The 57,671-nt window shown below is 72.9% G+C and carries 47 protein-coding genes (1 of these 47 running past the window's edge); 37 read left to right on the top strand and 10 right to left on the bottom strand.

Features of this window, described 5'->3' with window-relative positions; all coding sequences use genetic code 11:
- The 3 genes from ACFXGN_RS10235 to ACFXGN_RS10225 form a co-directional block, all read left to right on the top strand.
- Positions 1 to 473, top strand: the 3' portion of a protein-coding gene (locus ACFXGN_RS10235) for a trimeric intracellular cation channel family protein (RefSeq protein ID WP_384856047.1). Its footprint begins 202 nt before the window's first position; only the last 473 of its 675 coding nucleotides appear in the window; its start codon lies beyond the left edge, outside the window; its stop codon occupies positions 471 to 473.
- Between the two features lie 27 nt (positions 474 to 500).
- A complete protein-coding gene (locus ACFXGN_RS10230; protein ID WP_384856045.1) occupies positions 501 to 1,406 on the top strand; it encodes a thioesterase family protein in 906 nt (301 codons plus the stop codon).
- Positions 1,407 to 1,860: 454 nt separating this feature from the next.
- Entirely contained in the window at positions 1,861 to 3,024 is a 1,164-nt protein-coding gene (locus ACFXGN_RS10225) for a cysteine desulfurase family protein (protein WP_384856043.1), read from the top strand.
- Between the two features lie 118 nt (positions 3,025 to 3,142).
- On the opposite strand, the gene ACFXGN_RS10220 is transcribed toward ACFXGN_RS10225, so the two are convergent.
- A complete protein-coding gene (locus ACFXGN_RS10220; RefSeq protein WP_384856821.1) occupies positions 3,143 to 3,838 on the bottom strand; it encodes an N-acetylmuramoyl-L-alanine amidase in 696 nt (231 codons plus the stop codon).
- A gap of 61 nt (positions 3,839 to 3,899) precedes the next feature.
- Between ACFXGN_RS10220 and mnmA the strand changes: the two genes are divergently transcribed.
- Positions 3,900 to 5,024: a tRNA 2-thiouridine(34) synthase MnmA gene (mnmA, locus tag ACFXGN_RS10215; protein WP_384856041.1), complete on the top strand. Its 1,125-nt coding sequence runs from the start codon at positions 3,900 to 3,902 to the stop codon at positions 5,022 to 5,024.
- 521 nt (positions 5,025 to 5,545) lie between these two features.
- Here mnmA and ACFXGN_RS10210 read toward each other — a convergent pair.
- Positions 5,546 to 6,364 carry an alpha/beta fold hydrolase gene (locus ACFXGN_RS10210; RefSeq protein ID WP_384856040.1) on the bottom strand — a complete coding sequence of 273 codons (819 nt, stop codon included), beginning with the start codon at positions 6,362 to 6,364 and terminating at the stop codon, positions 5,546 to 5,548.
- A 97-nt stretch (positions 6,365 to 6,461) separates the two neighbouring features.
- Here ACFXGN_RS10210 and ACFXGN_RS10205 point away from each other — a divergent pair, with 97 nt between their 5' ends.
- The 11 genes from ACFXGN_RS10205 (at position 6,462) to ACFXGN_RS10155 (ending at position 19,205) form a co-directional block, all read left to right on the top strand.
- Positions 6,462 to 7,001 carry a TIGR00730 family Rossman fold protein gene (locus ACFXGN_RS10205; RefSeq protein WP_384856037.1) on the top strand — a complete coding sequence of 180 codons (540 nt, stop codon included), beginning with the start codon at positions 6,462 to 6,464 and terminating at the stop codon, positions 6,999 to 7,001.
- A gap of 7 nt (positions 7,002 to 7,008) precedes the next feature.
- Positions 7,009 to 7,713: an SDR family oxidoreductase gene (locus ACFXGN_RS10200; RefSeq protein ID WP_384856034.1), complete on the top strand. Its 705-nt coding sequence runs from the start codon at positions 7,009 to 7,011 to the stop codon at positions 7,711 to 7,713.
- On the top strand, positions 7,710 to 8,708 hold the full coding sequence (locus ACFXGN_RS10195; RefSeq protein WP_384856032.1) for a methionine synthase: 999 nt from the start codon (positions 7,710 to 7,712) through the stop codon (positions 8,706 to 8,708). The genes ACFXGN_RS10200 and ACFXGN_RS10195 overlap by 4 nt, the downstream gene beginning before the upstream one ends.
- 31 nt (positions 8,709 to 8,739) lie before the next feature.
- A complete protein-coding gene (gene ligA, locus ACFXGN_RS10190) occupies positions 8,740 to 10,920 on the top strand; it encodes an NAD-dependent DNA ligase LigA (RefSeq protein WP_384856030.1) in 2,181 nt (726 codons plus the stop codon).
- Positions 10,921 to 11,277: 357 nt separating this feature from the next.
- Complete coding sequence (locus ACFXGN_RS10185; protein ID WP_384856027.1) at positions 11,278 to 13,401, top strand: putative bifunctional diguanylate cyclase/phosphodiesterase; 2,124 nt, start codon at positions 11,278 to 11,280, stop codon at positions 13,399 to 13,401.
- A 93-nt stretch (positions 13,402 to 13,494) separates the two neighbouring features.
- On the top strand, positions 13,495 to 13,791 hold the full coding sequence (gene gatC / locus ACFXGN_RS10180) for an Asp-tRNA(Asn)/Glu-tRNA(Gln) amidotransferase subunit GatC (protein WP_366442174.1): 297 nt from the start codon (positions 13,495 to 13,497) through the stop codon (positions 13,789 to 13,791).
- A gap of 5 nt (positions 13,792 to 13,796) precedes the next feature.
- Positions 13,797 to 15,293, top strand: a complete 1,497-nt coding sequence (gene gatA / locus ACFXGN_RS10175) for an Asp-tRNA(Asn)/Glu-tRNA(Gln) amidotransferase subunit GatA (RefSeq protein WP_384856024.1) — start codon at positions 13,797 to 13,799, stop codon at positions 15,291 to 15,293.
- Positions 15,290 to 15,535 carry a hypothetical protein gene (locus ACFXGN_RS10170; RefSeq protein WP_351788572.1) on the top strand — a complete coding sequence of 82 codons (246 nt, stop codon included), beginning with the start codon at positions 15,290 to 15,292 and terminating at the stop codon, positions 15,533 to 15,535. The genes gatA and ACFXGN_RS10170 overlap by 4 nt, the downstream gene beginning before the upstream one ends.
- Before the next feature lie 26 nt (positions 15,536 to 15,561).
- Complete coding sequence (gene gatB, locus ACFXGN_RS10165) at positions 15,562 to 17,073, top strand: Asp-tRNA(Asn)/Glu-tRNA(Gln) amidotransferase subunit GatB (RefSeq protein WP_384856021.1); 1,512 nt, start codon at positions 15,562 to 15,564, stop codon at positions 17,071 to 17,073.
- Positions 17,074 to 17,292: 219 nt separating this feature from the next.
- Entirely contained in the window at positions 17,293 to 18,573 is a 1,281-nt protein-coding gene (locus tag ACFXGN_RS10160; RefSeq protein WP_384856019.1) for an AAA family ATPase, read from the top strand.
- Positions 18,570 to 19,205, top strand: a complete 636-nt coding sequence (locus tag ACFXGN_RS10155) for a hypothetical protein (RefSeq protein ID WP_384856016.1) — start codon at positions 18,570 to 18,572, stop codon at positions 19,203 to 19,205. The genes ACFXGN_RS10160 and ACFXGN_RS10155 overlap by 4 nt, the downstream gene beginning before the upstream one ends.
- Before the next feature lie 12 nt (positions 19,206 to 19,217).
- On the opposite strand, the gene ACFXGN_RS10150 is transcribed toward ACFXGN_RS10155, so the two are convergent.
- Together ACFXGN_RS10150 and ACFXGN_RS10145 are read right to left on the bottom strand one after the other, a co-directional pair.
- Positions 19,218 to 19,523 (bottom strand): DUF397 domain-containing protein, encoded by a 306-nt coding sequence (locus ACFXGN_RS10150; RefSeq protein WP_384856013.1) that lies wholly within the window; start codon positions 19,521 to 19,523, stop codon positions 19,218 to 19,220.
- Entirely contained in the window at positions 19,520 to 20,347 is an 828-nt protein-coding gene (locus ACFXGN_RS10145; RefSeq protein WP_384856012.1) for a Scr1 family TA system antitoxin-like transcriptional regulator, read from the bottom strand. The genes ACFXGN_RS10150 and ACFXGN_RS10145 overlap by 4 nt, the downstream gene beginning before the upstream one ends.
- Positions 20,348 to 20,460: 113 nt before the next feature.
- On the opposite strand from ACFXGN_RS10145, the gene ACFXGN_RS10140 reads away from it, so the two are divergent.
- Entirely contained in the window at positions 20,461 to 20,865 is a 405-nt protein-coding gene (locus tag ACFXGN_RS10140; protein WP_384856009.1) for an ATP-binding protein, read from the top strand.
- Between the two features lie 14 nt (positions 20,866 to 20,879).
- On the opposite strand, the gene ACFXGN_RS10135 is transcribed toward ACFXGN_RS10140, so the two are convergent.
- Positions 20,880 to 21,479, bottom strand: a complete 600-nt coding sequence (locus tag ACFXGN_RS10135) for a hypothetical protein (RefSeq protein ID WP_384856007.1) — start codon at positions 21,477 to 21,479, stop codon at positions 20,880 to 20,882.
- 832 nt (positions 21,480 to 22,311) lie between these two features.
- On the opposite strand from ACFXGN_RS10135, the gene ACFXGN_RS10130 reads away from it, so the two are divergent.
- The 5 genes from ACFXGN_RS10130 (at position 22,312) to ACFXGN_RS10110 (ending at position 31,394) form a co-directional block, all read left to right on the top strand.
- Positions 22,312 to 24,402, top strand: coding sequence for a phosphocholine-specific phospholipase C (locus tag ACFXGN_RS10130; RefSeq protein ID WP_384856004.1), 2,091 nt, complete (start codon positions 22,312 to 22,314; stop codon positions 24,400 to 24,402).
- A gap of 257 nt (positions 24,403 to 24,659) precedes the next feature.
- Positions 24,660 to 26,987, top strand: a complete 2,328-nt coding sequence (locus ACFXGN_RS10125; RefSeq protein ID WP_384856003.1) for an MMPL family transporter — start codon at positions 24,660 to 24,662, stop codon at positions 26,985 to 26,987.
- 286 nt (positions 26,988 to 27,273) lie between these two features.
- Positions 27,274 to 27,873: a hypothetical protein gene (locus ACFXGN_RS10120; RefSeq protein WP_384856001.1), complete on the top strand. Its 600-nt coding sequence runs from the start codon at positions 27,274 to 27,276 to the stop codon at positions 27,871 to 27,873.
- A 268-nt stretch (positions 27,874 to 28,141) separates the two neighbouring features.
- The gene (locus ACFXGN_RS10115; RefSeq protein WP_384855999.1) at positions 28,142 to 28,333 is read left to right on the top strand and encodes a hypothetical protein; all 192 of its coding nucleotides are present in this window, start codon (positions 28,142 to 28,144) and stop codon (positions 28,331 to 28,333) included.
- Between the two features lie 7 nt (positions 28,334 to 28,340).
- The gene (locus ACFXGN_RS10110) at positions 28,341 to 31,394 is read left to right on the top strand and encodes an AAA family ATPase (RefSeq protein WP_384855997.1); all 3,054 of its coding nucleotides are present in this window, start codon (positions 28,341 to 28,343) and stop codon (positions 31,392 to 31,394) included.
- On the opposite strand, the gene ACFXGN_RS10105 is transcribed toward ACFXGN_RS10110, so the two are convergent.
- The 3 genes from ACFXGN_RS10105 to ACFXGN_RS10095 form a co-directional block, all read right to left on the bottom strand.
- Positions 31,278 to 31,544 carry a DUF6191 domain-containing protein gene (locus tag ACFXGN_RS10105; protein ID WP_384855994.1) on the bottom strand — a complete coding sequence of 89 codons (267 nt, stop codon included), beginning with the start codon at positions 31,542 to 31,544 and terminating at the stop codon, positions 31,278 to 31,280. The genes ACFXGN_RS10110 and ACFXGN_RS10105 overlap by 117 nt on opposite strands.
- Positions 31,545 to 31,574: 30 nt before the next feature.
- Positions 31,575 to 32,717, bottom strand: coding sequence for a PQQ-dependent sugar dehydrogenase (locus ACFXGN_RS10100; protein WP_384855992.1), 1,143 nt, complete (start codon positions 32,715 to 32,717; stop codon positions 31,575 to 31,577).
- A 388-nt stretch (positions 32,718 to 33,105) separates the two neighbouring features.
- Positions 33,106 to 34,119, bottom strand: coding sequence for an aldo/keto reductase (locus ACFXGN_RS10095; RefSeq protein ID WP_384855990.1), 1,014 nt, complete (start codon positions 34,117 to 34,119; stop codon positions 33,106 to 33,108).
- A gap of 75 nt (positions 34,120 to 34,194) precedes the next feature.
- Between ACFXGN_RS10095 and ACFXGN_RS10090 the strand changes: the two genes are divergently transcribed.
- From ACFXGN_RS10090 to ACFXGN_RS10060, 7 genes are all read left to right on the top strand, one after another.
- Positions 34,195 to 35,160 carry a 2-hydroxyacid dehydrogenase gene (locus tag ACFXGN_RS10090; protein WP_384855987.1) on the top strand — a complete coding sequence of 322 codons (966 nt, stop codon included), beginning with the start codon at positions 34,195 to 34,197 and terminating at the stop codon, positions 35,158 to 35,160.
- A gap of 1,232 nt (positions 35,161 to 36,392) precedes the next feature.
- Positions 36,393 to 39,242 (top strand): putative bifunctional diguanylate cyclase/phosphodiesterase, encoded by a 2,850-nt coding sequence (locus ACFXGN_RS10085; protein WP_384856818.1) that lies wholly within the window; start codon positions 36,393 to 36,395, stop codon positions 39,240 to 39,242.
- A gap of 228 nt (positions 39,243 to 39,470) precedes the next feature.
- Complete coding sequence (locus ACFXGN_RS10080) at positions 39,471 to 41,321, top strand: acetolactate synthase large subunit (RefSeq protein WP_384855984.1); 1,851 nt, start codon at positions 39,471 to 39,473, stop codon at positions 41,319 to 41,321.
- A gap of 41 nt (positions 41,322 to 41,362) precedes the next feature.
- Positions 41,363 to 41,890 carry an acetolactate synthase small subunit gene (gene ilvN / locus ACFXGN_RS10075; protein WP_148006298.1) on the top strand — a complete coding sequence of 176 codons (528 nt, stop codon included), beginning with the start codon at positions 41,363 to 41,365 and terminating at the stop codon, positions 41,888 to 41,890.
- A 120-nt stretch (positions 41,891 to 42,010) separates the two neighbouring features.
- Complete coding sequence (ilvC, locus tag ACFXGN_RS10070; protein ID WP_384855981.1) at positions 42,011 to 43,012, top strand: ketol-acid reductoisomerase; 1,002 nt, start codon at positions 42,011 to 42,013, stop codon at positions 43,010 to 43,012.
- Positions 43,013 to 43,250: 238 nt separating this feature from the next.
- Positions 43,251 to 44,840 carry a phosphoglycerate dehydrogenase gene (gene serA, locus ACFXGN_RS10065; protein WP_384855980.1) on the top strand — a complete coding sequence of 530 codons (1,590 nt, stop codon included), beginning with the start codon at positions 43,251 to 43,253 and terminating at the stop codon, positions 44,838 to 44,840.
- 306 nt (positions 44,841 to 45,146) lie between these two features.
- A complete protein-coding gene (locus ACFXGN_RS10060; RefSeq protein ID WP_384855978.1) occupies positions 45,147 to 45,296 on the top strand; it encodes a hypothetical protein in 150 nt (49 codons plus the stop codon).
- Positions 45,297 to 45,327: 31 nt separating this feature from the next.
- Here ACFXGN_RS10060 and ACFXGN_RS10055 read toward each other — a convergent pair whose 3' ends face one another.
- Positions 45,328 to 46,440, bottom strand: coding sequence for a PucR family transcriptional regulator (locus ACFXGN_RS10055; RefSeq protein ID WP_384855976.1), 1,113 nt, complete (start codon positions 46,438 to 46,440; stop codon positions 45,328 to 45,330).
- Between the two features lie 197 nt (positions 46,441 to 46,637).
- Between ACFXGN_RS10055 and ACFXGN_RS10050 the strand changes: the two genes are divergently transcribed.
- The 3 genes from ACFXGN_RS10050 (at position 46,638) to ACFXGN_RS10040 (ending at position 49,996) form a co-directional block, all read left to right on the top strand.
- Positions 46,638 to 47,564, top strand: coding sequence for a proline dehydrogenase family protein (locus ACFXGN_RS10050; protein ID WP_384855974.1), 927 nt, complete (start codon positions 46,638 to 46,640; stop codon positions 47,562 to 47,564).
- Between the two features lie 32 nt (positions 47,565 to 47,596).
- Entirely contained in the window at positions 47,597 to 49,237 is a 1,641-nt protein-coding gene (gene pruA / locus ACFXGN_RS10045; protein ID WP_384855971.1) for an L-glutamate gamma-semialdehyde dehydrogenase, read from the top strand.
- A gap of 219 nt (positions 49,238 to 49,456) precedes the next feature.
- On the top strand, positions 49,457 to 49,996 hold the full coding sequence (locus ACFXGN_RS10040) for a GNAT family N-acetyltransferase (protein ID WP_384855968.1): 540 nt from the start codon (positions 49,457 to 49,459) through the stop codon (positions 49,994 to 49,996).
- 139 nt (positions 49,997 to 50,135) lie between these two features.
- Here ACFXGN_RS10040 and ACFXGN_RS10035 read toward each other — a convergent pair whose 3' ends face one another.
- Positions 50,136 to 51,140 carry a zinc-binding dehydrogenase gene (locus ACFXGN_RS10035; protein ID WP_384855965.1) on the bottom strand — a complete coding sequence of 335 codons (1,005 nt, stop codon included), beginning with the start codon at positions 51,138 to 51,140 and terminating at the stop codon, positions 50,136 to 50,138.
- Between the two features lie 100 nt (positions 51,141 to 51,240).
- Between ACFXGN_RS10035 and ACFXGN_RS10030 the strand changes: the two genes are divergently transcribed.
- The 6 genes from ACFXGN_RS10030 to ACFXGN_RS10005 form a co-directional block, all read left to right on the top strand.
- Positions 51,241 to 52,125: a LysR family transcriptional regulator gene (locus tag ACFXGN_RS10030; RefSeq protein ID WP_384855964.1), complete on the top strand. Its 885-nt coding sequence runs from the start codon at positions 51,241 to 51,243 to the stop codon at positions 52,123 to 52,125.
- 319 nt (positions 52,126 to 52,444) lie between these two features.
- Positions 52,445 to 52,576, top strand: coding sequence for a hypothetical protein (locus ACFXGN_RS10025; protein ID WP_384855962.1), 132 nt, complete (start codon positions 52,445 to 52,447; stop codon positions 52,574 to 52,576).
- A gap of 692 nt (positions 52,577 to 53,268) precedes the next feature.
- Positions 53,269 to 54,309, top strand: coding sequence for a 3-isopropylmalate dehydrogenase (locus ACFXGN_RS10020; RefSeq protein WP_366442141.1), 1,041 nt, complete (start codon positions 53,269 to 53,271; stop codon positions 54,307 to 54,309).
- A gap of 258 nt (positions 54,310 to 54,567) precedes the next feature.
- Positions 54,568 to 55,659 (top strand): branched-chain amino acid aminotransferase, encoded by a 1,092-nt coding sequence (locus ACFXGN_RS10015; RefSeq protein WP_384855959.1) that lies wholly within the window; start codon positions 54,568 to 54,570, stop codon positions 55,657 to 55,659.
- Between the two features lie 369 nt (positions 55,660 to 56,028).
- Positions 56,029 to 56,715: an urease subunit gamma gene (gene ureA / locus ACFXGN_RS10010; protein WP_384855956.1), complete on the top strand. Its 687-nt coding sequence runs from the start codon at positions 56,029 to 56,031 to the stop codon at positions 56,713 to 56,715.
- Positions 56,715 to 57,671: urease subunit alpha (locus tag ACFXGN_RS10005; RefSeq protein ID WP_384855953.1), on the top strand; the 957-nt coding region annotated here is incomplete at its 3' end. The genes ureA and ACFXGN_RS10005, both read left to right, overlap by 1 nt.

Genomic DNA, 57,671 nt, shown 5'->3' with positions numbered 1-57,671 from the left:
CGGACCTCGGCTACTTCCTGATGCCGCTGGTCGCGGTGGTGCTCGTCTTCTTCCTCCACCCGGAGGTCGAACGCACCCAGGTCGCCGTCAACGTCTTCGACGCGGCGGGCCTCGGCCTCTTCTGCGTGACCGGGACGGTGAAGGCGTACGACTACGGGCTCGGCCTCACCGCCTCGGCGGCGCTCGGCCTGGCGACCGGCGTCGGCGGCGGTGTGCTGCGGGACATGCTCGCGAACGAGGTGCCGTCGCTGCTGCGCTGGGACCGGGACCTGTACGCCGTCCCGGCCATGGTCGGAGCCGGGATGGTGGTGCTCTTCATCCGTTTCGACGCCCTCAACGCCTTCACCACCGGGACGGCGGTCCTCACCGCGTTCATCCTGCGGCTGCTGGCGATGCGCTACCACTGGCGGGCGCCCCGGGCCTGGAACCGGCGCTCCTCCGCCCGCGAGGAACCAGAAAAAGCTACCGCTTAGTAGTGGCGCTGGGGTACCGTCGGGCGCATGACCACGAGGACCGAGACGAGCGCCACCGGGACGACCGTGGCGACGGGCGCCGACGCCGACCCCGACGGCGGGACCGCCACCGCGCGGAGCGAGTTCGACCGCGACACCGCCGTCACCCTCCGCGAGCCCGGTGTCTACGACGCGCACCTCTCCGCGGGCTGGACGATCATCCACGCGGTGAACGGCGGCTATCTGCTGGCGCTGCTCGGCCGGGCGCTCGGCGACCACCTCCCGCACCCGGACCCGTTCACGGTCTCGGCGCACTACCTGACGCCGTCCGTGCCGGGCCCCGCGGTGATCCGGACCGAGACCGTCCGCACCGGCCGGACGCTCTCCACCGGGCAGGCGTCCCTCTTCCAGTACGCCGAGGACGGCACCGAGGTCGAGCGCATCCGCGTCCTCGCCTCCTACGGCGACCTGGACGCGCTCCCGGACGACGTCCGCACCACCGCCACCCCGCCCCGGATGGCGCCGATCGAGAACTGCTTCGGCGCCTCCGACGGCCCCGCCCCGCAGATCCCCGGCTCCTCCGCGATCACGGAGCGGCTGGACCTCCGGCTCGACCCGTCCTGCGTCGGCTGGGCGGTCGGCGCGCCGTCCGGCAAGGGCGAGATGCGGGCCTGGTTCGGTCTGGCGGACGGCCACGAGCCCGACGCGCTGTCGCTGCTCCTGACGGTCGACGCGCTGCCGCCGACCTCCTTCGAGCTGGGCCTCAAGGGCTGGACGCCCACGGTCGAACTGACCGCGCACGTCCGCTGCCGCCCGGCCCCCGGCCCGCTGCGGGTCGCCATCACCACCCGCAACCTGGCGGGCGGCTTCCTGGAGGAGGACGCCGAGGTCTGGGACAGTGCGGACCGCCTGGTGGCCCAGTCCCGCCAACTGGCCCGCGCGCCCCGGGGCTGACCGGACGGTCCGGGAGGGCGGGGACCGGCGAGCGCCGGGCCCGGAAGGCGGCACCGCCCCCGCCCGGACGGGACCACCGGGGCCGTACCGGACCCGGAAGCGGAGGACGCCGGAAGCCGGGACCGGACACGTCCGCAGCGGAAGCGGAACCGGAGCGGTGGCTCCGGAGCCCTTCCGGGTCCCCGATGCGGGCGCGTCAGGGCCTGGAAACGGAAGGCATCCGCAAGCGGCGGCGCCGGGTGTCCGGCCCCCGGGTCCCTGGAAGCGGAAGCCCGTGCCGCCCGGCCCGTGTGGCGTCCGGGCCGAAGCCGTACCCGGGCGGCCCGCCACCCCCGTACCGCCCGCCCTCCGCCCCGCCCGACGACGAGAACCGGCCACCCTTCCTGGACCGGGCGGCGGCGTAAACAGGCCACCCGCCGGGAGCGCGGGCGGGGGCTCGTAGAATCGGTGCACCATGGCTTACCTCGACCACGCCGCGACCACGCCGATGCTCCCCGAGGCGATCGAGGCGATGACCGCCCACCTCGCCGTCACCGGCAACGCCTCCTCCCTGCACGCCGCCGGCCGACGTGCCCGGCGGACCGTCGAGGAGGGGCGGGAGACACTGGCCGCCGCGCTCGGCGCCCGGCCCAGCGAGGTCGTCCTGACCTCCGGCGGCACCGAGGCCGACAACCTCGCCGTGAAGGGCCTCTACTGGTCCCGCCGCGCCGCCGACCCGCGCCGCACCCGGGTCCTCGCCAGCCCCGTCGAGCACCACGCCGTGCTCGACGCCGTCGACTGGCTCGCCGTCCACGAGGGCGCCGAGGTCGAGTACCTGCCGGTGGACCGCCACGGCCGGGTCCACCCCGAGGCCCTGCGCGAGGCCCTCGCCCGCGACCCCGGGTCCGTGGCCCTCGCCACCGTCATGTGGGCGAACAACGAGATCGGCACGGTCATGCCGGTCCGCGCCCTCGCCGACGTCGCCGCCGAGTTCGGCGTCCCGCTGCACGCCGACGCCGTCCAGGCGGTCGGCCAGGTGGAGGTCGACTTCGCCGCCTCCGGCCTCGCCGCGATGACCGTCTCCGGCCACAAGATCGGCGGCCCCTACGGCATCGGCGCCCTGCTCCTGGGCCGCGAGCACACCCCCGTACCCGTCCTGCACGGCGGCGGCCAGGAGCGGCACGTCCGCTCCGGCACCCTCGACGTGCCCGCCGTCGCCGCCTTCGCCGTCGCCGCGCGGCTCGCCACCGGGCGGCGCGAGGAGTTCGCCCGCGAGGTCGGGGCGCTCCGCGACGAGCTGGTGACCGCCGTCCGGACGGTCGTGCCCGACGCGGTCCTCGGCGGCGACCCGGACGACCGGCTCCCCGCCAACGCCCACTTCACCTTCCCCGGCTGCGAGGGCGACTCGCTGCTGCTGCTGCTCGACGCGGCGGGCATCGCCTGCTCCACCGGCTCCGCCTGCACCGCCGGGATCGCCCAGCCCAGCCACGTCCTGCTGGCCACCGGCACCGACCCGGACCTGGCCCGGGGCACCCTGCGCTTCTCGCTCGGCCACACCTCCACGAAGGAGGACGTCGCGGCCGTCGCGGAGGCGATCGGCCCGGCCGTGGAAAGGGCGCGCACCGCGGGCCTCACCTGAACCGCGGCCCCACGGGAGCCGTCACCTCACCTGAGCCGTGGCCCCGCCTGAGCCGTGGTCCCCCCTGAGCCGTGGCCCCACCAGGAACTCCCCTCGCCGAAGGCGCGGCTCCCCGGCCTCACGCGGGCTTCCGCGACGCCTCCCGCTCCAGCTTGCGGCGGGCCTCCCGCACCAGCTTCAGATAGCGGTCCCAGTCCCAGTGCGGACCGGGGTCGGTGTGGTCGGTGCCCTGGACCTCCACGTGCCCGATGACGTGCTCCCGGTCCACGGGTATCCCGTACCGCGCGCAGATGTCCGCCGTCAGCGCCGCCGACCCCGCGTACATCGCCGCCGTGAAGTCCTCCGGCCGGTCGACGAAGCCCTCGTGCTCGATGCCGATGCTCCGCTCGTTCATGGCCCGGTTCCCCGCGTGGAAGGCGACGTCGAGCTCCCGGATCATCTGCGCCACGTGCCCGTCCTTGCGGACGACGTAGTGCGCGGCGGCCCCGTGCCCCGGGTTCTTGAAGACCTGGAGCGCGGTCGCGTAGCTGCCCTGCACGACGTGGATCACGACCCGGTCGATCGTGTAGTCGTCCGGCCGGTCGGCCCGCCGCCAGTTCGCCCGCGCGGCCGAGGTCCACTCGGCGCCCTTGTGGTCTATCTCGCCGTCGACCCGCTTGCGCTGCATCCCCGGCAGCCGCCACCAGGTGCGCGCCAGCTCGTCCGAGGCCAGTACGGCCGTGGTCACCACGGCGGCGGCGCCGCCGAACAGCAGAGCGCGCCGCCCCACCCGACGGCCCGAACCGGCCGAACTCTCGTTCCCCTTGCTGTCCATGCCACCGAGAACGCTCACCACCGCGATTCCGGTTCCCGGGGCCCCGTACCCTGGTGGTGCTATGACTCAGAATCCGCGCCCCCTCCGCGTCCTCGCCGCCATGTCGGGCGGAGTGGACTCCGCCGTCGCCGCCGCCCGCGCCGCCGAAGCCGGTCACGACGTGACCGGTGTGCACCTCGCCCTCTCCGCGAACCCGCAGTCCTTCCGTACGGGAGCGCGCGGCTGCTGCACCATCGAGGACTCGCGCGACGCGCGCCGGGCGGCCGACGTCATCGGCATCCCGTTCTACGTGTGGGACCTCGCCGAGCGGTTCCGCGAGGACGTCGTCGACGACTTCGTCGCGGAGTACGAGGCCGGGCGCACGCCCAATCCGTGCCTGCGCTGCAACGAGAAGATCAAGTTCGCGGCGCTCCTCGACAAGGCGCTCGCCCTCGGTTTCGACGCGGTCTGCACCGGCCACTACGCCACGGTCGTCGAGACCGGGGACGGCACCCGTGAGCTGCACCGCGCCTCCGACGAGGCCAAGGACCAGTCGTACGTCCTCGGGGTGCTGGACGAGAAGCAGCTCGCGCACGCGATGTTCCCGCTGGGCGACACCCTCACCACCAAGGACGAGATCCGGGCGGAGGCCGAGCGGCGCGGGCTCGCGGTCGCGAAGAAGCCCGACAGCCACGACATCTGCTTCATCGCCGACGGGGACACCCAGGGCTTCCTGGCGGCCCGCCTCGGGAAGGCCGAGGGGGACATCGTCGACGAGGCGGGCACGACGATCGGCTCCCACGACGGCGCGTACGGCTTCACCATCGGACAGCGCAAGGGCCTGCGGATCGGCCACCCGGCCGCCGACGGCAAGCCGCGCTACGTCCTCGACATCTCGCCCGTGGACAACAGGGTGACGGTGGGCCCCGCCGAGGCGCTCGACGTCGTCGCGCTCACCGCGATCAAGCCCCGCTGGTGCGGCACCGCCCCGGACGCCCCGGGCCGCTACACCGCCCAGCTGCGCGCCCACGGCGGCGAGACGCCGGTGAGCGCGGCGATGGAGGACGGCGAGCTGCGCGTGGCCTTCGACGAGCCGGTCCGGGGCGTCGCCCCCGGTCAGGCGATCGTCCTGTACGACGGGACGCGGGTCGTCGGCTCGGCGACGATCGCGACGACGACCCGCCGCCCGGCACCCGCCCCGGCGTAACCCGGACCGACGGCCCCCCCGGCAGGACGCCCGCCCGGACGCGCCCCCGGACCGCCCCCGACGCTCCGAAGGACGGCACCCACCCATCCCCGTACGGGGACGGCGAGGACCGTGACACCGACTCCGACCGACCACCCGCGAGCGGACGGCGACGGCGCCGGTCGTGACCGGTGTCGGGCGGTGGCGGCGGTTCCGACCCTGACCAGCATCGGACGGCAACGGCCCCGGCTGTGACCGGCGTCGGACGGCGGCCGTCCCGGCTGCGACCCGTGTCGGGTGGCGACCGCCTCGGTCGTGCCCCGTGTCGGACGGCGACGGCCCCGGCCCCGACCGGCGTCGGACGGCGGCCGTCCCGGCTGCGACCCGTGTCGGACGGCGACAGCCCCGGCCCTGACCGGCGTCGGGCGGCGGCCCCGCCGTGACCGCCCGGTCCACCGTGCCCGCACCCGCACCCGCACCCGCACCCCCGCACCCGCCCCCCGCCCCGTATCCGTCCTTCCGCCCCGAGGCGGAAGGAACGGTCACAGCAGCCCCACCGGCTCCCGGGTCTCGGTGTGGAAGTCCGCCAGGACCGGGGCCAGGACGTGTGGTGCCACCTCGTGGGTCTGGCCCGTGAGCGTACGGTGCCGGGCCCGGGGGAGCGCCGCCGTCAGCGCGCGCGCCGCGCGCCGGGTCCCGGCCGGGCTCGCACCCCCGTCGATCACCAGCACACGCGCGTGGACCCCCGCGAACAGCCGCTCCGGGACGGTTCCGTCACCGAGCACCGCGAGGTCGTACGCGAGGGTCGGCGCGAGCCCGACGAGCCCCGGCCAGGCCACCGCGGGCAACGACGACTCCGCGAGGAGCAGCGCGACGGCCGCGTCCCGTCGGCCCAGGGAGGCCAGCGCCACGGCCCCGGCGAGCCGTTCGGCCGCCGCCGCGCAGAACGGCGGCTCGAACACCGACACCGGCCCGGAGGGCATCCCGACGGCCACCGCCGAGAGGGCGAGCGCGCCGCCCGTCCCCAGCCCGTGCAGGGCCGCCCCCGGCCCCACCTCCGCGAGCACCGCCGCCAGGTCCTCGATCTCCCGCTCCACCGCCGTGTACGCCCCCGCGCGCCCACCGTGGCCCCCGGCCCCGTTGTCCCCGCTGCCGCCGCGCCCCCTCCGGTCGTACGTCACGACCGAGAACCGCCGGGCCAGGAGCGTGGCGAGCGGCCGTTCCGCCGCCGCCGTGCCCAGGGCCCCGCTCACCAGGACGAGAGGCGGCCCGCCCCCGTGCCGCTCGTACGCGATCTCCGTGCCGTCCCGCGAGACGACCCGGCCCCTGAACCTGTTCGACGTGATGCTCACCTCATCCATGGCAGGTGAGACCCGGCCGCTCACCGGAACTCATCGTTCTTCCGGGGGAATTTCCAAAAAATCTTGGAACCCGCTGGTCAGGGCATACGGTGAAGCCATGAACATCTGCGTCTTCCTCTCCGCCGCCGACCTCGACGAGCGGTACACGGCCCCCGCCCGCGACTTCGCCCGGCTCCTCGGCGCGTCCGGCCACACCCTGGTCTGGGGCGGCTCCGACACCGGTCTGATGAAGGTCGTCGCGGACGGTGTCGAGGAGGCCGGAGGGCGGCTCGTCGGCGTCTCCGTCGACTTCCTGGCGGACAAGGCCCGTCCGGGCGCCGACGAGATGGTCGTCGCCCGGGACCTGGCCGAGCGCAAGGCCCTCCTCCTCGCCAAGTCCGACGCGGTCGTGATCATGGTCGGTGGCACCGGCACCCTCGACGAGGCCACCGAGATCCTGGAGCTGAAGAAGCACGGCAAGCACCACAAGCCCGTCGTGCTGCTCAACACCGACGGCTTCTACGACGGTCTCAGGGCCCAGTTCCGCCGCATGGAGGAGGAGGGCTTCCTCCCGGTCCCGCTCACTGACCTGGTCCTCTTCGCCGAGGACGGCCCCTCGGCTCTCGCCCTCCTGGAGGCGGAGACCGCCGCCCGCTGATGCGAGCATGGTGACCATGGCTACACATGTGATCACCGGAGCGGGTTCCGGCATCGGCGCGGCCGTCGCACGCCGTCTCCACGCGCGCGGGGACGAGCTCGTCCTGCACGCCCGTGACGCGGGCCGCGCCAAGGAACTGGCCGCGCTGTTCCCCGGCGCGCGCACGCTCGTCGGGGACCTCGCCGACCCGGACCGGCTGGCCTGGGCGTTCTCGCACCAGAGCCTGCCCGACCGGGTGGACGGGCTGCTGCACATCGCGGGCGTCGTCGACCTCGGCGCGGTCGGCGACCTCACTCCCAGGACCTGGCACCACCAGCTGAACGTCAACCTGATCGCCCCCGCCGAGCTGACCCGCCACTTCCTGCCCCAACTGCGCCTCTCCCAGGGCCACGTGGTCTTCGTGAACTCCGGCGCCGGGCTCGCCGCGCACGCCGAATGGGGCGCGTACGCCGCCTCCAAGCACGGCCTCAAGGCCCTCGCCGACTCGCTGCGCCACGAGGAGCACCCCCACGGCGTCCGGGTCACCTCGGTCTACCCGGGCCGCACCGCGAGCCCCATGCAGGCCAAGGTGCACGCCCAGGAGGGCAAGGAGTACGACCCCGCCCGGTGGATCGACCCCGAGTCGGTGGCGACGGCGATCCTCACCGCGATCGACCTCCCGCGCGACGCGGAGATCAACGACGTCACCGTCCGCCCGGGACGGCGGTCGTGACCGGCACCAGCCCCTGGGGCCCGGCGACCGGCGTCGGCTCGCTGCCCGGCGGAGACGCCCGCGAAGCGGCGAAGACCGTCACCGGCAGCTTCGAGGACTTCCCGTTCCTCCCCGAACTCCCCGCCCGTGGACCCGGCGCCGACATGATCGGCCGGACGACCGGGATGCTCGTCGACCTGTACGCGCACGTGGAGCCGAGCGGCTGGCGGATCAGCGACCGCCCCGGACGCGACACCCGGCGCGCCCGCTCCTGGCTGGGCGAGGACCTCGACGCCCTGGAGGAGTTCACCCAGGGCTACGAGGGCCCGCTCAAGGTCCAGGTGGTCGGCCCGTGGACGCTCGCCGCCGCCCTGGAACTGCGCGGCGGCGAAGCCGTCCTCAGGGACCCGGGCGCCTGCCGCGACCTCCTCGGCTCGCTCACCGAGGGCCTCCGCGAGCACCTCGCGGAGCTCCGCCGGAGGATTCCCGGGGCCCGGCCCGTGCTCCAGCTCGACGAGCCCTCCCTCACCGCCGTCCTGCGCGGACAGGTCCGTACGGCCAGCGGCTACCGCACCCACCGGGCCGTGGACCGGCAGGTCGTGGAGAGCGCCCTGCGCCAACTGGTCGCGGTGAACGACGGACCGGTCGTCGTCCACTCCTGCGCCCCCGACGTGCCGTTCGCGCTGCTCCGCAGGGCGGGGGCCGCCGGAGTCTCGTTCGACTTCGGGCTGCTCACCGAGCGTGACGAGGAGACGATCGGGGAGGCCGTGGAAGCGGGCACCACGCTCTTCGCCGGTGTGGTGCCGTCCACCGACGGTCCATTGTCAGACCCGGGGGGTAGCGTCATGGGTGTCAGGACGCTGTGGCGCAGGCTCGGGCTGTCTCCGGGGACCCTCGCGGGTTCCGTGGTGGTCACGCCCACGTGCGGTCTCGCGGGTGCTTCGCCCGCGTACGCCCGTGCGGCGCTCGCCCATTGCGTCCGGGCGGCGAGATCGCTCGCGGACAACCCAGAGTGACCGGGTTTCGAGGCACGGGAGGACGGCGAAGGTGACAGTCGAACAGGGGGCCCTGCCCGCCGAGGCACGGGAGAAGCACGCCGACCTGGCCGGGCGGGTCGAGGAGCACCGCTTCCGGTACTACGTGAAGGACCAGCCGGTCGTCAGCGACGCCGAGTTCGACCGGCTGCTGCGCGCCCTGGAGGCCCTGGAGGAGGAGTACCCGGAGCTGCGCACGCCCGACTCGCCGACCCAGAAGGTCGCCGGGCAGTACGAGACCGAGTTCACCGCGGTCGAGCACCGGGAGCGGATGCTCTCCCTGGACAACGCCTTCGACGACGAGGAACTGGCCACCTGGGCCGAGCGGGTCGCCAGGGACGTCGGCACGCCCGACTTCCACTACCTGTGCGAGCTGAAGGTGGACGGCCTCGCGGTCAACCTCACGTACGAGCACGGGCGGCTGACCCGCGCCGCGACCCGGGGCGACGGCCGCACCGGCGAGGACATCACGCCCAACGTCCGGACCATCGCCGACATCCCGGAGCGGCTGAGCGGGGACCGCGTCCCGGACCTCGTGGAGATCCGCGGCGAGGTCTACTTCCCGATGGAGGACTTCCAGGGGCTCAACGCGCGCCTGGTCGAAGCGGGCGACAAGCCCTTCGCCAACCCGCGCAACGCGGCGGCGGGTTCGCTCCGGCAGAAGGACCCCAAGGTCACCGCCACCCGCCCGCTGCACATGGTGGTGCACGGCATCGGCGCCCGCGAGGGCTTCGCCATCGACTGCCTCTCCCACGCCTACGAGCTGCTGCGCGAGTGGGGTCTGCCCACCGCCCGGCACAACAGGGTGGTCGGCTCGCTCGACGAGGTCCGGGAGTTCATCGCGTACTTCGGGGAGAACCGGCACTCCGTGGAGCACGAGATCGACGGCGTCGTCGTGAAGCTCGACGAGATCCCCCTCCAGGGCAGGCTCGGCTCCACCGCCCGCGCCCCGCGCTGGGCCATCGCCTGGAAGTACGCGCCGGAGGAGGTCAACACCAAGCTGATCGACATCAAGGTCGGCGTCGGCAGGACCGGGCGCGTCACCCCGTACGCGCAGGTGGAGCCGGTGACCGTGGCGGGCTCCGAGGTCGAGTTCGCCACCCTCCACAACCAGGAGGTGGTGAAGGCCAAGGGCGTCCTGATCGGCGACACGGTCGTGCTGCGCAAGGCCGGTGACGTCATCCCGGAGATCCTCGGGCCGGTCGCCGACCTGCGGGACGGCAGCGAGCGGGAGTTCGTGATGCCCGCCGAGTGCCCGGAGTGCGGGACGCCGCTGAAGCCGATGAAGGAAGGTGACATCGACCTCCGCTGCCCCAACGCCCGGACCTGCCCGGCGCAGCTGCGGGAGCGGCTGTTCTTCCTGGCCGGTCGGCAGTGCCTGGACATCGAGAACTTCGGCGCGGTGGCGGCGGCGGCGCTGACCCGCCCGCTCGAACCGGCCGAGCCGCCGCTCGTCGACGAGGGCGACCTGTTCGACCTGACCATCGAGCGGCTCCTGCCGATCAAGGCGTACGTCCTGGACCCGGACAGCGGACTGCCCAAGCGGGACCCGAAGACCGGCGAGGAGAAGATCGTCACGGTCTTCGCCAACCAGAAGGGCGAGCCGAAGAAGAACGCCCTGGCGATGCTGGAGAACATCGCGGCGGCCAAGTCGCGCCCGCTGGCCCGCTTCATCAACGGGCTCTCCATCCGGCACGTGGGCCCGGTCGCGGCCGAGGCGCTGGCCCGGGAGTTCCGCTCCCTGGAGCGGATCGAGCAGGCGAGCGAGGAGGAGCTGGCCGCCGTCGACGGCGTCGGCGGGATCATCGCGGCGGCCGTGAAGCAGTGGTTCTCCGAGGAGTGGCACCGCGAGATCGTGCGGAAGTGGCGCGCCGCCGGGGTCGCCCTGGAGGACGAGGGCGCGGGGGAGGACGTGGGCCCCCGCCCGCTGGAGGGACTCACGGTCGTGGTGACCGGCACCCTGGAGAAGTTCACCAGGGATGGCGCAAAAGAGTCGCTCCAGAGCCTCGGAGCGAAGGTGACCGGTTCCGTTTCGAAGAAGACCGCCTTTGTGGTCGTCGGTGAAAACCCTGGTTCGAAGTACGACAAGGCGATGCAGCTGAAGGTTCCGGTTCTGAACGAGGACGGCTTCACGATCCTGCTCGAACAGGGACCCGAGGCCGCTCGGGAGGCCGCCCAGCCCATCCCCGAGTAGCACCCCGCCCCCTCCCGGAGACCCCGCGCGGACGCCCCGCGCGGGGCCCCGCACGGCCCAACGGGGCCACCCGTCCGGCGCATACCAGATCGTTACGGGTGGCCCGGCCGCATTCGGGCAAGACAGGAAGAGCGCTGCCCGCCGAAGCCCTCGGCGGCCTAGTGTGGTGACCGTGCGTCCGGTCCGCACGGCCGGGCGAGGGTTCCGCCGTCCGCGGTGCCAGGACACCGGCCCCGTACCACCGGGAACGGCCACCGCCCCGCGGCGGCCCTCCCCACGGACCGCCGGACGACGAACGGCCGCCTCACCGCGGCCCATCGCACACCGACGGCACCGCCGCCTGTGAGAGGGACGGGAATGGAACCGACCGACAGCGCCGCCAGGGTGCCACGGCAGCAGCACGGACACACCGCACCCCCGGGCCTCACCTCCCGGCTCCCCGTGGCCGTCGTCGGGGCCGCCGCCGTCCTGCTCGCCGTCGGGCTCCAGCGAGCCCTGAGCACCGGCCACGGACTCTTCCCCGGCGACACCCCCGGCTGGTCCCTCGCCGTCCTCACCGGACTCATCGTCGGCCACCTCGTCGCCCTCGGCCGCGACCGCTGGTGGGGCGGCACCGGCTCCTCCGCCGCCCTCACCCTCGCCGTCCTCCTGCTCTACGGCTGGGTGCCCGCCGGACTCGTCTCGCTGACCGTCGTCGCCCTCGTCGGAGCCGCCCGCCGCCACCGCTGGCGCCAGGGCCTCCTGCACGGCTCCGCCGACATCCTCGGCGTCGCCGCCGCCGCCCTGGTCCTCGGCCTCTTCGGCGACGTACCCACCGTCGAGAAGCCCTGGCACCCCCTCGACTGGACCATCGCGGACCTCCCGGCCGTCGTCCTCGCCGCCGCCGCCTACCTCGTGGTCACCCGCCTCCTCCTGTGGTACACGCTCGCCCCCCAGGGCCGGGGCCTGCCCACCGTCGCCCGCACCGCCCTCCTCCGGCAGGGCCTCGTCGCCGTCGCCCTCCTCGGCATCGCCCCCCTCATCTGCGTCGTCGCCGCCACCCGGCCCGTCCTGCTGCCCCTCTTCGCCGTCCCCCTCATCGCCCTCGACTCCACCCTCTGGATCGCCCGCGCCCGCGCCGAGGAACAGCTCCGCGACCCCCTCACCGGCCTCCCCAACCGCCAGTGGCTCCTGGAACGCGCCTGGACCGCCCTGGAGGAGGCCGAGGGCGAAGGCGTCCGCGCCGCCCTCGTCCTCATCGACCTCGACCGCTTCCGCTCGGTCAACGACACCCTCGGCCACCTCGCGGGCGACCGGCTGCTCCTCCAGATAGCCGACCGCATCCGCCACGCCCTGCCCCCCGGCGCCGAGGCGGCCCGGCTCGGCGGCGACGAGTTCGCCGTCCTGCTCCCCACCGCCGACTCCACCACCAGCGCCCAGCGCGTCGCCCGCCACCTCGTCGCCGAACTCTCCTCCCCGCTCGACCTCGACGGACTCACCCTCGTCCTGGAGGCCAGCGCGGGCGTCGCCGTCTTCCCCGAGCACGCCCTCGACGCCGAAGGACTCCTGCGCCGCGCCGACGTCGCCATGTACCAGGCCAAGCGGGACCGCACCGGAGTCGAGGTCTACGAGTCCAAGCGCGACTCCAACACCCCCGACCGGCTCGGCCTCCTCGGCGACCTCCGCCGCGCCCTCGACGCGAGCGAGGTCGAACTCCACTACCAGCCCAAGGTCCGCTTCGACGGCCAGGTCGCGGGCCTCGAAGCCCTCGTCCGCTGGGTCCACCCCGAGCGCGGCAAGGTCCCGCCGGACGAGTTCATCGCCATCGCCGAGACCTCCGGCCTGATGCCCCACCTCACCGAGTACGTCCTGGAGACCGCCCTCGCCCAGGTCGCCCGCTGGCGCGCCCAGGGCCTTGACGTCCCGGTCGCGGTCAACGTCTCGCCGCGCGACGTGCACACCCCCGGCTTCGCGGGCGCCGTCGCCGCCCGGCTCGCCCGGCACGGCGTACCGGCCGGGGCGCTCCAGCTGGAGATAACGGAACACGTGCTCCTGGAGGACCCCCAGCGGGCCGCCGACACGCTCAACGGGCTCACCGGCCACGGCGTCAAGATGTCCCTCGACGACTTCGGCACCGGCTACTCCTCCCTCGTCCACCTGCGCCGTCTCCCGGTCAGCGAGCTGAAGATCGACCGCTCCTTCGTCGCCCGCCTCGCGATCGACACCGAGGACGCCGAGATCGTCCGCTGCACCGTCGACCTGGCCCACTCCCTCGGCCTCGTCGTGGTCGCCGAGGGCGTCGAGGACGACGAGACCTGGGAGCGGCTGCGCGACCTGGGCTGCGACGCCGTCCAGGGCTGGCTGGTCGCCGCCGCGATGCCGCCCGCCGAGGCCACCGCCTGGCTCCTCGCCCGGGGCGAGCACGGCTGGCGCCGCCCCGCCGACATCGCGGCCCAGATCGACCTGGACCACCCCTCGGGCCAGGTCGTGCCCCGGGGGTGACCGGGTCAGGGACGGGGAGGGCTACGGCACGGGGAACGGCCCCGGCCCCCTAGGATGGGCCCACACCATCAAGCTCACCCCGTGAGGATCCGCATGTCTGGCATCACGCGCGAGGAGGTCGCCCACCTCGCACGGCTGGCGCGTCTGGAGCTGAAGGGCGAAGAACTCGATCACTTCGCCGGCCAGCTCGACGACATCATCGGCGCGGTCGCCCGCGTCTCCGAGGTCGCCGACCAAGACGTACCGCCGACCTCCCACCCGCTGCCGCTGACCAACGTCATGCGCGCGGACGAGGTCCGTCCGTCGCTCACCCCCGAGCAGGCGCTCTCCGGCGCCCCGGCCCAGGAGCAGGGGCGTTTCAAGGTGCCGCAGATCCTGGGGGAGGACTAACAGCCATGACGGACAACATCATCAAGCTCACCGCGGCCGAGATCGCCGGACGGATCGCCTCCGGCGAGCTGACCGCTGTCGAGGTCACCGAGGCCCATCTCGCCCGCATCGAGGCCGTCGACGAGAAGGTCCACGCCTTCCTGCACGTCGACCGCGAGGGCGCCCTCGCCCAGGCCCGTGCCGTCGACGAGAAGCGCGCCCGGGGCGAGAAGCTCGGCCCGCTCGCCGGTGTGCCGCTGGCGCTCAAGGACATCTTCACCACCGCCGGGATGCCGACGACCGTGGGTTCGAAGATGCTGGAGGGCTGGATCCCGCCGTACGACGCGACCCTGGTGAAGAAGCTGAAGGCCGCCGACGTCGTCATCCTCGGCAAGACCAACATGGACGAGTTCGCCATGGGCTCCTCCACGGAGAACAGCGCGTACGGCCCGACCGGCAACCCCTGGGACCTGACCCGGATCCCCGGCGGCTCCGGCGGCGGCTCCTCCGCCGCCCTCGCCGCGTACGAGGCGCCCCTCGCCATCGGCACGGACACCGGCGGCTCGATCCGCCAGCCCGCCGCCGTCACCGGCACCGTCGGCGTCAAGCCGACCTACGGCGGCGTCTCCCGCTACGGCATGGTGGCCTTCTCCTCCTCCCTCGACCAGGGCGGCCCCTGCGCCCGTACGGTCCTGGACGCGGCCCTCCTGCACGAGGCCATCGCCGGACACGACCCGCTCGACTCGACCTCCATCGACGGCCCGGTCCCGCCGGTCGTCGAGGCCGCCCGCAACGGCTCGGTGGCGGGGATGCGCGTCGGCGTCGTCAAGCAGTTCCGCGGCGAGGGCTACCAGACCGGTGTCGTGCAGCGCTTCGACGAGTCCGTCGAGCTGCTGAAGTCGCTCGGCGCCGAGATCGTCGAGCTGGACTGCCCGACCTTCGACCTGGCCCTCTCGGCGTACTACCTGATCGCGCCGTCCGAGTGCTCCTCCAACCTGGCCCGCTTCGACGCCATGCGCTACGGCCTGCGGGTCGGCGACGACGGCACGCGGTCCGCCGAGGACGTCACCGCCCTCACCCGCGAGGCCGGTTTCGGCGACGAGGTCAAGCGCCGGATCATCCTCGGCACGTACGCGCTCAGCTCCGGCTACTACGACGCGTACTACGGCTCGGCCCAGAAGGTCCGCACCCTCATCACCCGCGAGTTCGAGAGGGCCTTCGAGGAGGTGGACGTGATCGTCTCCCCGACGACCCCCACCACCGCCTTCCCGATCGGCGAGCGCGCCGACGACCCGATGGCGATGTACCTCGCGGACCTGTGCACCATCCCGACCAACCTGGCCGGCAACGCCGCCATGTCGCTGCCCTGCGGCCTGGCGCCCGAGGACGGTCTGCCGGTCGGCCTGCAGATCATCGCTCCCGCCATGAAGGACGACCGGCTGTACAAGGTCGGCGCCGCCGTCGAGGCCGCCTTCGTGGAAAAGTGGGGGCACCCGCTGCTTGAGGAGGCTCCGTCGCTGTGAGTACCAGTGCACTGCAGAAGGCCAAGGGCTTCAAGAAGTCCAAGACCGGCACGTACCTGTCCATCGGCACCACCGCTTTCGGCGCGCTCGGCGTGTTCAAGCAGGCCCGCAAGGCCCGCAGCGAGCACGACACGCTCAAGCTGATCGACGCCGTCGTCTCCGCCGCCGCCATCGCCACCGGCGTCGCTCTCCTCGTCCGCGAGCTGAAGCGCCTCGGTGACGACGACGTCCTGTTCGGCTGAGGCCGAAGGCACCAGAGGGAATTCTCGTGACTGTCACTGAACTGCTGTCGTACGAAGCGGCGCTCGCCGAGTACGACCCCGTCATGGGCCTGGAGGTCCATGTCGAGCTGGGCACCAGGACCAAGATGTTCTGCGGCTGCTCCACCGAGCTGGGCGCCGAGCCGAACTCGCAGACCTGCCCGACCTGCCTCGGTATGCCCGGCTCGCTGCCCGTCGTCAACGCGATCGGCGTCGAGTCCGCGATCAAGATCGGTCTCGCGCTGCACTGCGAGATCGCCGAGTGGTGCCGCTTCGCCCGGAAGAACTACTTCTATCCGGACATGCCGAAGAACTTCCAGACCTCCCAGTACGACGAGCCGATCGCCTTCAACGGCTACCTGGACGTCCAGCTGGAGGACGGCGAGGTCTTCCGCGTGGAGATCGAGCGCGCCCACATGGAGGAGGACACCGGCAAGTCGCTGCACGTCGGCGGCGCCACCGGCCGTATCCACGGCGCGTCCCACTCCCTGCTGGACTACAACCGCGCGGGCATCCCGCTCATCGAGATCGTCACCAAGCCCATCGAGGGCGCGGGCGAGCGGGCCCCCGAGGTCGCCAAGGCGTACGTCGCCGAGCTGCGCGAGCTGATCCGCGCCCTCGGCGTGTCCGACGCGCGGATGGACAAGGGCCAGATGCGCTGCGACGTGAACCTGTCGCTGCGCCCGCACGGCACCGAGAAGTTCGGCACCCGCTCGGAGACGAAGAACGTCAACTCGCTCCGTTCGGTGGAGCGCGCGGCCCGTTTCGAGATCCAGCGGCACGCGGCCGTGCTGTCCTCCGGCGGCACGATCGTGCAGGAGACCCGTCACTTCCACGAGGACGACGGCTCCACCACCTCCGGCCGCATCAAGGACAACGCCGAGGACTACCGCTACTTCCCCGAGCCGGACCTGGTGCCGGTGGCCCCCGCCCGCGCGTGGGTCGAGGAGCTGCGGCAGGGCCTGCCCGAGCTGCCCCGGGTGCGCCGCAACCGGCTGCGCGAGGAGTGGGGCGTGTCCGAGCTGGACATGCAGTCCATCCTCAACGCGGGCGCGGTCGAGGCGATCGTCGCCACCGTCGAGGCGGGCGCGGACGCCGCGTCGGCCCGCAAGTGGTGGATGGGCGAGCTGGCCCGCTCCTCCAACGAGCAGGGCGTTTCCCTGGAGGAGCTGGCGATCACGCCCGCGGACGTGGCCCGGGTCTCCGCCCTGGTCGCCTCCGGCGAGCTGAACGACAAGCTGGCCCGTCAGGTCATCGAGGGCGTCCTCGCGGGCGAGGGCACCCCCGACGAGGTCGTCGAGAAGCGCGGTCTGAAGGTCGTCTCCGACGACGGCGCGCTCGGCGCGGCCGTCGAGGAGGCCATCGCGGGCAACGCGGCCATCGCGGACAAGATCCGCGGCGGCAAGGTCGCGGCGGTCGGCGCGCTGGTCGGCGCCGTCATGAAGGCCACCCGTGGCCAGGCGGACGCGGCGAAGGTCAAGGACCTGATCCTGGAGAAGCTGGGCGTCAGCGAGGGCTGATCCCGTTCTCGTACGGCTCAAGGGGGCGGCCCCGCACCGGATCTCCGGTGCGGGGCCGCCCTCCGTCGTACGGCGTGCGCACCGGAGGGCGGGGGAGGGCCCGGAGTTAGGGTGAGGGTCCGTGCCACCGCGCGGAACCGGGGCACGTGGAGGCGAGCGGGGCCGGGTGCGTGCGGAGACACGCGGAGACCAGCGGAGACAAGAGGAGCACCGCCCAGAATGATCACCCAGATCAGGATCGACGGGTTCAAGTCGTTCCGAGGCTTCAGCCTCGACGTGCCGCCGACGCTGATCATGCTGGGTGCGAACGGGGCGGGGAAGTCGAACCTCTTCGACGCCCTCCGGCTCGTCGCGGGGACGGCGGACCGGGGCTTCGAGGAGACGGTCCGCAAGGACCGGCGACTGGCTCCGGCCGATCTGTTCCACCGGCGCGAGGAGAACGAGCGCCGGGAACTTGCCGTCACCGTCGGATCGCTGGTCGCGACCCCCTACGGGCCGCTGCCGCTGCGGATCAGGCTGAGCGTGGTACGCCTGGAGTCGGGCCGGGTGGCACTTGGCCGCAACTGCGGCGTCTGGGTCAGCAGGCTCGATCGGCCCGACTGGATGGATCGCGTCGGTCTGGACGAGGACCAGCGGAGGGCCGTGGCCCGGGCACGCGCGGAGTTCGTCGAGCACGAGAGCGAGTTCGTGCCCTTCCACGGGCCCCTGGGCAGCCCGCTGTCCATCGAGGACGAGGAGGCCAACCGGTCGGCCGGGAACGACTCCCTCTTCGCGGAGCCGGGCACGGAACTGCGGTTGCTGGCCGCCCGGGAATGCGCGTCGTGGGCACCCCTCCTCCTCGACCCGGCGGCCCTGCGTCGGCCGTCCCCGGCCTTCGTCCTCGGCCGCCTCACCCCGGACGGCGGGAACCTGGCCGAGGTGCTCCACCGCATCGAGGAGCGTCCGCCGCTCTGGCGCCGCTTCGTCGCGGATCTGGCCGCGCTCGTCGAAGGAGTCGAGGACGTACGGGTCGTCTACGACGAGCGGCGCCAGGAACTCGACTTCGAGGTGGCCTTCGGCAACACGGGCTGGTTGTCGCCGCCCACCCTGTCGGACGGCACCCTGCGCATGGCGGCCCTGCTCGCGGCGGCTGCCGACCCCGCCTGGCCCGGCGGGATGTGCGTCGAGGAGATCGAGAACGGGATGAACCCCGAGCGCGTCGCCGATCTGGTGCGCCGCCTGCGGCGCGGTACCGGGGTGACGCCGAAGGCGTCCGCGTACCGGCAGCTCATCGCCACCACCCATTCCCCGGCCCTCCTCGGCGCGCTCAGGCACGACCTCTCCGGCAGCCTCGTCTTCCTGGAGCAGGCGGACCGGGTCGATCCGGCCGACGGGACGATCTCCCGGGCGACCGTGGCCCGGCCGCTGCGGGCCTTCGACCCGGACCGGGAGCCGGGCGAGACGGTCTCGCCGGAGCAGGTGGAACGGCTGCTGCGCAGGCTGGACAGGGGCGGGGAATGAGGACGCTGCTGCCGGGGCTGCTCGTCGAGGGCAGCGACGGGCCCTATCTGAAGAGCCTGGTCGAGCGGCAGCTCGACGCGCTCCTGCTCGCGGGCAGCGCGCAGACGGTGGACGTGCTCCGCTGCGAGGTCTCCCCGGTCCGGTCCAACGACCGGCCGGACCGTGTCCTGGCGGCGGCCGAGGCGCTCGCGGCGGACTGCGACATCGTCTTCGTCCACGGCGACCAGGACGCCTCGGAGGCCCGCCTGAAGCTGGTCGTCGCGCTGGAGCGGCGGCGGGCCGCCGCCCCGCGCGCCGGGGTGTCCGTCCCGCTCGTGCCCGTCCTGATGACCGAGTCCTGGATGCTGGCCGACCGGAAGGCCCTGGAATCGGTGGTGGGCGAACTCCCGGAGTACCCGTACGCGGGGCCCTCGGCGGTGGAGAAGCGGGTGCCGCTCAAGGGCGGCGGAGCCAGGCTGACCCCCAAGGAGGTCTGGAAGACCCTGCTGGGGGACGACGGGCCCGAGGTGCTGCACGACAGCGCGGAACTGCTCGTACGCCGTACGGACCTCGCCGTGCTCGCACAGGTGCCCTCGTACCGCGCGTGGTACGAGGACACCGGACGCGCGCTGCGTGAGCGGCGCTTCCTGTAGGGCCGGTGAGACCTAGGAGGGCGCTCCGCCGACGAAGGCGTCCCAGGCGAGGGGGGAGACGGTGAAGACGGGGCCGGTCCCGCCGAGCTTGGAGTCCCGGACGTGCACGGCGGCGGGGTGGGCGGCCACCTCGACGCAGGCGCCGCCCTCGCTGCCGCTGTAGGTGGACTTGCTCCAGTCGTAAGCGACTTCGAGGCAGGCGCCACCCTCGTCGCCGCTGTAGCTCGACTTGCGCCAGTCATAGGCGACTTCGAGGCAGGCGCCGCCTTCATCGCTGCTGTAGCTGGACTTGAACCACGAAAGTGCTGCTGCGCTCATGTCACTCCTGCCAGACGTTCCAGCAGGCCCATGGTGTCCTCGGGCGTCAGGGCCTGTGACCGCAGCATTCCATACTTGGCCTGGAGGATGCCGACCTCGTCGGGGTCGTCGATGAGGAAGCTGACCCGCTGCCCCTCGATGTAGGCGACGTGTTCGTGGTCAGGTGTTTCGATGAGCACCATGGGCCCGGCGAGTCCCGCGTGTTTCGTCCGCGCCTTGGGGACGATCTGGAGCGCGAGGAAGGGGAGTTCGGCGATCTCGCGCAGATGGAGGAGCTGTCCCCGCAGCACCTCGCGTCCGCCGATCGGCTGCTCCAGAACGGATTCGTTCAGGAGGAAGGACATCATCGGAGGCCATGGTGTCTGCTCGAAGATCCGCTGGCGGTCGAGCCGGTCGAGCATCCTGTCCTCCGCCTCCTGCGGGGTGATCGGCGGATAGAGGCAGTCGAAGACCGCACGGGCGTACTCGGGGGTCTGAAGCAGCCCAGGGACGACGCCGTTCTCGTACCAGCACAGACTGAGCGCCTGTGCCTCCAGCTCGATGAACTCCTGAACGAACGCCGGATAGCGCTCCTTCTTCGGCGCTTTCCCGACCGCCACCGCCAGCGCGCCGCCGGTGTTCAGGATGCTGTCCAGCTCACCCGCGAGTCCGAGGCGCAGCGCTCGGCGTCCCTGTTCGATGGAGCCCAGCGTCTCCAATGCCACACACGCCTGTGCGGCCAACTGGGGCTGGGTCAGCCCCGCTTGTTTCCGGTAGAGCGCCACGAGGGCGCCGACCACTTCCCACGACGGGACCTTCTTCCTGGAGTTCGTGCCGCGTTGCATGTGCGGTACTTTCCCTGGTCCACGGGTACGCGACGCTTTCCGAACCCGTACAAAGATTTTGTACGGCTCGACGCTCTGGGGCGCGTGGGGCGCGAGACGTCACCGTGATCGCCATGAACGACCAGATCCCCCTGTTCCGCGAGGCGTTCTACCGCCGTGAACGCCGATCCGTGCCCCTCGCCCGCGACTTCACCCGCAAGGCGCTGACCGACTGGGGACTGGACGCCCGCGCGGACGACGTACTGGTGTGCGTGAGCGAGCTGGCCACCAACGCGCTCCTGCACGGCGTCCCGCCCGGCCGTGGCTACCGCCTCCACCTCTATCTGGAGCACCCCGGCCGCCTCCGCGTCGAGGTCCACGACAGCGGCGAAGGCACCCCGGCCGTCCGCGAACCCTCCGGGGAGTCGGGCAGGGGCCTCCTCCTCGTCGACACCCTCGCCGACCGCTGGGGCGTGGGCCCACGAGACCCCGGCAAGGTCGTCTGGTGCGAGTTCGGCGATGCCGGGGGCGTTCCCTGAGCGCTGTCGCGTAACTACTGATCGGGGTGGACGCCTCGGACATGTGTGATCACGTCTGGTTGGCCGAGGCCGGCTCGGTTGATCCGGCCTCGGCCTCGGACCACGCCGTCTGCGGCCAGCCTTTTCCGCAGTGCGTCGGGTGCCAGGGGGGTCTCGAAGCCCTCGCACAGGCCTCGCCCTGTATCTGCGTACTCGTAGCGGACCGCGTACATCATTCCCTCGTGATGCCATTCGCAGCGGACCAGAGGTCGCGCGAGGACCGCTTCGAACCAATCTGCCACGCTGTTCCCCAGCTCCGTCGGGCTGCCCGCGGCTTCGAGGACGAACTCACTGGCCTGCCGGATAGTGAAGTCCTGGTTGTGGAGTTCGCCCCCACGGACAACGGACCCGTCGAAGTGGGCGCCCACCGTCAGAACTCCCTGGTTGCGTTGCGGGTCACCGATATCCAGAGAGACGATCAGCTGGCCGTCGAAGGTGTGCGCAGAGGGCAGCACGACGGTGTCGAGCGGGTCCACCAGCCAGGATCCCGCGCGTTCGGACAGAACGTCCACGAACGCGCGTTGGGCGACGTTCAGGTCGTCCTCTTCGTACTCGAACCAGGGGATATCGTCCATGACCGCACTCTACGGTCGGCACGAGGCCGTCCAGGAGCTGTCGATCGCGGGCGAGACGGTCTTGGTATGGCTGGTGTGATCACGGCGTCGGAGACCTCTTAAGGACGCGGACGGCTTCTGTCACGGCCCGTCCGGCACGCCCGGCCCGTCTGTCCGGCACGCTCGTTCGCCGGACGCGCTGGACTCTGCGATGCCGGTCGTCGGGCCGCTCGCCGACCGTCCGTACGGGAAGCCGTCCGCCGTGGAGGGCGGGTGCCCTTCAAGGGCGAGAAGCGGAAGCCGGACCCCGAGCGGGTCCGGAGGAAGCTGACCGGGCCCGGGGGGAGCGGACCCGCTGCGCGACTCCGCCGCACCGCTGGTGCGGCGGACGGATCTGGCGGTGCTCGCGGCTTCCCCGTACCGGACGTGGTGCGAGGAGACCGAGCGGGCGCGCTGGGGGCACCTCCTCTGGCGAGCCCGCGCTCCGGCCCGTGGCAGGCTGGCGCGTGGCGTCCGCCCGGTCCGTGCTCGGTCCGTGCGTGACGCCTGATCGGCCCGCGCCCGGCCGGTGTCCGGCCCGTGCGTGGCGCTGCCCGGCCCGCGCGTGACGCGCCCCCGTCCGCGCCCGGCTCGTACGTGACGTGCCCCGGTCCGCGCCCGGCCCGCGCGTGACGTGCCCGGCCCGCGCCCGGCGGCCTGGCCGGAAACCGCCTGGATTCCCGTCACGTCGTCTTGGACGTTCACCCACGGGCCCCCGCCGGGTCTTCTCCCCGTCACCCCGTCTCACTACCGTCCCCGGCGTACCAACCAATGGCTCGAAGGCGAACCGTTGGCCGTCGACTGGAGGTCGGTCTTGTCATCCGAGATGTCCCGCAGAAGGCTCTTCGCCCTGGGCGGCGGTGCCCTCGGTGCCGCCGCGGCCGGTTCGCTGCTGCCGCCGTCGTTGCAGAACGCGATGGCCGCCGGGCCCCCGGCCGGGGGCCTCTCGTCGGTCCGCCACGTGGTGATCCTGATGCAGGAGAATCGTTCCTTCGATCACTATTTCGGCACCCTCAGGGGCGTCCGGGGATTCGGTGACCGCAACGCCATCGAACTGCCCTCCGGCAAGCCCGTCTTCGAGCAGCCCGCCGCCGCCGGGCGGACCGTCCTGCCCTTCCCGATCCGCGACGCCGCCGAGACGCAGCGCAAGGACCTCCAGTACATCGGGGACCTCGACCACTCCTGGGGCGGCGGCGGCAAGGCCTGGCACGGCGGCTGGATGGACGGCTGGGTCTCGGCCAAGACCGCCGCCACCATGGCGTACTACGACCGCCGGGACATCCCCCTGCACTACGAGCTCGCCGACACCTTCACCGTCTGCGACGCCTACCACTCCTCCATCCACACCTCGACCAGCCCCAACCGCAACCACCTCTGGTCCGGCTGGACCGGCTTCGAGGCCGACGGCAGCCGCGCCGTCACCAACGCCGCCTACGCCGAGGACACCCACCCCGGCTACGGCTGGCCCACCTACGCCGAGCGCCTCGAAGCCGCCGGGCGCGGCTGGAAGACGTACACCGAGTGGGAGAACTTCACCGACAACAACATCGAGTTCTTCACCACCTTCAAGAACATCGCCCGCAAGGCGCTCGCCGGGACCGGCGGGCACACCTTCATGGAGTCCTTCTACGCCGCCGTCCGCGAGACCGACGACGCCGCCGAGCGCGCCAGGCTCCTCGGGCTCCTGGAGAAGGGCGTCGCCGGGCTCACCAAGGCCGAGCGGTCCCTCTTCGAGCGCGGGCTGCGCCGGGTCGAGAGCGGCACCCTCGCCGACGCCTTCCGCGCCGACGTCGCCGCCGGAACCCTCCCCGAGGTCTCCTACCTGGTGCCCTCCGCGGTCGACTCCGAGCACCCCGGCGCCTCCTCGCCGGTCGCCTCCGCGAGCCTCGTCTACAAGGTGCTCGACGCCCTCGGCGCGCACCCGGACGTCTGGCGCCACACCGTCGTCCTGATCAACTACGACGAGAACGACGGCTTCTTCGACCACGTGCCGCCGCCGGTCCCGCCGGAGGGCACCACCGAGGAGCGCTGGAAGGGCCAGCCCACCGGTCTCGGCATCCGGGTCCCGCTGCTCGTCGTCTCCCCCTGGTCGGTCGGCGGCTACGTCTGCTCCGAGACCTTCGACCACACCTCCGTGATCCGCTTCCTCGAAGGGCTGACCGGCGTCCGGGAGCCCAACATCACCTCCTGGCGCCGGACCGTCACCGGCGACCTCACCTCCGCCTTCGACTTCGGGCGGGCCCGCAGGCAGCCCGACGTGGACCCGCCGGGCCCGGTGCCGCCCTTCACGGGCCGCTGGCGCCCGCAGCCCCCCGCCGTACAGAAGATGCCGGTCCAGGAGCCCGGGGTGCGGCGCGCCCGCCCGCTGCCGTACCAGCCGGACGCCTCCGCGACCGTCCGGCCCGGCTCCGTCTCGGTGGCGCTCAGCAACCGGGGCAGGGCGAGCGCGCACTTCGCGCTCTACCCGTACGCGGGCGAGTTCGCCCTGCCGCAGCACCGGGACGTCAGGGGCACCGGGGAGTGGACCGTCCCCGTCCCCGGCGACCGCTACCGCTTCACGGTCACCGGCCCCAACGGTTTCCGGCGCGAGTTCGAGGGCCCGGCCGCCGGGGGCGCCGAACTGGTCTCCCGCATCGACCACCACGACCGCGACCTGCACCTCACCGTGCGGAACACCGGCCGGTCCGCCGTCACCTTCCGGGTCAGGCCGCTGGGGTACGTGGACGAGGACGACCTGGCCGACTGGACCCGTACGGTCACCGTGAAGCCGGGCCGGACCCGTACCTTCGTCCACTCGGCCGCCGACGCGCACGGCTGGTACGACCTGGAGGTGACCGCCCCCGGCGGCTTCCGCCGCAGGCTCATGGGCCACATCGAGAACGGGCGGGACAGCGTCTCCGGCTGACCCCCGCGGTGAGCTCCCGCGCCCCGGGACGCGGGACCTCGGTCCGCCCCCGGGGCCGGGACCTCGGCCCCGGCTCCCCGGGCATCCCCGCCGGTGCGGCGGGACCTCGGTCCCGAGCTTCCCGGGCACCCCTGTGAGGATCGCCACGAAAGGGGCAAACGATCACGTTTGGCTGCCACAGTGGCCCCACGTAGCTCATGCGTTCTTCTCGGGCTGTTCCCGTGAAAGATCCACGAACCACTCAGGGAGCAGGTCCTGTGGCAGCCCTCGCACGGTGGTGCATCCGGCACCGCCTCGCCGCCGTCCTGCTGTGGCTCCTCGCCCTCGGCGGGGTCGGCACCTCGGCGATCGTCGCCGGGAGCGCGTACTCCAACGACTACGAGGTCCCGGGCACCGAGTCCGGCCGGGCCACCGCCCTCCTCGACCGGGGCTTCCAGGGCCTCGGCGGCGACAGCGGCACCGTCGTCTGGCACAGCGAGCGGGGCGGCGTCCGCGCCGACGCCGTGGAGCGCCGGATGACCGCGATGCTCGACGAGGTCGCCGCACTTCCCGGCATCGCCGCCGTCGCCTCCCCGTACGGCGGCGGCGCCCCGGGGCAGATCAGCGAGGACGGGCACACCGCCTACGCCGTCGTCACCTTCCACGAACAGGCCGACGACATCCCCGAGGCCCAGGCGCGCGCCCTCGTCGACACGGCGAAGGCGGCGGCCGACGAACCGGCCGGGCTCTCCGTCGAACTCGGCGGCACCGCGGTCGCCCTCACCGAGGCCCCCGGCGGACACGTCGCCGAGGCCGTCGGCGTCGCCGTCGCGGCCGTCGTCCTCTTCCTCGCCTTCGGCTCGCTCGCCGCCTCCGCGCTCCCTATCGCGACCGCGCTCGTCAGCGTCGGCATCGCCTACTCGGGGATCGTGCTCCTCGGGCACCTGATGACCGTCGCCGACTTCGCGCCGATGCTGGGGATGCTCGTCGGCCTCGGCGTCGGCATCGACTACGCCCTGTTCATCGTGACCCGGCACCGCAGAGGACTGAAACGCGGGCTCTCCGTCGCGGAGGCGGCCGAGACCGCCGTCGCCACCACCGGCCGCGCCGTGGTCTTCGCCGGGGCGACCGTCTGCATCGCGCTGCTCGGGATGCTGATCCTGCGGCTCAGCTTCCTCAACGGCGTCGCCGTCGCCGCCTCCCTCACCGTCGTCCTCACGGTCGCCGCCTCCGTCACCTTCCTCCCGGCCCTGCTGTCGTTCATCGGGATGCGGGCGCTGTCCCGGCGCGAGCGGCGCGACCTCGCCGAGCACGGGCCCCGGCCCGAGGCGCCCACCGGCTTCGCCGCCCGCTGGTCCGCCTTCGTCGAGCGCCACCCCAAGCTCCTCGGGGCCGTGGCCGCCGTCGTCATGGCCGTCCTCGCGCTGCCCACCCTCTCGCTCCACCTCGGCACCTCCGACCAGGGGAACAATCCGGCCACCGCGACCACGCGGAAGGCGTACGACCTGCTCGCCGAGGGCTTCGGGCCGGGCGTCAACGGCCCGCTCACCCTGGTCGCCGGGCTCGACGGCGCCGACGACCGGCTCGCCCTGGACCGGCTGCCCGCCGTGCTCGCCGACACCCGGGGGGTCGCGTCGGTCTCCCCGGTCACCTACAACGGCTCCGGCGACACCGCCGTCCTCACCGTCGTACCGGACTCCTCGCCGCAGTCCCGGCAGACCAGCGAACTGGTCGACCGGCTCCGGGCCGACGTCCTGCCGAAGGCGGAGGCGGGCACCTCCCTGGAGGTGAACGTCGGCGGGGTCACCGCCTCGTACGACGACTTCGCCGAGATCATCGTCGGCAAGCTGCCGCTCTTCGTCGGCGTCGTCATCGCACTGGGCTGTCTGCTGCTCCTGCTCGCCTTCCGCTCGATCGGCATCCCGCTCAAGGCCGCCGCCATGAACGTCGCGGCCGTCGCCGCCGCCTTCGGGATCGTCGTGGCGATCTTCCAATGGGGCTGGGGGAGCGAACTCCTCGGCCTGGGCAGCGCCGGACCGATCGAACCCTTCCTGCCGGTGATCATGGTCTCGGTGCTCTTCGGGCTCTCCATGGACTACCAGGTCTTCCTGGTCAGCCGGATGTACGAGGAGTGGCTGGAGACCGGCGACAACCGGCGGGCGGTCCGGGTCGGCCTCGCCGAGACCGGCCGGGTGATCAACTCCGCTGCCGTGATCATGATCTCGGTCTTCCTCGCCTTCGTGCTCTCCGGCGACCGGGTCATCGCGATGTTCGGCATCGCGCTCGCGGCGGCCGTCGCCCTCGACGCCTTCGTGCTGCGGACCCTCCTCGTCCCCGCGCTGATGCACCTCCTCGGCGGGGCGAACTGGTGGCTGCCCCGGTGGCTGGACCGGCTGCTGCCCCGGATCAGCATCGAACCGCCGGAGTGCCGGGAGGCGGCGGACAGCCGCGCGGGGGTCCCGGCGGCCCGCGTGCCGGTTCCGGTGTCGGTGTCGGTCCCGGCCCAGGCTTCGGTTCCGGCGCCGGTTCCGGCCCAGGCTTCGGTTCCGGCGCCGGTTCCGGTCGCGGAGGAGGAGACGGGCGATGCTCACGGCATCGCCCGGTGACGGCGCCGGGCCGAGGCCGCTGGAGCCCTGACGGGCCGAGGAGCCCCTGACCCGCAGGGACCGGGACCGCGAGTCCGTGGGGCGGCACACCGGACTGCCGGACGCCGCCACGGAACCCGGCTCCGCCCGCGTCGGGGCAGTCGTACGGACACCGGGGTCCGGGCGGGGGCGGTGCTCGCCCCGGAGCGGCGCGCCGCGAAGGATTCCCGGGCCTGAGGCCCCCGCCCCCGCCCCCGGGGAGGCCGTCTTAAGGGTCTTCTCATGTGCGCCGCTTAGCGTGCGCCGCATGGACACCAAGACGACCACCGAGAAGGCCACCGACGCCCCCGAGGCCGTGGACGAGGCCGGGACGACCGCCCCCGGGGCGGACGCGGCCGAGGCCGGTACGGGCAAGGGCGACGCCGAGGCGGGCGCGGGCACCGGGCCCGCCGCCGACGCCGACGGTGGGGCCGAGGACCTGACCGAGGACGCGGACGAGGGCCTGGGCGAGGACGCCCCGGCCCGCGCCTCCTCCGGCATCGCCGGTGCCGCCGCCGCCGTGGTCTCCGCCGCCCTCGGAGCCGTCGCCCTCACCGGCACCTGGGGCGGCCGGATCGTCGCCGAACGCGAGACGCTGATCGGCCAGATCAAGCTGTCGGGGTCCGGCACCCCGGCCCAGCAGATCGCCGAGATCTACGGCGACGCCTGGCACAGCACCGCCCTGGTCAACGGAGTCTTCGCCTTCGTCGCCCTGTTCGTCGCCGTCCTCGTGCTGATCCTCCCCGCCCGCCCCTCCTGGGTCCGCGCGGTCGCCGTCGCCGGAGCCGTGCTCGGCGCGCTGGGAGTGATCGTCTCGGTCGGCATCTACTTCGACCTGTTCTTCGCCCTCCCGACGGCGGGGTCCTGAGCACCGGGTCCTGAGCGCGGGGTCTTGAGCACCCGGGGCCTGAGCGCCGGGCCCCGGTCCGGTTCCTGAGCCCCCGGGCCTGAGTGCCGGGCCCTGGTCCGGTTCCTGAGGCCCCTCCCCGGTCCCCTAAGGCCCCCCGGAGACCCGCCTAAGGCCCCCCGTACCCCCCGGATGCGGCACTCGCCCGATGTGGCCGCGCCCCCTGGGCGACGACAGTGGAGGCATCGCCAGAGAGCGACACCGACACCGAGTCACCGGGGAGCAGCAGATGTTCGAGTACGAGATCCACCTGATGGACCACGCCCGGCTCGTCCGCGAGGCCGACGCCGAGCGACTGGCCCACGAGGCCGCCCGCACGGACGCCCGGCGCCCCCGCCCCTTCGGCCGCCGCAGCGGGGGCCGGAATTCCGGGGGGCGGGTGGACGCCGGGGGCCGGGGCCGCTTCGTCCGGGCCGCGTGACCCCCGTATGAGCGACGGCAGGGACGCCTGTGCGATGCTCGGCGCCGTGGAGACCAGGTCAGTCAGCCCCGTCTTCGTCGGCCGCGCCGGCGAACTCACCGCCCTCACCGAGGCGCTCTCCCGTGCGACCGCGGGAGAGCCCCAGGCCCTGCTCGTGGGCGGGGAGGCGGGCGTCGGCAAGACCCGGCTCATCGAGGAGTTCCTCGACATGGCCCGCGACCTCGGCGCGGTCGTCGCGGTCGGCGGCTGCGTCGAACTCGGCGCCGACGGACTGCCGTTCGCCCCCTTCTCCACCGCCCTCCGCTCGCTCCACCGCCACCTGCCCGCCGAACTCGCCGAGGCCGCCGAAGGACAGCGGGCCGAACTCGCCCGCCTCCTGCCCGAACTGGGCGACCCCGGCGGTCACGACACCTCCGACGAGGACTCCACCGCCCGTCTCTTCGAGCTGACCGTACGGCTCCTGGAACGGCTCGCCGCCGACCGGACCGTCGTCCTCGTCCTGGAAGACCTGCACTGGGCCGACGCCTCCACCCGGCACCTCCTCACCTATCTGCTCCGGACCCTGCGCGGGGGCCGGATCGTGGTCGTCGCCAGCTACCGCGCCGACGACATCCACCGCCGCCACCCGCTGCGCCCGCTCCTCGCCGAACTCGACCGGCTCCGCACCATCCGCCGCATCGAACTCGCCCGCTTCACCCGCGCGGAGGTCCACCGCCAGCTCACCGGCATCCTCGCCGCCGAACCCGACCCCGCCCTCGTCGAAGAGGTCTTCGAACGCTCCGACGGCAACGCCTTCTTCGTCGAGGAACTCGTCGTCTCCCACGAGGCGGGCTGCGCCGCGGGACAGCTCAGCGACTCCCTGCGCGACCTCCTGCTCGTCCGGGTCGAGGCGCTCCCCGAAGACGCCCAGCGGGTCGCCAGGATCGTCGCCGAGGGCGGCTCCACCGTCGAGTACGGCCTCCTCGCCGCCGTCGCCCGGCTCACCGAGGACGAACTCATCGAGGCGCTCAGGGCCGCCGTCGGCGCCAACCTGCTGCTCGCCGTCCCCGACGGCGACGGCTACCGCTTCCGCCACTCCCTGGTCCGCGAGGCCGTCAGCGACGACCTGCTGCCCGGCGAACGCTCCCGCCTCAACCGGCGCTACGCCGAAGCCCTGGAGGCCGACCCCTCGCTGGTCCGCCCCGACGAACGTGCCCCCCGCCTCGCCACGTACTGGTACCACGCCCACGACACGGCCAAGGCGCTCCCCGCCGTCCTCCGCGCCTCCGTCGAGACCCGCAAGCGGCACGCCTACGCCGAACAGCTCCGCCTCCTCGAACGCGCCATGGAACTCTGGGAGGAGGCCCCCGAGGAGACCCGCCGCTCACTGCGGCCCATGGACTACGCCGAGGCCTACCCGCCCTGCGGCTGCGACCCCGAGACCACCGCGCTCGGCCATCTCGACCTGCTGGCCGAGGCCGCCGTCGCCGCCCGGCTCAGCGGCGACCGCGAACGCGCCCTGAAGATCGGCAGGACGGCCCTGCGCCTCCTGGACGACGCCGACGAGAAGGACCCCCTGCGCGCCGCCTGGTTCTGGACCGAGAGGGCCCGCCTCCAGTCCAACCTCGGCCGGGGCGACGGCTGGGAGGAGATCGCCCGCGCCCAGGAACTCGTCAAGGGCCTGCCGCCCTCCGCCGTCCACGCCGTCGTCCTCGTCGGCGCCGCGGGCTGGGGAATGCTCCGCGACCCGGGCCCCGGGGCCCTCGCCGCCGCCGAACGGGCCGTCGAGTACGCCCGCCACGTCAAGGCCGAGTCCATCGAACTCAACGCCCGGCTCACCCTCGGCACCCTCAAGGTCTCCGCCGGGGACGTCGAGGCCGGACTCGCCGAACTGCACGAGGTCCGCGAACGCACCGAGTCCATCGGCCAGTTCAACGAGACCGCCCGCGCCCACATCAACCTCTCCTCCTCCCTGGAGTCCCTCGGCCGCTCCCGGGACGCCGTCGAGGTCTCCGACCGGGGCATCCGCCTCGCCCGCGCGTACGGACTCGTCGACAGCGTCGGCTGGATCGAGGCCAACCGGGCCGAATCCCTCTACTCCCTCGGCCACTGGGACGAGACCCGGGACGCCGCCGAGCGGCTGCTGCGCTCCGCGACCAGCACCAAACCGCGCGGCTCGGCCTCCCTCCGGCTGGCCCACCTCGCCGCCGCCCGGGGGGAACTCGCCGCCGCCCGGAGCCATCTCACCGAAGCCCGCGTCGTCTACGGCAGCCGCGACCCCATTCCGCAGTACACCCTGCCGATGGTCCAGATCGACATCGCCGTCGCCGCCGCCGAGGGCCGCCTCGCGGACGTCCGCACCCTGCTCGCCGAGGCCGAACGGGCCGGATTCCCGCCCGGCACCCACCGCTACGGCTGGCCCCTCGTCCTCTCCGCCGTCACCGCCGAGGCCGACAGCAGGGGACTGCCCGCCGCCGACGAGGGCCGCCCCGAAGCGCTCGACGCCGTACGCCGCTGCGTCCGCGCGCTCGCCACCCCCGCCCCCGTCTGGGCCGCCCACGCCCTGGAGGTCTCCGGGGAACTGGCCCGCGCCGAAGGACGCGCGTCCGCCGCCCGCCTGACCGAGACCGTCGCCGCCTACGAAGCCCTCGACCGGCCCGCCGAACTGGCCCGCGCCCGCCACCGCCTCGCCGACGCCCTGCTCGTCGAGGGCGGCCGTCGCGAGGAGGCCGCCGCCCTGCTCCGCGAGGCCCACGCCACCGCCCGCGCCCTCGGCGCCCGCCCGCTCCGCGAGGAGGTGGAGCTGCTCGCCGCCCGCGCCCGGCTCTCCCTCACCGAGGAGAAGGCGCCGGTCACCGCCGGGCCCGACGGTGACGGCTTCGGCCTCACCCCCCGCGAACAGGACGTGCTGCGACTGGTCGCGGCGGGCCGCACCAACCGGCAGATCGCCGGGGAACTGTTCATCTCACCCAAGACGGCCAGCGTCCACGTCTCGAACATCCTCGCCAAGCTCGGGGTCGCCGGACGCGGTGAGGCCGCCGCCCTCGCCCACCGCCTCCACCTCCTCGACGGGCCCCTCTGACCCGCCCGGCAGCCGTATCGTGACCCGGCCCGACCCCAGGTCTATCGGGCCGCGCGACGGATCGGCGTCCCCGGGGTCCTCCCTGGTCAGGGCCTGCCTGCGCAGTTCCTCCGTGGTGTGCCTGCGTCCGGGCGCGAACAGCTCTGCCATGGGGCCGAACACGGTCACCGCCTCCCTCGGTCAGTCCACGTCGAGCCGGATCAGCCGGTCGTCCCCGGGCTTCGGGGTGCCCCGGCCGTCGGTCTGGTTCGTCATCAGCAGGAGCCGTCCGTCGCCCGTCGCGAGGACCGTGCGCAAGCGGCCGTACTCCCCGGTGAGGAACGCCCGGGGCTTCCCGGAGAGTTCCGTACCGGAGACCGGGACGCGCCACAGCCGCTCGCCCCTGAGCCCCGCCATCCAGATCGCGCCCCGGGCGTACGCGATGCCGCTCGGCGACGCCTCCGAGGTCGGCCACTGGGCCACCGGGTCCACGAAGCCCTTCCGCCCCGCCCGCCCCTCGACCACCGGCCAGCCGTAGTTCTTCCCCGGCTCCACCAGGTTCAGCTCGTCCCAGGTGTTCTGCCCGAACTCGGACGCCCACAGCCGCCCGTCCGCGTCCCAGGCCAGCCCCTGCACATTGCGGTGCCCGTACGAGTAGACCGCCGACCCGGCGAAGGGATTGCCCGGCGCGGGACGGCCCTCCGGGGTGACCCGCAGGATCTTCCCGCCGAGCGACGCCCGGTCCTGGGACAGCCCCGTCCGGCCGGTCTCGCCCGTCCCCGCGTACAGCATCCCGTCCGGACCGAACGCGATCCGCCCGCCGTCGTGCGTCACCCCCTTGGGGATGCCGGTGAGCACCGGCTCCGGCGCCCCGAGCCGGTCGCCCGCCGCGCCCCCGTACCGCATCCGGACGATCCGGTTGTCCGACTCCGCCGTGAGGTACGCGTACACCCAGGCGTCCTTCACGGCGAGACCGAGGAGTCCGCCCTCACCGCCGGGCACCACCCCCGGCACCTCGCCGAGGGGGGTCCTGTCCCCGGTCCGCCCGTCGACCCGGGTGACCGTCCGCTCGTCGCGCGAGGAGACCAGCAGATCGCCGTCCGGCAGACGGGCGAGGCCCCAGGGCGACTTCAGGTCCCCGGTGAGCGTGCCCGCCACCGTCACCCGGCCGCTCCCCGCCGCCGCCGACGGAGGAGAGCCGGACCCGGACGGGGAGACGGCGGCGGACGGCGGCGCCGAACCCGGCCGCTCCTCCGCGTCCCCGGAGGTCCCCGGGGAACACCCCGCGACCAGGGCGAGCACGGCGGCGCCCCACAGGGCCTTCAGCACAGCAGGACGACTCACGGCGGGGTCCCCTTCGACGGCGGGCGGTGTCCCTCGCCTCTAGATACCTCCCGGGGCCCGCCAGAGTTCCCACCCGGACCCGGGACTTCACGGGGGGCAGGTCCTCACGTCGGACGGCCGGACGCCGTCGCCGGTGGCCGCCCGGCCGGACACCCGGCCGTCGCCCTGGCCCCACCGGCACCGACCCCCTGGTCCGGCCGATGCCGGTCCCCCATGTCCGCAGGGCCACCGACCCGGGTCCGACCCGAGGTCCGGCCCGACCTCGGGTCCGGCCCCGTGGCCAGCTCGACCTCGGGTCCGACCTCGGGTCCGACCTCGGGTCCGACCTCGGGTCCGACCTCGGGTCCGGCCCCGTGGCCGGTCCGGCTCCGGCTGTCGCGCAGGGGCCTCAGTGGTCCCAGGAATCCCGGGGCGCCGGGAGCGTCGCGATCTCCGCGAGGTCCCCCGGGGTCAGCCGCAGCCGCGCCGCGCCCGCGTTCTCCACCGCCCACCGCTCCCGCTTCGCCCCCGGCACCGGCACCACGTGCCGCCCCCGGCCCAGCACCCACGCGAGCGCCACCTGCGCCGGGGTGACCTCCGCGCCGTGCCGGGCGGCCACCCGCCGCAGCCCCGCCACGATCGGCTGGTTCGCCGCCATCATCTCGGCGGTGAACCGGGGGTGCCGAGCCCGGGGATCGTCGGGCTCGAAGCCGCCGCCGGTGGTCAGCGTCCCGGTCAGATAACCGCTCCCCAGCGGCATCGCCGCCAGGAAACCGACCCCCCGGGCCGCGCACCACGGCAGCAGCCGCGCCAGCGCCTCCTGCGACCACACCGACAGCTCCGCCTCCACCGCCGCCACCGGGAACACCTGCTGGACGCGCTCCAACTGGCGGATCGTTCCCTCATAGCCGTCCCGCCCCGCGCCCGTGGTGCCCCGGCGGGTCCAGCGGGCGCCGACCGCGCACAGCCCCAGCGCCCGCACCTTCCCGGCGGTCACCAGCTCCGCCATCGCGCCCCAGGTCTCCTCGACCGGCACCTCGGGGTCCGCCCTGTGGAGCTGGTAGAGATCGATGACATCGGTCTGGAGCCGCCGCAGCGAGGCGTCACAGGCCCGGCGCACGTACCCGGGCCGCCCGTTGGCGACGACGTGCTGGTCACCGACCAGCAGACCGCACTTCGTCGAGACGAAGGCCTCCGCCCTGCGCTCCCTCAACACCCGTCCCACCAGCAGCTCGTTGGTGAACGGTCCGTACATGTCGGCGGTGTCGAGCAGGCTCACCCCGGCGTCCAGAGCCGCGTGCACGGTCCGCAGCGAGCGGTCCCCCCGCTGCTGGGAACGGTCGTACGCCCAGCTCATCGGCATACACCCCAGGCCGACCGCACCCACGTCGAGCGCCGTCGCCCCGATAGTCCTGCGCTCCACCTGCCGGTACCCCTCCCTGTGCCGTCCCCCAAAGTAACCAATGCCGTCAGGGATTCTTCGCATAGCCTCCCGCTCATGAGATTCGAAGACACGACCGCTGACGTGTGGCTTCCCGTCCCGGCGGCCGAGACAGAGGGACTCCCCGAGCCGGGCGCGTCGGGCCTCAACTACCTTTTCTGGGACGGCGGGCCGGAGTTCCCGGCCGATCCGGCGCGCTGCGTCTTCTACGTCGTCCCGTACATGAAGGGCTCCGAGATCGCCGTACGGCCGCTGGCCGCGATGACCTCGCTGCGGGTGGTGCAGACCCTCTCGGCGGGCATCGACCACGTCACCCCCGGCATCGGCTCGCTGCCGCCGGGCGTCGCCCTCTGCAACGCCAAGGGCGTCCACGAGGCCAGCACCGCCGAACTGACCCTCGCCCTGATCCTGGCCTCGCTGCGCGGCATCCCCGGCTTCGTGCGCGGCCAGGACGCCGAGGAGTGGCGGGCGGGCTTCTACCCCGCCCTCGCCGACAAGTCCGTCCTGATCGTGGGATACGGATCGATCGGCGCCGCCATCGAGGACCGGCTCGCACCCTTCGAGTGCGCGCGGGTCGCACGCGTCGCACGCTCCGCGCGCACCACCGTGCGCGGGCCGGTCCACGCCCTGGCGGAACTGCCGACGCTGCTCCCCGAGGCGGACGTCGTGATTCTCTCCACCCCGCTCACCCCCGAGACCAGGCATCTCGCCGACGCGGGCTTCCTGGCACGGATGAAGGACGGCGCGCTCCTCGTGAACGTGGCCCGGGGCCCGGTCGTCGACACGGCGGCCCTCCTCAAGGAGGTGGAGAGCGGGCGGATCACGGCCGCGCTCGACGTCACCGACCCGGAACCGCTCCCGGCCGGACACCCCCTGTGGCACGCCCCGGGCGTCCTGATCAGCCCCCATGTGGGAGGTTCCACCTCCGCCTTCATGCCGAGGGCCAAGCGGCTGATCGCCGGGCAGCTGCGGCGCTTCGCGGCGGGCGAGGAGCCGGTGAACGTGCTGCTCACCACCGACTGAGCCGGGACGGGGCCGTCCGGGTGATTCCGTACGCCCGACACGCGCCGCGCAACAACCCGCGTCAGTCACGCAGCGTAGAGGAACCCTGTCCCTGAGTGACGGTCCTGGTGTATCGTCCCGGATCGGGGGACTGCGTCGAGTACGGGCTGACGCTGGGGAGTGACGTGACGGGACAGCAGATTCCGAGGGGGGCGAAGGGTGAGGCACGGCCGGAGGAGCGACGACCCGACGCGGCGACGCCGCCGTCGGAGGTCCCTCCGCGCCTCACCGACCGCCTCGTACCCACCGTGCCGGAGCAGGCCGCGCCCCACCGCGCGTCCCGCACCACCCCCGGCCCCGCCGAGGCGACGGAGAGCGAAGCCGCGCGCCGAGGCGACGATGGCGCGTGCGCGGGCAGCGACGACGCCGGGGACCGCGCGGGTCGCACCGCCGACGAATCCGTCCCGGACCGCGACGCGCCGAGCCGTGGGGCCCCGGACGGTGACGCGCCGGGCCGTGACGCGCCGGACGGTGACGCGCCGGGCCAGGTCATCCCGGACGGCGACGCCCGGGGCCGTGGAGTGCCGGACGGTGACGTCCCGGACGGTGACGTCCCGGGCCGTGGCGCCCCGGACAGCGACACCCCGGGCCAGGTCATCCCGGACGGCGATGCCCGGGGCCGTGGAGTGCCGGACGGTGACGTCCCGGACGGTGACGTCCCGGGCCGTGGCGCCCCGGACAGCGACACCCCGGACGGTGACGCCCCGGGCCGTGGCACCCCGAACGACGTCGTCCCGGACAGTGACGCCCCGGACTGTGACGTGCCGGACGGCGGCACCCCGAGCCGTGGCGCCCTGGACCGCGACACCTCGGGCCGTGACACCTCGGACGGTGGAGTGCCGGACCACGACGCCCCGGGCCGTGGTGCCCCAGATGGCGACACCTCGGGCCGTGGTGCCCCGGACCACGACGCCCCGGACGGTGGAGTGCCGGACCACGACGCCCCGGGCCGTGAAGTGCCGGACCACGACGTCCCGGCCCGCGACACCCCGGACGCTGGTGCGGCCCGTGCGGGGCATGGTGACGGCACCGGCTGTGCGGTGTGCGGAGCTCCCGTCCCGGCGGGCGATCCGCTCGTACGGGACCCGGCAGGGCCCCACGACTGCGACGGGCACGCCGTCTGCGGCCCCGGCGAGCCGCCCGCCCGCACGCACGAAGCGGACGCCTGTGGAGGCGCGGCGCCGGAGGCCCCGGTGACCGCGCCCGGGGCGGTGCTCGCGCGCCCCCCGGCCGACACCGGCGCAGCCGCCCCCGGCCGCCCGGACACCGGAAGCCCCGGCATCGGCGGCATCGGCGGCATCCTCGCGCAGATCACCCTCGGGCTGATCTGCGCGGGCTACACGACCGGCGCCTCCCTCGGCTGGGGCTCCCCGGAACTCGCGCTCTTCATGGGTGACTTCGGACTCAGCGCCGCCGCCCTCACCGCCGCCGTCTCCTGCTTCCTCTACGCCCGCGCCCACCACGGCGAGGACCGCCCCGCCTGGCTGCTCTTCGCCTTCTCCTCGTTCATGGCCTCCGCCGGGAACGCCGTATGGGGCTGGTACGAGGTCGTGCTCCGCACCCGCGTCCCGACCACGTCCGTCGCCGACCTGTGCTTCCTGCTGTTCGCGCCCCCCGCGATCGTCGGACTCCTCGTCCTCGCCAAGAAACCCGTCACCCGGGCCGGCTGGGTCTGCCTCGGCCTCGACGCCTGGCTCATCGGCGGCTCCCTCCTCACCCTGTCCTGGAGCCTGGCCCTCGCGCGCACGGCCCACTTCCAGAACGAACCGGTCACCCAGGCGGCCCTGTCGCTCGCCTACCCGCTGCTCGACATCGTCCTCGTCAGCATGGTCCTGGTCCTGCACTTCCGGCGCTCGCAGGCCAACCGCTCCGCGACCAACACCGCCATCGCCGCACTCGCCCTCACCGTCCTGTGCGACGCCCTGTTCACCTCACCGCTGCTCCGCCAGAGCTACGTCTCCGGACAACTGCTCGACGCGGGCTGGTTCGCGGGCTCCCTGCTCCTCGCCTACGCCCCCTGGGGCGCGCGCCGCCTCTCCGGCGGCGAGACCCCCGCCCGGACCCCCCGGCTGCACAGCCGCCCCGTCGCCGGTTCGCTCGCCGCGCTCACCCCGTACCTCGCCGCCGCCGTCTGCACCCTCAGCCTCCTCTACAACGTGGTCGAGGGACGCCGGCTCGACCGCTTCGTCGTCCTCACCGGCTGCACCGTCGTCCTCGCCCTCGTCGTACGGCAGGGCATCATGCTCCTCGACAACATCGCCCTCACCCACGAGCTGGCCCAGAAGGAGAACCACTTCCGGTCCCTCGTCCAGGGCTCCAGCGACGTCATCATGATCGCCGCGCCCTCCGGCACGCTCCGCTACGTCAGCCCCGCCGCCTCCGGCGTCTACGGCCGCGACGCCGAGGAACTGACCGGCTCCGAACTGTCCTCGCTGATCCACCCCGAGGACCTCGGCGCCGTCATCCACGAGGTGCGCCGCTTCCTCGCCGTCTCGCCCGCCGAGGAACCCACCACCCGGATCGAGTGCCGCTTCCGCTCCGGCCGGGACGACTGGCTCAACGTCGAGTCCACCGTCAACCGGCACCAGGGCGGCCTGATCTTCAACAGCCGGGACGTCACCGAGCGCGTCCGGCTCCAGGCCCAGCTCCAGCACAACGCCGAGCACGACCCGCTCACCGACCTGCCCAACCGCGCCCTGTTCACCCGGCGCGTCCGGCAGGCACTCGGCGGGCGCCGCGCCTCCGACCCCGGCACCGCCGTCCTCTTCGTCGACCTCGACGGCTTCAAGGGCGTCAACGACCGGCTCGGCCACCAGGCGGGCGACGACCTCCTCGTCCAGGCCGCCCGCCGCCTCCAGGACTCCGTGCGCGCCGGGGACACCGCCGCCCGGCTCGGCGGCGACGAGTTCGCCGCCCTCATCCTCGGCGACGGCTCTCGCGACCGGGCCGCCCGCGAGAGCCAGGTCCGGGAGATCGCCGACCGGCTCCGCCTCACCCTCTCCCGGCCCTACCGCGTCGACGGCGACAACGAGGTCCGGGTAGCCGCCTCCATCGGGGTCGCCTTCGCCGAGCCCGGCATCGCCGCGGGCGACCTCCTGCGCAACGCCGACCTCGCCATGTACCGGGCCAAGGCCGCGGGCAAGGACCGCGTCGAGCTGTACGCGCCCCAGATGCAGGCCGAGGTCGTCCGCCGCACCGAACTCGCCGCCCGGCTGCGCAGCGCCCTCCACGACGGCGAGTTCGCCCTGCTCCACCAGCCGGTCGTCGACCTCGCCACCGGCCGGATCTCCGCCGTCAGCGCCCAGGCCCGCTGGCGCTCCACCCAGGGCATCCTCTTCACCCCCGCCGAGTACCTCCGGGTCACCGACGACGGTGAGCGGACCGCCGAACTGGGCCGCTGGCTCCTCGAAGAAGCCGTCGAACAGGCCGCCGAGCGGGCCGGTATCGGCCATCGCGCGCCCGTCTCCATCCGGCTCCCCGCCCGCCGCCTCCTCGACCGCTCGCTGCCGCTCGGCTCCGTCGAGTCCCTGCTCACCCGGCACGGGCTGCCGTCCGGCTCGCTGATCATCGAGCTGGCCGACAGCGACCCCCGGATCTCCCTGGACGAGCTGGAACAGCGCCTGGTGAGCCTGCGCCGCCTCGGGGTGCGGATCGCGCTCGACGGATTCGGCAGCGGACACGTCGCCGTCAACGCGCTCCGGCGCCTCCCCGTCGACATACTGAAGCTCGACCGAGGGCTCGTCGAAGGGCTCGTCGAATCGCCCCGGCTCCGCAAGATCACCCGCGGAGTCCTCCGCATCGCCGGGGAACTCGGCCTCCAGACCGTGGCCGAGGGAGTCGACGCACCGGAGCAGGTGGCCGCCCTGCGGGCGATGGGATGCGGCCACGCCCAGGGCATGGCCTTCTCCGGCCCGCTCGACGAGTACCGGCTGCGCAGGGCCCTCGTACGGGACGAGTACCCCCTCCCCGGAGCGGTCCCGGCACGTGCCGGAAACCGACCCCCCACCCGCTCACATGATGAGACGCCCGTCCCACCCACTTGACAGTGACGAGGCCTGAGAGGGAGGGTCAGTGCCATGCGCACCCGAATTCTCGTACTTGGACAGCGCGTCGGCTGAAGCGGGGCCCCTCCCAGGCCCGCTTAGAACGCACCCGACGCGCTCCCCTCGCTTGCCTCCCGGCACGAGGGGTTTTTTGTTGCACCGACTCCCTCCGAAGCCGGTGCGAAACCTGGCAAAACACCTCGCGAAAACCCTCTGCTTCGAGAAGAGATGCTGATGACCGACCAGGCCACCGGGCACCATCCGCAGCCGCGGCCCCGCCACGGCACGGCGCCCGCCACCACCGTCGAGCACGTCACGGGTGCGCAGTCCCTCATCCGTTCTCTTGAGGAAGTGGGCGCCGACACCGTCTTCGGCATCCCCGGCGGCGCGATCCTGCCCGCGTACGACCCGATGATGGACTCCCGGCGGGTCCGCCACATCCTGGTCCGCCACGAGCAGGGCGCGGGCCACGCCGCCACCGGCTACGCCCAGGCCACCGGCAAGGTCGGCGTCTGCATGGCGACCTCGGGACCCGGGGCCACCAACCTCGTCACCCCGATCGCCGACGCGCACATGGACTCCGTCCCGCTCGTCGCGATCACCGGTCAGGTCGCCTCCAAGGCGATCGGCACGGACGCCTTCCAGGAGGCGGACATCTGCGGCATCACGATGCCGATCACCAAGCACAACTTCCTGGTCACCAAGGCCGAGGACATCCCCCGGACGATCGCCGAGGCCTTCCACATCGCCTCCACCGGCCGTCCCGGCCCGGTCCTGGTCGACATCGCCAAGGACGCCCTCCAGGCGAAGACCACCTTCAGCTGGCCGCCGCAGACCGACCTGCCCGGCTACCGCCCGGTGACCAAGCCGCACGCCAAGCAGATCCGCGAGGCGGCCAAGCTGATCAGCGCCGCCAAGCGCCCCGTCCTGTACGTCGGCGGCGGTGTCATCAAGGCCGGTGCGACCGCCGAGCTGAAGATCCTCGCCGAGCTGACCGGCGCCCCCGTCACCACCACCCTGATGGCCCTGGGCGCCTTCCCCGACAGCCACCAGCTGCATGTGGGAATGCCAGGTATGCACGGTTCGGTCACCGCCGTCACCGCGCTCCAGAAGGCCGACCTGATCGTCGCCCTCGGCGCCCGCTTCGACGACCGCGTCACCGGCAAGCTCGACAGCTTCGCCCCGTACGCCAAGATCGTCCACGCGGACATCGACCCGGCCGAGATCGGCAAGAACCGCACCGCCGACGTCCCGATCGTCGGTGACGCCCGCGAGGTCATCGCCGATCTGGTCCAGGCCGTCCAGGCCGAGCACGCCGAGGGCAACAAGGGCGACTACACCGCATGGTGGAGCGACCTGAGCCGCTGGCGCGAGACCTACCCGCTCGGCTACGACCTGCCGGAGGACGGCAGCCTCTCGCCGCAGCAGGTCATCCAGCGCATCGGGCAGCTCGCCCCCGAGGACACGATCTTCGCGGCGGGCGTCGGCCAGCACCAGATGTGGGCCGCCCACTTCATCGACTACGAGCGGCCCGCCACCTGGCTGAACTCCGGCGGCGCCGGGACGATGGGGTACGCGGTCCCCGCCGCGATGGGCGCCAAGGCCGGTCTGCCGGACCGCCCGGTCTGGGCCATCGACGGCGACGGCTGCTTCCAGATGACCAACCAGGAACTCACCACCTGCGCCCTGAACAACATCCCGATCAAGGTCGCCATCATCAACAACGGCGCCCTCGGGATGGTCCGCCAGTGGCAGACCCTCTTCTACAACCAGCGCTACTCCAACACCGTCCTGCACTCCGGCCCGGACGACATCCAGGCGAACAAGGGCACCCGCGTCCCCGACTTCGTCAAGCTCTCCGAGGCCATGGGCTGTGTGGCCCTGCGCTGTGAGGACCCGGCCGACCTGGACAAGGTCATCGCCGAGGCCAACGCCATCAACGACCGCCCGGTCGTGGTCGACTTCATCGTCCACGAGGACGCCCAGGTGTGGCCGATGGTCGCCGCCGGCACCTCGAACGACGAGGTCATGGCCGCCCGGGGCGTCCGCCCCGACTTCGGCGACGGCGAAGACGACTGAAGCGCGGAACGCAGCAGAGCGAAAAGGAAGAGACCCAGACCATGTCCACCAAGCACACGCTCTCCGTTCTCGTCGAGAACACCCCCGGCATCCTCGCCCGGATCGCCGCCCTGTTCTCCCGCCGCGGCTTCAACATCGACTCCCTGGCCGTCGGCGTCACCGAGCACCCCGACATCTCCCGCATCACCATCGTGGTCAGTGTCGAGGACCTGCCCCTGGAGCAGGTGACCAAGCAGCTCAACAAGCTGGTCAACGTCCTGAAGATCGTCGAACTCGAGCCCAGCGCCGCGATCCAGCGCGAGCTCGTCCTGGTGAAGGTCCGCGCCGACAACGAGACCCGCTCCCAGATCGTCGAGATCGTCCAGCTGTTCCGCGCCAAGACCGTGGACGTCTCGCCCGAGGCGGTCACCATCGAGGCCACCGGTTCGAGCGACAAGCTCGAAGCGATGCTCAAGATGCTGGAGCAGTTCGGCATCAAGGAGCTGGTGCAGTCCGGCACGATCGCCATAGGGCGCGGCTCCCGGTCCATCACGGACCGGTCCCTGCGGGCCCTCGACCGCAGCGCCTGACAACCCGTCGGCGGTCAACCACCGGTCCGTCCGGCGGTCCGCCTGACGAGACCCGAGAACCATCCTCCCGCTCCCCGCCGTACGGTGGGACGCAACACCAGCACTTCAAGGAGATACCCAGTGGCCGAGCTGTTCTACGACGACGACGCCGACCTGTCCATCATCCAGGGCCGCAAGGTCGCGGTGATCGGCTACGGCAGCCAGGGCCACGCCCACGCGCTGTCGCTCCGTGACTCCGGCGTCGACGTCCGTGTCGGCCTCCAGGAGGGCTCGAAGTCCAAGGCCAAGGCCGAGGAGCAGGGCCTGCGCGTCGTCTCCGTGGCCGAGGCCGCGGCCGAGGCCGACCTCATCATGATCCTGACCCCGGACCCGATCCAGGCCCAGGTCTTCGAGGAGTCCATCAAGGACAACCTGAAGGAGGGCGACGCGCTCTTCTTCGGTCACGGCCTCAACGTCCGCTACGGCTTCATCAAGGTGCCCGAGGGCATCGACGTCGCCCTGGTCGCCCCGAAGGGTCCGGGCCACCTGGTCCGCCGCCAGTACGAGGAGGGCCGCGGCGTCCCGTGCATCGCGGCCGTCGAGCAGGACGCCACCGGCAAGGCCTTCGACCTGGCCCTTTCGTACGCCAAGGGCATCGGCGGCACCCGCGCCGGCGTCATCAAGACGACCTTCACCGAGGAGACCGAGACCGACCTGTTCGGTGAGCAGGCCGTGCTCTGCGGTGGTACCGCGGCGCTGGTCAAGGCGGGCTTCGAGACCCTGACCGAGGCCGGTTACCAGCCGGAGATCGCCTACTTCGAGTGCCTGCACGAGCTGAAGCTCATCGTGGACCTCATGTACGAGGGCGGCCTGGAGAAGATGCGCTGGTCGGTCTCCGAGACCGCCGAGTGGGGCGACTACGTCACCGGCCCGCGGATCATCACCGACGCCACCAAGGCGGAGATGAAGAAGGTCCTCGCGGAGATCCAGGACGGCACCTTCGCCAAGCAGTGGATGGCCGAGTACCACGGCGGTCTGAAGCAGTACAACGAGTACAAGACCCAGGACGCCAACCACCTCCTGGAGACCACCGGCAAGGAGCTGCGCAAGCTCATGAGCTGGGTGAACGACGAGGAGGCGTAAGCCTTCAGGGACGGGGCCGGACCAGCTGTCCGGCCCCGTTCCACACCCTTGGACACCCCGTCCAACCACGGACGGGTGATCCTTCCAACGAGGCACATGCGCGGCCCCGCCACAGCACTACACTGCTCAACAACATTCGCGTTCAGGCCCACAGCGTCGTGCGCTTTCACGCGGCAAGCCCCCTCCACCGCCTGCGGCCGTCGGGACGGCCGTCCGCACTGGATCTGTGAGGACTCACGTGAGCTCGAAACCTGTCGTACTCATCGCTGAAGAGCTGTCGCCCGCCACCGTCGACGCGCTGGGCCCGGACTTCGAGATCCGGCACTGCAACGGCGCCGACCGCGCCGAGCTGATCCCCGCCATCGCCGACGTGGACGCGATCCTGGTCCGTTCCGCGACCAAGGTGGACGCCGAGGCCATCGCCGCCGCCGGGAAGCTGCGGGTCGTCGCCCGCGCCGGGGTCGGTCTGGACAACGTGGACGTCTCCGCCGCCACCAAGGCCGGTGTGATGGTCGTCAACGCCCCGACGTCGAACATCGTCACCGCCGCCGAGCTGGCCTGTGGCCTCCTCGTCGCCACCGCGCGCAACATCCCGCAGGCCAACACCGCCCTGAAGAACGGCGAGTGGAAGCGCAACAAGTACACCGGCGTCGAGCTGAGCGAGAAGACCCTCGGTGTCGTCGGTCTCGGCCGCATCGGCGTCCTGGTCGCCCAGCGCATGTCGGCCTTCGGCATGAAGATCGTCGCGTACGACCCCTATGTGCAGCCCGCCCGCGCCGCCCAGATGGGGGTGAAGCTGCTGGCCCTGGACGAGCTCCTGGAGGTCGCCGACTTCATCACCGTCCACCTGCCGAAGACCCCGGAGACCCTCGGTCTCATCGGTGACGAGGCGCTGCACAAGGTCAAGCCCTCCGTCCGCATCGTCAACGCCGCGCGCGGCGGGATCGTGGACGAGACGGCGCTGTACTCGGCGCTCAAGGAGGGCCGGGTCGCCGGTGCGGGCCTCGACGTGTACGCGAAGGAGCCCTGCACGGACTCCCCGCTGTTCGAGCTCGACCAGGTCGTCTGCACCCCCCACCTCGGCGCGTCCACGGACGAGGCCCAGGAGAAGGCGGGCATCGCCGTCGCCAAGTCGGTGCGTCTGGCGCTCGCCGGCGAGCTGGTCCCGGACGCGGTCAACGTCCAGGGCGGGGTCATCGCGGAGGACGTGAAGCCGGGTCTGCCGCTCGCCGAGAAGCTCGGCCGGATCTTCACCGCCCTCGCGGGCGAGGTCGCGGCCCGCCTCGACGTCGAGGTGTACGGCGAGATCACCCAGCACGATGTGAAGGTGCTCGAACTCTCCGCGCTCAAGGGCGTGTTCGAGGACGTGGTCGACGAGACCGTGTCGTACGTCAACGCCCCGCTGTTCGCGCAGGAGCGCGGTGTCGAGGTGCGTCTGACGACCAGCTCCGAGTCGCCCGACCACCGCAACGTGGTCACCGTGCGCGGCACGCTGGCGAACGGCGAGGAGGTGTCGGTCTCCGGCACCCTGGCCGGTCCCAAGCACCTCCAGAAGATCGTCGCGGTCGGCGAGTACGACGTGGACCTCGCGCTCGCCGACCACATGGTCGTGCTGCGCTACGAGGACCGCCCGGGTGTCGTCGGCACGGTCGGCCGCATCCTCGGCGAGGCCGGTCTGAACATCGCGGGGATGCAGGTCTCCCGCGCGGAGGAGGGCGGCGAGGCGCTCGTCGTGCTCACCGTGGACGACTCGCTCCCCGCGCCGGTGCTCGCGGAGATCGCCTCGGAGATCGGCGCCGCCTCGGCCCGCTCGGTCAACCTGATCTGAGTCCGGGCCCGCACCCCGCCCCGTACCCGGTGGCCGGACCCTCGTCCCGTACGAGCGGTCCGGCCACCGGGTACGGCGCTGTCCGGGGCCACGGGGGAGGCGTCCCCGAAGACGTCGAGCGTCTCAAGTCGCCTGCGAGACGGCCGAACTGACGGTCCGTCGGGGGATCTTGTCAAGCTGGGTTCGCCGGGTCGTCGGGCCGTCTTCGTCGTAGAACGGTCACAGACGGCCGGAGCTGTCGCTTCCGCCGTCCCCGTCCTGCTGTCATGACGGGACCAGACCGACCGCACCTCTCCAGGAGGCCCCGTGCCCAAGCGCCGTACCACCAGGATCCTCGCCGCCTTCTTCGCCGCCGGACTGCTCATCGGCGGCGCCGCCCAGCTCGCCAAGGTGACCACGGGCGGCCCCGCGCCGCAGACGGTCGCCATGAACAAGGCGGAACTGGTCGGGGCCTGACCCCGTACCGGCCCCCGACCGCCCGGGGCGGCTACAGCTTGGCCGACTTCAGGGACATGTGGAGCAGGAGGCGGTCCTCGCCGTCGTCCAGGTCCAGACCCGTGAGCTGTTCGACGCGGGACAAGCGGTAGTAGAGGGTCTGCCGGTGGATGCCCAGGGCCGCCGCCGCGCGGCCCGCCTGGCCCGCGCTGTCGAGGAACACCTCGGCGGTGCGGGCCAGTTCGATGTGCGCGGGGGCCAGCAGCGGGGCGACGGCGGGGTCGACCTCGGGATGGTAGAGCGCCGCCAGGAGGCGGTACGGGCCGATCCGGGCCCACTCCGCCACCGGGCCCAGCGACGGCTGGGCGGTCGCGGCACGGGCCGAGGTGCTGGCCTCGCGCCAGGCGGCCGGAAGCTCCGCGAGACCCCGGCGGGGCGTCGCGACACCGGCGGGCGCGGCGCCGCGCAGCCGGTCCGCCGCCGCGCGGGCGGGGGAGAGGTCCTCGGACGTGCGGAGCCGGACGAGGACGGCGAGGGACTCCGCCTCCGGGAGCGCGGCGACCGCCGCCGCACCGGCCACCGTCCGGACCGGGGGGGCCTCGCCCCGCCAGGGGGTGACGCAGACCACGGTGTGCAGCCCGTCCGCGTTGGGCCCCAGGGCCGTCCGCAGGGCCGCGACGGCCATCTCGTGCTGCCAGCCCCGCCCGGCGGTCAGCGCCGCCGCGAACTCGCGCGAGAGGTCCGCGCCCGCGCGCTCCTCGTCCGCGAGCAGCTCGCCGATGCGGGCGGCGACCTCCATGGCGGCGGTGAGCCGTTCGGGCGAGGGGCCCGGCTCGGCGTCGAGCAGCCAGACGTAACCGAGGACGACACCCCGATGGCGTACCGGGAGGCACACCCGGTCCCGGAAGACGCCCGCGTCGGGGGCGGCGGGGATGCGGACCGGACCGGTCGCCCGGGTGATGCCGAAACCCTCGAACCAGGCGCGGACCGCCGGGGTCGACTTCCGGGTGAGGATCGAGCGGGTCCTGACCGGGTCCATGGCGCTGTCGTCGTCGCTGTCGTGCGCGCCGAAGGCGATCAGGCCGAAATCGCGGTTCTCCAGTGTCGCGGGGGCGCCGAGCAGCCCCGAGATCTCGTCCACCAGTTCCTGGTAATCGCCCTTCACGGGCCCATTCTCGCACCCCTTCCCCCCTCGTTCAGACAAATGTCTGAGAGGCGGGCCACGGATGCGTGACAGCTGTAGATGGCGGACGATCGGAGCGATCCATAGGTTTCACGGTGGTCATCCGTGCTGTTCCCGGTCCGAACCCCCTTCCGGTCCGGTGACGGCCCCGTTCTCCCCCTGCCCCTTTGGAGGTGCCCGTGCTGGGTCCCGTGATCCTCGCCGCGTCGCGCAGCGACAAGATGCGCCGTTTCGTGTCGGCCGCCCCCGGGACCAAGCAGGTCGTCGCCCGCTTCATCGCCGGTGAGACGGTCGGTGACGTCGTCCCGATCGTCCAGGAGCTGAGCGACCGCGGCCTTGAGGTCACCCTCGACGTCGTCGGCGAGGACATCACCACCGTCGAGCAGTCGTACGCCGCGCGGGACGCCTACCTGGAGCTCGTCGGGCGCCTCAAGGAGCTCGGCCTCGGCGAGCGCGCCGAGATGTCCGTCAAGCTGTCGATGTTCGGGCAGTCCCTGGAGGGCGGCCACGAGCTGGCCCTCGCCAACGTCCGTCCGGTCGTCGAGGCTGCCGCCGAGATCGGCACCACGGTCACCCTGGACGCCGAGGACCACACCACCCTCGACTCGATGTTCGCCATCCACGAGGAGCTGCGGAAGGACTTTCCGCAGACCGGCTGCGTCATCCAGGCGTACCTGTTCCGCACCGAGGACGACGCCCGCCGCCTCGCCGCGAACGGCTCCCGCGTCCGGATCGTGAAGGGCGCCTACAAGGAGCCCGTCTCCGTCGCCCTCCAGGACAAGCCCGAGATCGACAAGGCGTACGTCCGGATCATGAAGATCCTGATGGACGGCGAGGGCTACCCGATGATCGGCTCGCACGACCCGCGCCTGATCGCCGTCGGCCAGGAGCTGGCCCGCCGCGCGGGCCGCAAGCTGGACGAGTACGAGTTCCAGATGCTGTACGGCATCCGCAGCGAGGAGCAGCAGCGCCTCGCCGCGGAGGGACACCGGATGCGCGTGTACACCGCCTACGGCACCGACTGGTACGGCTATTTCATGCGCCGCCTCGCGGAGAAGCCGGCCAACCTGCTCTTCTTCGTCCGGTCCATCCTCACCAAGGGCTGAGCCCACACCCCTCAGAAGGAGTTAAGCGACTCATGGACGCTGTCACCCAGGTCCCCGCTCCGGTCAACGAGCCGGTGCACAGCTACGCCCCCGGTTCCCCCGAGCGCGCCCGTCTTGAGGCCCAGCTCAAGGAGCTGGCCGAGAACCCGCGCGAGCTGCCGATGACCATCGGCGGCGTGAAGCGCCTCGGCGGCGGCGAGGAGTTCCAGGTCGTCCAGCCGCACAACCACAAGGCGGTCATCGGCACCTTCCGCGGCGCCACCGAGCAGGACGCCCAGGACGCGATCGACGCGGCCCTGGCCGCCGCTCCCGCCTGGCGCGCGATGTCCTTCGACGACCGTGCCGCGATCATCCTGCGCGCCGCCGAGCTGCTGGCGGGACCGTGGCGCGAGACGCTGGCCGCGTCCACCATGCTCGGCCAGTCGAAGACGGCCCAGCAGGCCGAGATCGACACCCCGTGCGAGCTCGTCGACTTCTGGCGCTTCAACGTGGCGTACGCCCGCCAGATCCTGGCCGAGCAGCCGCCGGCGAACTCCCCGGGCGTGTGGAACCGGCTGGACCACCGCCCGCTGGAGGGCTTCGTCTACGCGATCACGCCGTTCAACTTCACGGCCATCGCGGGCAACCTGCCCACCGCCCCCGCCCTCATGGGCAACGTCGTGGTCTGGAAGCCGTCCCCGACGCAGACCCACTCCGCCGTGCTCCTCATGGAGCTCCTGGAGGAGGCCGGGCTGCCGAAGGGTGTCATCAACCTGGTGACCGGCGACGGCATCGCCGTCTCCGAGGTGGCCCTGAACCACCGCGACCTGGCGGGCATCCACTTCACCGGTTCGACCCGGACCTTCCAGCACCTGTGGAAGACCGTCGGCACGAACATCGAGAAGTACCGCTCGTACCCGCGGATCGTCGGCGAGACCGGCGGCAAGGACTTCGTCGTCGCGCACCCCAGCGCCGACCGCGCGATCCTGAAGACCGCGCTGACCCGTGGCTCCTTCGAGTTCCAGGGCCAGAAGTGCTCCGCGTCCTCGCGCGCGTACATCCCGGCGTCCATCTGGAACGACGGCTTCAAGGAGGAGTTCGCGGCCGAGGTCGACGGCATCACCATGGGTGACGTCACCGATCTGTCGAACTTCGTCGGCGCCGTCATCGACGAGCGTTCCTTCGCGAAGAACAAGGCCGCGATCGACCGTGCCGCGGCCGACCCGAGCTGCACGATCGTCGCCGGTGGCACCTACGACGACTCGGTGGGCTACTTCGTCCGCCCGACCGTCATCGAGTGCGCCGACCCGGAGAACGAGGTCTTCAAGGCCGAGTACTTCGGCCCGATCCTCGCGATCCACGTCTACGACGACAGCTCCGCCGACGGCTACGAGGAGATGCTGACCCAGATGGAGTCGGTCTCGGACTACGCCCTCACCGGCGCGGTCATCTCCGGCGACCGCGCGGCCACCGCGCACACGATGGAGAAGCTCCGCTTCGCCGCGGGCAACTTCTACATCAACGACAAGTCGACCGGCGCCGTCGTCGGCCAGCAGCCCTTCGGCGGCGGCCGTGCCTCGGGCACCAACGACAAGGCGGGCGCCCCGCAGAACCTGATGCGCTGGACGCTGACCCGCGCCATCAAGGAGACGCTGGTTCCGCCGACCGAGTACGGCTACCCCCACATGGGCTAACCCCCACCGGCCGTCCCTCCGACGGCCCCCTGACACCGCCCCCCTCCCCGGTCCCCCCAAACCGGGGACGGGGGCGGTCTTCATGCGGGGGTCCGGCCGGAGGCCGTGGCAGCTGCCCGCCGTACGGGAATCCGGGCCGGACCGTCGTGGACGCGGAGCCCGCGCGGGCGGCCGGAAAACCCCCGGAAGGACAGGGACCGGCTGTGGGACGCTGCTCCCATGACCATCGTGAGGACCGCTCCCACCCATGAGGTCGGGGCCGACCGGCTCCGGGCCGTTCGCGCGCTGCTCGACGACGCCTTCGACGGGACCTTCTCCGACGACGACTGGGACCACACCCTCGGGGGCGTGCACGCCTGGGTCGAGGACGAGCGGGGGATCGCCGCCCACGGAGCCGTCGTGCAGCGGCGGGCCGTGCACGAGGGGCGGTCGTACCGCGTCGGGTACGTCGAAGGGGTCGCCGTCCGGGCGGACCTGCGGCGGCGGGGGCTCGGCGGAGTCGTGATGGCCGAGCTGGAACGGGTCATCGACGGGGCGTACCCCTTCGGGGCGCTCGGTGCCTCCGACGACGGCGCCGCGCTCTACCGGGCGCGCGGCTGGCGGCTCTGGCCCGGGCGCCTCGAAGCGCTGGGGCCCGACGGGCCCGTCCGGCTCGCCGACGAGGAGGGCTCCGTCTTCCTGCGCCCCGCGGCGGGCCTCACCCTGCCCGGTCCCGAGTCCCCCCTCGCCTTCGACTGGCGCGACGGCGACGTGATGTGAGGGCCCGGCGGTCCGGCGCCCGACGTTCGGGTCTGCGGTCTGCGGTCTGCGGTCCGTTGTTTGTTGTCCGTGTCCGTGTCCGTGTCCGTGGCCGTGGGCGCATCGCCACCCGGACGGGAACGAGGCACGGGCGGGACGGCTACCGGGTGACGAGCATCTTCCCGGTGTTCTCGCCGCGCAGCATCCCCAGGAACGCGTCCACGATGTGCTCGAAGCCCGCCACGGTCGTCACGTCCAGCGGCAGTTCCCCGCTCCGCAGCCGGGGGACGGCGAGGTCGTACAGCTCCTCCAGGGCGTCCGGATGGTTGCTGACCAGGAAGCCTTCGAGGCGGATGCTCTTGCCGACCACGTCGAAGAGGTTGCGCGGGGCGGGCGGCGGGGCGGAGAGCGAGTGGTACTGGCCCACCGCGCCGACCCAGGCGATCCGGCCGTACGCGCGCAGCGCGTCGATCGCGGCCTCCAGATGCTCGCCGCCGACCCCCTCCAGGGCCACGTCAATGCCGTCCGGGGCCGCCCGCGCGAGCAGCTCCGTCACCGGACCCGCGTGATAGTCGAAGGCCGCGTCGAACCCCACCTCCTCCGTCAGATACGCCACCTTGCGCGCCGAACCCGCGCTGCCCACCAGCCGTCCCGCGCCGAGCACCCGCGCCAGCCGTCCCGCCGCCGTGCCGACCCCGCCCGCCGCCGCGGACACGAACAGGTCCTCGCCCGGCTGGAGCCGCGCGATCCGGGTCAGGCCCACATAGGCCGACAGGCCCGTACCGCCGAGCAGGCTGAGGTGGGCGGCGAGCGGGACACCCGGTCCGAGGTCCGGGACCCGGCGCGCCTCGGCGGGCGCCACCAGGGAGTGGGTGCGCCAGCCCTTGCGGTGCAGCACCAGGTCGCCGGTGCGCAGCGCCGGGTCGCGGGAGTCGAGCACCCGGCCGAGGGTGCGGCCCTCCATGGGGGAGTGCAGGGCCCACAGCTCGTCGGAGTCCATGGCCTCGCGGTGGTACGGGTCGACCGACCACTGGAGGTTCTCGACGAGCGCGGTGCCCGGCTCGGGGGCGGGCACCGGGGACTCGACGAAGTCGAAGAGACCGGGGGCGGGGAAACCGTCGGGGCGGGCGTTCTGCCGGACGGTGATCATGGTGTCGTGCGTCATGGTGCCGACCGTAGGAGGGGAACGGCGGGCCGGGCAGGGGGTAGCGTCGATGGCACCGGGCCATCCATGAGAGCGGCTCATACACCGAGGTGGGAGCAGCATGACCGATCTGGCGCCGCAGGAACTGCGGATCCTGGTGGCCGTCGGCCGGGAGCGCGGTTTCTCCGCCGCCGCCGTCGCCCTCGGCATGACCCAGTCCGCCGTCTCGCACGCGGTGCGCGGCAGCGAGCGCAAGCTCGGAGCCGTCCTCTTCGACCGGGGTCGCACCGGCGCCACGCCCACGGCGGCGGGGGAGCGGGCCCTCGCGCACGCCCGGCGCGTGCTGCGGCTCCTCGACGTCATGGGCGCCGAGGTGCGAGGGGTCCCGGCGGGCGGCCCCGCCGACGCCGTCCCGGCCGGACCGCTGCGGATCGCGGCCTTCCGGAGCGCCGCCCTGCACCTGCTGCCGCGCGCCCTGGGGCGGCTGACGGAGCGGCACCCGGGGATCGCGCCGGAGGTGCGGATCGTACGGGAGGTGGGGCGCGGCACGGCCGGTGAGGTGCTGGACGGGCGGGCGGACCTCGGGATCGCGACGCTCGGGACGACGTCACCGGTGCCGCCGGAACTGGTCGGGGGCGTCCTCCTGGAGGAGGGCTACGCGCTGGTGCACCCCGCGGGCCACCGGTCGCCCCGATCGCTCCCGCTGATCGACTGGACGGAGAACTGTACCTCGTACACCCGTGACTGGTGGGCGGTGCAGGAGTGGCTGCCCCCGGCGACCGTGGAGGCGGAGGACGACGGGACGGTGCTCTCGATGGTGAGCACCGGTTTCGGCATGGCCGTGATGCCGGAACTGTCCCTGATCGGAGCACCGCCCTCGGTCGAGATCACTGATCTCGGTCCGGCGCGCCCGACCCGTTCCGTGGGCTATGTCACCACCCCTGAGCTGGCCTCTTCCCTCGCCGTGCGGGCCCTCATCCGTGAGCTGCGGGCCGCCGCGGGGTGACTCCCGGTGCCCGGCCGTCTCAGATAGTAGGAAGTCCGAGTAAGTGTGGAGACAGATGCGGAGTGCTGCCCTAACTTTGTAGGAGCCGAACGTCTCGCTCCATCAGCGAATGGCGGTCGAGAGCGCGACGCCCTGTGCAGGCAACCCCTGCGGCGGCGCTCCCCGCCCCTTCCGGCACCTCCGGTCACCACGGATGCCGCGCGCGCGGACCCCTCACGGGTCTCCGCTCCCCGCGCTTCCGGACCGCCGCTGATCTCCGCACGTACGGATCACCGCTGATCCCGTCCGGGTCACCACCGATCTCAAGGAGTCGATCCCCATGGCCGCTCAGACCACCCGCCGTGTCCGCCACTCCGCCGCCCGCCCCAACGACGACGCCCGGCAGAACGCCGCCGCCGCCCTCCAGCGCGCCCTCGACCGGCGCGACAACGGCGGCTCCACCGGCCACTGACCGGCTGGCGCGGTGCGCCTGGTGCGGCCCGGCGCGGCCCCGTCCGGTGCGCCCCGGTGGCGCGCCTGATCGGTCGCCGGTCGGGCGCTCGTGCCCGGCCGCCGGTCCGGGGCCGGTCCGGTCGGCCCGGGGCGCTGGACGGTCGGTCCACCCGGCCGCCCGCCCGGTCGCCTGGTTGCCCTGTCTCCCGGTCGTCCGGCCGCCGTCCACCGGGCCGGTCGTCCGGTCGTCCGGTCGTCCACCGGGCCGCTCGTCGCGGCCGGTCGCCAGGCCGCTGGTCCGGCTGCTCGCCCTGGCCTTGTGTCAGGCCGTCGTCCTCGGGTTGTCCGTCGAGGTCGCCGTCCGTCAGGTTCACCCGCCCGCCCGGCCCCCGTCGGGCCGCTCGTCCAGCGCACCCCCGGACTGTCCGTCCGCCCGTCCCCCGACCCACGGCCCGGCGCGCATGGCCGGGCGTCCGTTCGCCCGCCCGGCCATGCATCCGCCCGCCGGGCTGCTGGTCCAACGCGTCCTCGGGCCGCCCGTCCGCCCGCCCGCTCCCCGGCGTGCGCCCCCGCGCGCCTGGCCGGGCCGTCCGTTCACCCACCGGGGCACCCGTTCATCCGACCGGCCGTGCGCCTGTCCGCCCGCCCGGTCGCTGGTCCACATGATGGACATGCCGTGTCAGACGATGGGACGAAGAGTAGGGTGCCGACATGTCTCACAGCATCAATCTCGCAGTCATTCCCGGCGACGGCATCGGCCAGGAGGTCGTGGCCGAGGGGCTCAAGGTCCTCGCGGCCGTCCTTCCCCAGGACGTGAAGCTGGAGACCGAGGAGTACGACTTCGGCGCCAAGCGCTACCACGCCACCGGTGAGACCCTCACCGACGCCGACCTCGCCTCCCTCAAGAAGCACGACGCCATCCTGCTCGGTGCCATCGGCGACCCGTCGGTGCCCTCCGGCGTCCTGGAGCGCGGCTTCCTGCTGAAGCTCCGCTTCGCCTTCGACCACCATGTGAACCTGCGCCCCTCGAAGCTGCTCCCCGGCGTCGCCACCCCGCTCGCCGGACAGCCCGCGATCGACTTCGTCGTGGTCCGCGAGGGCACCGAGGGCCCGTACACGGGCAACGGCGGCACCATCCGCAAGGACACCCCGCACGAGGTCGCCACCGAGGTCTCGGTCAACACCGCCTTCGGTGTCGAGCGGGTCGTCCGGGACGCCTTCGCCCGCGCCCAGGCCCGCCCGCGCAAGAAGCTCACGCTGGTCCACAAGAACAACGTGCTGACCTTCGCCGGCCACCTCTGGACCAACGTCTTCCAGCGGGTCGCCGCCGAGTTCCCCGAGGTCACCACCGACTACCTGCACGTCGACGCCGCGACGATCTTCCTCGTCACCGACCCGGCCCGTTTCGACGTGATCGTCACCGACAACCTCTTCGGCGACATCATCACCGACCTCGCCGCGGCCGTCTCCGGCGGCATCGGCGTCGCCGCCTCGGGCAACATCAACCCGAGCGGCGCCTTCCCGTCCATGTTCGAGCCGGTCCACGGCTCCGCGCCGGACATCGCGGGCCAGGGCAAGGCCGACCCCACGGCCACCGTCCTCTCCGTCGCCCTCCTGCTGCGCCACCTCGGCCACGAGACCGAGGCCGCCCGCGTCGAGGAGGCGGTCGCCGCCGACCTCACCGAGCGCGGCGACAGCGTCCGCACCACGGACGAGATCGGCGACGCGCTCGCCGCGCGAGTAGCGAGCTGACCCGCGCCGACTGACACCAGACAGCAGCCGCCGGGTCGCCCAGCGCCCGGCGGCTGTGTCCTGCGCGGCCACCGGGCGGCACCCCATCGAATCCGGACCGCGCACACCCGTTTCACGCACCGGCCCTCACGAGCGATAATCGAACGTGGGGCCGCGGCATACGGGCATGTCCGGACGTCCACCTCGTCGGGAAGAGCCAGCCCCCGACAACGGCGTGCGCGCGGTCCAGCCCAGACAACCGGTGAAGGACACGCACTCATGACGACGCCCACGATCGAGCTCAAGCCCACCTCCAGCCCGCTGTCCGCAGCGGAGCGCGAGGCGATCCTGGCCAACCCGGGATTCGGCCGCCACTTCACCGACCACATGGTCACCATCCGGTGGACCGAGGGCCAGGGCTGGCACGACGCCCAGCTCGTCCCGTACGGCCCGCTCGCCCTGGACCCGGCCACCAACGTCCTGCACTACGCGCAGGAGATCTTCGAGGGCCTCAAGGCCTACCGCCGCCCCGACGGTTCGGTCGCCAGCTTCCGCCCGGACGCCAACGCGCACCGCTTCGCCGCCTCCGCCCGCCGCCTGGCCATGCCCGAGCTGCCCGTGGAGACCTTCGTCGAGGCCTGCGACGTCCTCGTCCAGCAGGACAGGGAATGGGTCCCGGAGCACGGCGGCGAAGCCTCGCTCTACCTGCGCCCCTTCATGATCGCCACCGAGGTCGGCCTCGGTGTCCGCCCGGCGAACGAGTACCTCTTCGTCGTCATCGCCTCCCCGGCGGGCCCGTACTTCCCCGGCGGTGTGAAGCCGGTCTCCATCTGGCTCTCCGAGAACCGCGTCCGCGCCGTCCCCGGTGGCGTCGGCGACGCCAAGACCGGCGGCAACTACGCGGCCTCCCTGCTCGCGCAGGCCGAGGCCGCCGAGAAGGGCTGCGACCAGGTCGCCTACCTCGACGCCGTGGAGCACAAGTGGGTCGAGGAGCTGGGCGGCATGAACCTGTACTTCGTGTACGGGAACAAGCTGGTCACCCCCGTCCTCACCGGTTCGCTGCTCGCGGGCATCACCCGTGACTCGCTGCTGAAGCTGGCGGCCGACCTCGGTCTGGAGCCGGAGGAGGGCCGCGTCTCCATCGACCAGTGGCAGGCCGACTCCGCGAACGGCACCCTCACCGAGGTCTTCGCCTGCGGCACCGCCGCCGTGATCACCCCGGTCGGCACGGTCAAGTCCGAGCGCGGCGAGTGGCTGCAGTCGGGCGGCGAGCCCGGTGAGGTCACCATGAAGCTGCGCGAGGCGCTGCTCGCCGTCCAGACCGGCAAGGCCGAGGACAAGCACGGCTGGATGCACGAGCTGGGCAAGTAGCCCCTCCCCTTCTCCGACAGGGCCCCCGGGACGGTACGCACACCGTCCCGGGGGCCCTGTGCGTGTACGGGACCGGCGCCGCCGGGGCCCGTGAGCCGGAAGCGGTACGGGGACGAGGCCCCTCCGCGGCCGTACGTACGGGGGCCGGAGCCGTACCCATCCGGAGCCGTACCCCTGCCGGAGCGGCACGCCCCCGGAGCCGTACGCCCCCGGAGTCGTACGGCGCCCCCGCCCCCGGAGCCGTACGGCAGATTTGGAGCACCGCTCAATGTGACCTGTGCCCCGACTTCGCGTCGGTCCTTGGAACACGCGGCCCCAGCATTTAGAGTGACGCTCAAACGTGTCCCCAGTGCAGGAGGTGTTCGGGGCGTGCGACTGACCCCCACGGAACGCGACCGGTTGCTGCTCTTCGGCGCCGCCGAACTCGCCCGCGCCCGCCGGGCCCGGGGTCTGCGGCTCAACGTCCCCGAGGCCACCGCGCTGATCGCGGACACCGTCTGCGAGGCTGCCCGCGACGGACGGCGGCTCGCCGAGGCCATCGAGGCGGCCCGCGAGGTCCTCGGCCCCGACGACGTGCTGCCCGGGGTCGCCGACGTCGTCACCGAGATCCACGTCGAGGCCGTCTTCGACGACGGCACCCGGCTCGCCGTCGTCTCCGACCCCATCGGCGGCGGCGGACTCGGCCCGGACGCGCCCGGCGCGCTGCGCCCCGGCCCCGGCCACCCGGAGGAGGAGCCCGTACTCACCCTCCCCGTGCGGAACACGGCGACCGTGCCGGTGAGCGTCACCTCGCACTTCCACTTCTTCGAGGTCAACCCGCGCCTCGACTTCGACCGCGCCGCCGCCTACGGGATGCGGCTCGCCATCCCCGCCGGAGCCTCCTTCCGCTTCGACCCGGGCGGCGCCGCCGAGGTCGGGCTGGTGCCGATCGGCGGCGCCCGCGTCGCCATAGGCTTCGCGGGTCTGGTCGACGGACCGCTCGACGCGCCCGGCGCGAAGGAAGAGGCCCTGCGCAGGGCGCGGGCGTGCGGCTACCTGGGAATCGAGGACGACTGATGGACCCGTACGAGTACGCATCCGTGCACGGCCCCCGCGCCGGTGACCGTGTCGTCCTGGGGGACTCCGGGCTCGTCGTGCGGGTCGAGTCGGACGCGCAGAAGCCGGGGGACGAGTTCCTCGCCGGGTTCGGCAAGACCGCCCGCGACGGGCTGCACCTGAAGGCGGCGGCGGTCCGGGACACCTGCGACGTCGTCATCAGCAACGTCCTGGTGATCGACGCGGTCCAGGGCATCCGCAAGGTGTCGATCGGCATCCGTGAGGGCCGTATCCACGCGATCGGACGGGCCGGTAACCCCGACACCCTCGACGGCGTCGACGTCGTCGTCGGCACCGGCACCTCGATCGTCTCCGGCGAGGGCCTCATCGCGACCGCCGGTGCCGTGGACACCCATGTGCACCTGCTGTCGCCCCGGATCATGGAGGCGTCCCTCGCCAGCGGTGTCACCACCATCATCGGCCAGGAGTTCGGCCCCGTCTGGGGTGTCGGGGTGAATTCGCCGTGGGCGCTCAGGCACGCGTTCGGCGCGTTCGACGCGTGGCCGGTGAACATCGGTTTCCTCGCCCGGGGTTCGTCGTCCGACGCGGCGCCGCTGGTGGAGGCGCTGGCGGAGGGCGGGGCGTCGGGGTTCAAGGTCCATGAGGACATGGGCGCGCACTCGCGGGCGCTGGACACGGCGCTGCGGGTGGCGGAGGAGCACGATGTGCAGGTGGCGCTGCACAGTGACGGGCTGAACGAGTGTCTGTCGGTGGAGGACACCTTGGCGGTGCTGGAGGGGCGGACGATCCACGCCTTCCACATCGAGGGCTGCGGCGGCGGGCACGTGCCCAATGTCCTGAAGATGGCGGGCGTGCCCAACGTCATCGGTTCCTCGACCAATCCCACCCTGCCCTTCGGGCGGGACGCCGTCGCCGAGCACTACGGCATGATCGTCTCCGTCCACGACCTGAAGACG

The sequence above is a fragment of the Streptomyces sp. NPDC059247 genome (genome assembly GCF_042754005.1).
GTDB lineage: Bacteria > Actinomycetota > Actinomycetes > Streptomycetales > Streptomycetaceae > Streptomyces.
This window is presented reverse-complemented; position numbering and strand designations above follow the sequence as displayed.

Excerpts from the sequence above, each read along its gene's own strand:
- ACFXGN_RS10150 (WP_384856013.1), bottom strand. The coding sequence starts at position 19,523 with ATGAGCGCAGCAGCACTTTCGTGGTTCAAGTCCAGCTACAGCAGCGAT.
- ACFXGN_RS10225 (WP_384856043.1), top strand. The coding sequence starts at position 1,861 with ATGGCTTACCTCGACCACGCCGCGACCACGCCGATGCTCCCCGAGGCG.
- ACFXGN_RS10200 (WP_384856034.1), top strand. The coding sequence starts at position 7,009 with ATGGTGACCATGGCTACACATGTGATCACCGGAGCGGGTTCCGGCATC.
- ilvN (WP_148006298.1), top strand. The coding sequence starts at position 41,363 with ATGTCCACCAAGCACACGCTCTCCGTTCTCGTCGAGAACACCCCCGGC.
- ACFXGN_RS10185 (WP_384856027.1), top strand. The coding sequence starts at position 11,278 with ATGGAACCGACCGACAGCGCCGCCAGGGTGCCACGGCAGCAGCACGGA.
- ACFXGN_RS10020 (WP_366442141.1), top strand. The coding sequence starts at position 53,269 with ATGTCTCACAGCATCAATCTCGCAGTCATTCCCGGCGACGGCATCGGC.
- ACFXGN_RS10090 (WP_384855987.1), top strand. The coding sequence starts at position 34,195 with ATGAGATTCGAAGACACGACCGCTGACGTGTGGCTTCCCGTCCCGGCG.
- mnmA (WP_384856041.1), top strand. The coding sequence starts at position 3,900 with ATGACTCAGAATCCGCGCCCCCTCCGCGTCCTCGCCGCCATGTCGGGC.
- ACFXGN_RS10030 (WP_384855964.1), top strand. The coding sequence starts at position 51,241 with ATGACCGATCTGGCGCCGCAGGAACTGCGGATCCTGGTGGCCGTCGGC.
- ACFXGN_RS10035 (WP_384855965.1), bottom strand. The coding sequence starts at position 51,140 with ATGACGCACGACACCATGATCACCGTCCGGCAGAACGCCCGCCCCGAC.
- ACFXGN_RS10160 (WP_384856019.1), top strand. The coding sequence starts at position 17,293 with ATGATCACCCAGATCAGGATCGACGGGTTCAAGTCGTTCCGAGGCTTC.
- gatA (WP_384856024.1), top strand. The coding sequence starts at position 13,797 with ATGACGGACAACATCATCAAGCTCACCGCGGCCGAGATCGCCGGACGG.
- ACFXGN_RS10015 (WP_384855959.1), top strand. The coding sequence starts at position 54,568 with ATGACGACGCCCACGATCGAGCTCAAGCCCACCTCCAGCCCGCTGTCC.
- ACFXGN_RS10155 (WP_384856016.1), top strand. The coding sequence starts at position 18,570 with ATGAGGACGCTGCTGCCGGGGCTGCTCGTCGAGGGCAGCGACGGGCCC.
- ACFXGN_RS10040 (WP_384855968.1), top strand. The coding sequence starts at position 49,457 with ATGACCATCGTGAGGACCGCTCCCACCCATGAGGTCGGGGCCGACCGG.
- ACFXGN_RS10140 (WP_384856009.1), top strand. The coding sequence starts at position 20,461 with ATGAACGACCAGATCCCCCTGTTCCGCGAGGCGTTCTACCGCCGTGAA.
- ACFXGN_RS10110 (WP_384855997.1), top strand. The coding sequence starts at position 28,341 with ATGAGCGACGGCAGGGACGCCTGTGCGATGCTCGGCGCCGTGGAGACC.
- ACFXGN_RS10210 (WP_384856040.1), bottom strand. The coding sequence starts at position 6,364 with ATGGATGAGGTGAGCATCACGTCGAACAGGTTCAGGGGCCGGGTCGTC.
- ACFXGN_RS10025 (WP_384855962.1), top strand. The coding sequence starts at position 52,445 with ATGGCCGCTCAGACCACCCGCCGTGTCCGCCACTCCGCCGCCCGCCCC.
- ACFXGN_RS10145 (WP_384856012.1), bottom strand. The coding sequence starts at position 20,347 with ATGCAACGCGGCACGAACTCCAGGAAGAAGGTCCCGTCGTGGGAAGTG.
- pruA (WP_384855971.1), top strand. The coding sequence starts at position 47,597 with ATGGACGCTGTCACCCAGGTCCCCGCTCCGGTCAACGAGCCGGTGCAC.
- gatC (WP_366442174.1), top strand. The coding sequence starts at position 13,495 with ATGTCTGGCATCACGCGCGAGGAGGTCGCCCACCTCGCACGGCTGGCG.
- ACFXGN_RS10135 (WP_384856007.1), bottom strand. The coding sequence starts at position 21,479 with ATGGACGATATCCCCTGGTTCGAGTACGAAGAGGACGACCTGAACGTC.
- ACFXGN_RS10115 (WP_384855999.1), top strand. The coding sequence starts at position 28,142 with ATGTTCGAGTACGAGATCCACCTGATGGACCACGCCCGGCTCGTCCGC.
- ACFXGN_RS10220 (WP_384856821.1), bottom strand. The coding sequence starts at position 3,838 with ATGGACAGCAAGGGGAACGAGAGTTCGGCCGGTTCGGGCCGTCGGGTG.
- ACFXGN_RS10205 (WP_384856037.1), top strand. The coding sequence starts at position 6,462 with ATGAACATCTGCGTCTTCCTCTCCGCCGCCGACCTCGACGAGCGGTAC.
- ACFXGN_RS10230 (WP_384856045.1), top strand. The coding sequence starts at position 501 with ATGACCACGAGGACCGAGACGAGCGCCACCGGGACGACCGTGGCGACG.
- ACFXGN_RS10105 (WP_384855994.1), bottom strand. The coding sequence starts at position 31,544 with ATGGCAGAGCTGTTCGCGCCCGGACGCAGGCACACCACGGAGGAACTG.
- ACFXGN_RS10120 (WP_384856001.1), top strand. The coding sequence starts at position 27,274 with ATGGACACCAAGACGACCACCGAGAAGGCCACCGACGCCCCCGAGGCC.
- ACFXGN_RS10080 (WP_384855984.1), top strand. The coding sequence starts at position 39,471 with ATGCTGATGACCGACCAGGCCACCGGGCACCATCCGCAGCCGCGGCCC.